This is a genomic window from Quyinboa sediminis (assembly GCF_042219855.1).
Classification (GTDB): Bacteria; Bacteroidota; Bacteroidia; order Bacteroidales; family UBA5342; genus JBHJHP01.
The window spans coordinates 1-57,671 of sequence record NZ_JBHJHP010000010.1 but is presented as its reverse complement, the minus strand read 5'-3'; the positions used below and the strand labels follow the sequence as shown (position 1 = coordinate 57,671).

51 protein-coding genes are annotated in these 57,671 nt (G+C 39.8%); 32 read left to right on the top strand and 19 right to left on the bottom strand.

All coding sequences use genetic code 11. From position 1 onward, the window contains the following. Positions 1 to 57 precede the first annotated feature (57 nt). Entirely contained in the window at positions 58 to 987 is a 930-nt protein-coding gene (locus tag ACE1EF_RS18930; RefSeq protein WP_375722273.1) for a bile acid:sodium symporter family protein, read from the bottom strand. A 193-nt stretch (positions 988 to 1,180) separates the two neighbouring features. On the opposite strand from ACE1EF_RS18930, the gene ACE1EF_RS18925 reads away from it, so the two are divergent. After that, positions 1,181 to 2,548 carry an Ig-like domain-containing protein gene (locus ACE1EF_RS18925; protein WP_375722272.1) on the top strand — a complete coding sequence of 456 codons (1,368 nt, stop codon included), beginning with the start codon at positions 1,181 to 1,183 and terminating at the stop codon, positions 2,546 to 2,548. A gap of 19 nt (positions 2,549 to 2,567) precedes the next feature. Here the strand turns inward: ACE1EF_RS18925 and ACE1EF_RS18920 are convergent, their stop codons facing one another. The 4 genes from ACE1EF_RS18920 to ACE1EF_RS18905 all read right to left on the bottom strand — a co-directional run bounded on the left by ACE1EF_RS18920 (position 2,568) and on the right by ACE1EF_RS18905 (position 5,459). Further along, positions 2,568 to 3,047: a GyrI-like domain-containing protein gene (locus ACE1EF_RS18920; protein ID WP_375722271.1), complete on the bottom strand. Its 480-nt coding sequence runs from the start codon at positions 3,045 to 3,047 to the stop codon at positions 2,568 to 2,570. 47 nt (positions 3,048 to 3,094) lie between these two features. Then, positions 3,095 to 3,889 (bottom strand): NYN domain-containing protein, encoded by a 795-nt coding sequence (locus tag ACE1EF_RS18915; RefSeq protein WP_375722270.1) that lies wholly within the window; start codon positions 3,887 to 3,889, stop codon positions 3,095 to 3,097. 110 nt (positions 3,890 to 3,999) lie between these two features. Then, positions 4,000 to 4,968 carry a tocopherol cyclase family protein gene (locus tag ACE1EF_RS18910; protein ID WP_375722269.1) on the bottom strand — a complete coding sequence of 323 codons (969 nt, stop codon included), beginning with the start codon at positions 4,966 to 4,968 and terminating at the stop codon, positions 4,000 to 4,002. Between the two features lie 59 nt (positions 4,969 to 5,027). After that, positions 5,028 to 5,459, bottom strand: a complete 432-nt coding sequence (locus ACE1EF_RS18905; protein WP_375722268.1) for a YybH family protein — start codon at positions 5,457 to 5,459, stop codon at positions 5,028 to 5,030. A 140-nt stretch (positions 5,460 to 5,599) separates the two neighbouring features. Here ACE1EF_RS18905 and ACE1EF_RS18900 point away from each other — a divergent pair, with 140 nt between their 5' ends. The 4 genes from ACE1EF_RS18900 to ACE1EF_RS18885 all read left to right on the top strand — a co-directional run bounded on the left by ACE1EF_RS18900 (position 5,600) and on the right by ACE1EF_RS18885 (position 10,347). After that, entirely contained in the window at positions 5,600 to 6,967 is a 1,368-nt protein-coding gene (locus tag ACE1EF_RS18900) for a UDP-N-acetylmuramate--L-alanine ligase (protein WP_375722267.1), read from the top strand. Next, positions 6,960 to 8,906, top strand: a complete 1,947-nt coding sequence (gene dnaG, locus ACE1EF_RS18895) for a DNA primase (protein ID WP_375722266.1) — start codon at positions 6,960 to 6,962, stop codon at positions 8,904 to 8,906. Before ACE1EF_RS18900 ends, dnaG begins: the two co-directional genes overlap by 8 nt. Positions 8,907 to 8,984: 78 nt before the next feature. Then, a complete protein-coding gene (locus ACE1EF_RS18890; RefSeq protein ID WP_375722265.1) occupies positions 8,985 to 9,938 on the top strand; it encodes an NAD(P)-dependent oxidoreductase in 954 nt (317 codons plus the stop codon). Between the two features lie 172 nt (positions 9,939 to 10,110). Then, complete coding sequence (locus ACE1EF_RS18885; protein ID WP_375722264.1) at positions 10,111 to 10,347, top strand: TM2 domain-containing protein; 237 nt, start codon at positions 10,111 to 10,113, stop codon at positions 10,345 to 10,347. A gap of 105 nt (positions 10,348 to 10,452) precedes the next feature. Here ACE1EF_RS18885 and ACE1EF_RS18880 read toward each other — a convergent pair whose 3' ends face one another. From ACE1EF_RS18880 to ACE1EF_RS18850, 7 genes are all read right to left on the bottom strand, one after another. After that, on the bottom strand, positions 10,453 to 11,049 hold the full coding sequence (locus tag ACE1EF_RS18880) for a DUF2271 domain-containing protein (RefSeq protein ID WP_375722263.1): 597 nt from the start codon (positions 11,047 to 11,049) through the stop codon (positions 10,453 to 10,455). A gap of 114 nt (positions 11,050 to 11,163) precedes the next feature. Beyond that, on the bottom strand, positions 11,164 to 12,153 hold the full coding sequence (locus tag ACE1EF_RS18875) for an FAD:protein FMN transferase (protein ID WP_375722262.1): 990 nt from the start codon (positions 12,151 to 12,153) through the stop codon (positions 11,164 to 11,166). Continuing rightward, on the bottom strand, positions 12,150 to 12,587 hold the full coding sequence (locus ACE1EF_RS18870) for a thioredoxin fold domain-containing protein (RefSeq protein WP_375722261.1): 438 nt from the start codon (positions 12,585 to 12,587) through the stop codon (positions 12,150 to 12,152). Before ACE1EF_RS18870 ends, ACE1EF_RS18875 begins: the two co-directional genes overlap by 4 nt. Next, positions 12,584 to 13,360: a DUF2271 domain-containing protein gene (locus ACE1EF_RS18865; protein ID WP_375722260.1), complete on the bottom strand. Its 777-nt coding sequence runs from the start codon at positions 13,358 to 13,360 to the stop codon at positions 12,584 to 12,586. Before ACE1EF_RS18865 ends, ACE1EF_RS18870 begins: the two co-directional genes overlap by 4 nt. After that, on the bottom strand, positions 13,357 to 14,133 hold the full coding sequence (locus ACE1EF_RS18860) for a DUF2271 domain-containing protein (protein WP_375722259.1): 777 nt from the start codon (positions 14,131 to 14,133) through the stop codon (positions 13,357 to 13,359). Before ACE1EF_RS18860 ends, ACE1EF_RS18865 begins: the two co-directional genes overlap by 4 nt. A 7-nt stretch (positions 14,134 to 14,140) precedes the next feature. Then, complete coding sequence (locus ACE1EF_RS18855; protein ID WP_375722258.1) at positions 14,141 to 15,412, bottom strand: DUF3570 domain-containing protein; 1,272 nt, start codon at positions 15,410 to 15,412, stop codon at positions 14,141 to 14,143. Continuing rightward, positions 15,397 to 15,603 (bottom strand): DUF4266 domain-containing protein, encoded by a 207-nt coding sequence (locus ACE1EF_RS18850; protein WP_375722257.1) that lies wholly within the window; start codon positions 15,601 to 15,603, stop codon positions 15,397 to 15,399. The genes ACE1EF_RS18855 and ACE1EF_RS18850 overlap by 16 nt, the downstream gene beginning before the upstream one ends. A gap of 138 nt (positions 15,604 to 15,741) precedes the next feature. Between ACE1EF_RS18850 and ACE1EF_RS18845 the strand changes: the two genes are divergently transcribed. Both ACE1EF_RS18845 and ACE1EF_RS18840 read left to right on the top strand, forming a co-directional pair. Beyond that, a complete protein-coding gene (locus ACE1EF_RS18845; protein WP_375722256.1) occupies positions 15,742 to 16,449 on the top strand; it encodes a DNA alkylation repair protein in 708 nt (235 codons plus the stop codon). 134 nt (positions 16,450 to 16,583) lie between these two features. Continuing rightward, on the top strand, positions 16,584 to 18,467 hold the full coding sequence (locus ACE1EF_RS18840; protein WP_375722255.1) for a serine hydrolase: 1,884 nt from the start codon (positions 16,584 to 16,586) through the stop codon (positions 18,465 to 18,467). Here ACE1EF_RS18840 and ACE1EF_RS18835 read toward each other — a convergent pair whose 3' ends face one another. Then, positions 18,468 to 19,190: a (Fe-S)-binding protein gene (locus tag ACE1EF_RS18835; protein WP_375722254.1), complete on the bottom strand. Its 723-nt coding sequence runs from the start codon at positions 19,188 to 19,190 to the stop codon at positions 18,468 to 18,470. A gap of 256 nt (positions 19,191 to 19,446) precedes the next feature. Between ACE1EF_RS18835 and ACE1EF_RS18830 the strand changes: the two genes are divergently transcribed. Both ACE1EF_RS18830 and ACE1EF_RS18825 read left to right on the top strand, forming a co-directional pair. After that, complete coding sequence (locus tag ACE1EF_RS18830) at positions 19,447 to 21,123, top strand: AMP-binding protein (protein ID WP_375722253.1); 1,677 nt, start codon at positions 19,447 to 19,449, stop codon at positions 21,121 to 21,123. 574 nt (positions 21,124 to 21,697) lie between these two features. Further along, a complete protein-coding gene (locus ACE1EF_RS18825) occupies positions 21,698 to 22,180 on the top strand; it encodes an arsinothricin resistance N-acetyltransferase ArsN1 family B (protein WP_375722252.1) in 483 nt (160 codons plus the stop codon). Here ACE1EF_RS18825 and ACE1EF_RS18820 read toward each other — a convergent pair. From ACE1EF_RS18820 to aroB, 3 genes are all read right to left on the bottom strand, one after another. Then, positions 22,177 to 22,365: a C1orf53 family protein gene (locus tag ACE1EF_RS18820; protein ID WP_375722251.1), complete on the bottom strand. Its 189-nt coding sequence runs from the start codon at positions 22,363 to 22,365 to the stop codon at positions 22,177 to 22,179. The genes ACE1EF_RS18825 and ACE1EF_RS18820 overlap by 4 nt on opposite strands. Positions 22,366 to 22,661: 296 nt before the next feature. Next, on the bottom strand, positions 22,662 to 23,885 hold the full coding sequence (locus ACE1EF_RS18815; protein WP_375722250.1) for a 3-phosphoshikimate 1-carboxyvinyltransferase: 1,224 nt from the start codon (positions 23,883 to 23,885) through the stop codon (positions 22,662 to 22,664). Between the two features lies 1 nt (position 23,886). After that, positions 23,887 to 24,960, bottom strand: a complete 1,074-nt coding sequence (aroB, locus tag ACE1EF_RS18810; RefSeq protein ID WP_375722249.1) for a 3-dehydroquinate synthase — start codon at positions 24,958 to 24,960, stop codon at positions 23,887 to 23,889. A 374-nt stretch (positions 24,961 to 25,334) separates the two neighbouring features. On the opposite strand from aroB, the gene ACE1EF_RS18805 reads away from it, so the two are divergent. From ACE1EF_RS18805 to ACE1EF_RS18780, 6 genes are all read left to right on the top strand, one after another. Then, entirely contained in the window at positions 25,335 to 25,811 is a 477-nt protein-coding gene (locus tag ACE1EF_RS18805; RefSeq protein ID WP_375722248.1) for a T9SS type A sorting domain-containing protein, read from the top strand. 13 nt (positions 25,812 to 25,824) lie between these two features. Then, positions 25,825 to 28,947 carry a tail fiber domain-containing protein gene (locus tag ACE1EF_RS18800; protein WP_375722247.1) on the top strand — a complete coding sequence of 1,041 codons (3,123 nt, stop codon included), beginning with the start codon at positions 25,825 to 25,827 and terminating at the stop codon, positions 28,945 to 28,947. Then, a complete protein-coding gene (locus ACE1EF_RS18795; RefSeq protein ID WP_375722246.1) occupies positions 28,944 to 30,098 on the top strand; it encodes a serine hydrolase domain-containing protein in 1,155 nt (384 codons plus the stop codon). The genes ACE1EF_RS18800 and ACE1EF_RS18795 overlap by 4 nt, the downstream gene beginning before the upstream one ends. A gap of 480 nt (positions 30,099 to 30,578) precedes the next feature. Then, positions 30,579 to 31,055, top strand: a complete 477-nt coding sequence (locus ACE1EF_RS18790; protein ID WP_375722245.1) for a T9SS type A sorting domain-containing protein — start codon at positions 30,579 to 30,581, stop codon at positions 31,053 to 31,055. A gap of 84 nt (positions 31,056 to 31,139) precedes the next feature. Then, complete coding sequence (locus ACE1EF_RS18785; RefSeq protein ID WP_375722244.1) at positions 31,140 to 33,413, top strand: tail fiber domain-containing protein; 2,274 nt, start codon at positions 31,140 to 31,142, stop codon at positions 33,411 to 33,413. Positions 33,414 to 33,597: 184 nt separating this feature from the next. Next, the gene (locus ACE1EF_RS18780) at positions 33,598 to 34,947 is read left to right on the top strand and encodes a PKD domain-containing protein (protein WP_375722243.1); all 1,350 of its coding nucleotides are present in this window, start codon (positions 33,598 to 33,600) and stop codon (positions 34,945 to 34,947) included. A 227-nt stretch (positions 34,948 to 35,174) separates the two neighbouring features. On the opposite strand, the gene ACE1EF_RS18775 is transcribed toward ACE1EF_RS18780, so the two are convergent. Further along, positions 35,175 to 35,387: a helix-turn-helix transcriptional regulator gene (locus tag ACE1EF_RS18775; protein ID WP_375722242.1), complete on the bottom strand. Its 213-nt coding sequence runs from the start codon at positions 35,385 to 35,387 to the stop codon at positions 35,175 to 35,177. Beyond that, entirely contained in the window at positions 35,388 to 35,834 is a 447-nt protein-coding gene (locus tag ACE1EF_RS18770) for a hypothetical protein (RefSeq protein ID WP_375722241.1), read from the bottom strand. Between the two features lie 307 nt (positions 35,835 to 36,141). On the opposite strand from ACE1EF_RS18770, the gene queC reads away from it, so the two are divergent. The 14 genes from queC to ACE1EF_RS18700 all read left to right on the top strand — a co-directional run bounded on the left by queC (position 36,142) and on the right by ACE1EF_RS18700 (position 51,994). Beyond that, on the top strand, positions 36,142 to 36,825 hold the full coding sequence (gene queC / locus ACE1EF_RS18765; protein WP_375722240.1) for a 7-cyano-7-deazaguanine synthase QueC: 684 nt from the start codon (positions 36,142 to 36,144) through the stop codon (positions 36,823 to 36,825). Next, positions 36,822 to 37,685 carry a 7-carboxy-7-deazaguanine synthase QueE gene (locus tag ACE1EF_RS18760; RefSeq protein WP_375722239.1) on the top strand — a complete coding sequence of 288 codons (864 nt, stop codon included), beginning with the start codon at positions 36,822 to 36,824 and terminating at the stop codon, positions 37,683 to 37,685. Before queC ends, ACE1EF_RS18760 begins: the two co-directional genes overlap by 4 nt. Further along, on the top strand, positions 37,682 to 38,551 hold the full coding sequence (locus tag ACE1EF_RS18755; protein ID WP_375722238.1) for an NADPH-dependent 7-cyano-7-deazaguanine reductase QueF: 870 nt from the start codon (positions 37,682 to 37,684) through the stop codon (positions 38,549 to 38,551). The genes ACE1EF_RS18760 and ACE1EF_RS18755 overlap by 4 nt, the downstream gene beginning before the upstream one ends. A gap of 257 nt (positions 38,552 to 38,808) precedes the next feature. Beyond that, on the top strand, positions 38,809 to 39,603 hold the full coding sequence (locus tag ACE1EF_RS18750) for a M48 family metallopeptidase (protein WP_375722237.1): 795 nt from the start codon (positions 38,809 to 38,811) through the stop codon (positions 39,601 to 39,603). Positions 39,604 to 39,859: 256 nt separating this feature from the next. Continuing rightward, the gene (locus tag ACE1EF_RS18745; RefSeq protein WP_375722236.1) at positions 39,860 to 40,537 is read left to right on the top strand and encodes a YiaD family glycine zipper/OmpA-like lipoprotein; all 678 of its coding nucleotides are present in this window, start codon (positions 39,860 to 39,862) and stop codon (positions 40,535 to 40,537) included. 76 nt (positions 40,538 to 40,613) lie between these two features. Next, the gene (locus ACE1EF_RS18740) at positions 40,614 to 41,279 is read left to right on the top strand and encodes a porin family protein (protein ID WP_375722235.1); all 666 of its coding nucleotides are present in this window, start codon (positions 40,614 to 40,616) and stop codon (positions 41,277 to 41,279) included. A 304-nt stretch (positions 41,280 to 41,583) separates the two neighbouring features. Further along, the gene (locus ACE1EF_RS18735) at positions 41,584 to 42,405 is read left to right on the top strand and encodes a helix-turn-helix transcriptional regulator (protein WP_375722234.1); all 822 of its coding nucleotides are present in this window, start codon (positions 41,584 to 41,586) and stop codon (positions 42,403 to 42,405) included. A 104-nt stretch (positions 42,406 to 42,509) separates the two neighbouring features. Next, the gene (locus ACE1EF_RS18730; RefSeq protein WP_375722233.1) at positions 42,510 to 43,046 is read left to right on the top strand and encodes a YceI family protein; all 537 of its coding nucleotides are present in this window, start codon (positions 42,510 to 42,512) and stop codon (positions 43,044 to 43,046) included. An 11-nt stretch (positions 43,047 to 43,057) separates the two neighbouring features. After that, positions 43,058 to 43,951: a 4,5-DOPA-extradiol-dioxygenase gene (ygiD, locus tag ACE1EF_RS18725; RefSeq protein ID WP_375722232.1), complete on the top strand. Its 894-nt coding sequence runs from the start codon at positions 43,058 to 43,060 to the stop codon at positions 43,949 to 43,951. A gap of 289 nt (positions 43,952 to 44,240) precedes the next feature. Then, positions 44,241 to 45,047, top strand: coding sequence for an SDR family NAD(P)-dependent oxidoreductase (locus ACE1EF_RS18720; protein ID WP_375722231.1), 807 nt, complete (start codon positions 44,241 to 44,243; stop codon positions 45,045 to 45,047). A gap of 276 nt (positions 45,048 to 45,323) precedes the next feature. Then, positions 45,324 to 45,917, top strand: a complete 594-nt coding sequence (locus tag ACE1EF_RS18715; RefSeq protein WP_375722230.1) for a magnetosome magnetite crystal formation protein family — start codon at positions 45,324 to 45,326, stop codon at positions 45,915 to 45,917. 71 nt (positions 45,918 to 45,988) lie between these two features. Beyond that, a complete protein-coding gene (locus ACE1EF_RS18710) occupies positions 45,989 to 47,236 on the top strand; it encodes a S41 family peptidase (protein ID WP_375722229.1) in 1,248 nt (415 codons plus the stop codon). An 18-nt stretch (positions 47,237 to 47,254) separates the two neighbouring features. Then, positions 47,255 to 47,770 (top strand): hypothetical protein, encoded by a 516-nt coding sequence (locus tag ACE1EF_RS18705; RefSeq protein WP_375722228.1) that lies wholly within the window; start codon positions 47,255 to 47,257, stop codon positions 47,768 to 47,770. A 180-nt stretch (positions 47,771 to 47,950) separates the two neighbouring features. Next, the gene (locus ACE1EF_RS18700; protein ID WP_375722227.1) at positions 47,951 to 51,994 is read left to right on the top strand and encodes an FG-GAP-like repeat-containing protein; all 4,044 of its coding nucleotides are present in this window, start codon (positions 47,951 to 47,953) and stop codon (positions 51,992 to 51,994) included. Positions 51,995 to 51,998: 4 nt separating this feature from the next. On the opposite strand, the gene pelA is transcribed toward ACE1EF_RS18700, so the two are convergent. Next, the gene (gene pelA / locus ACE1EF_RS18695; RefSeq protein ID WP_375722226.1) at positions 51,999 to 53,096 is read right to left on the bottom strand and encodes a pectate lyase; all 1,098 of its coding nucleotides are present in this window, start codon (positions 53,094 to 53,096) and stop codon (positions 51,999 to 52,001) included. A 254-nt stretch (positions 53,097 to 53,350) separates the two neighbouring features. On the opposite strand from pelA, the gene ACE1EF_RS18690 reads away from it, so the two are divergent. The 3 genes from ACE1EF_RS18690 to ACE1EF_RS18680 are packed head-to-tail and all read left to right on the top strand — an operon-like array spanning position 53,351 to position 57,398. After that, entirely contained in the window at positions 53,351 to 54,445 is a 1,095-nt protein-coding gene (locus tag ACE1EF_RS18690; protein ID WP_375722225.1) for a hypothetical protein, read from the top strand. A 50-nt stretch (positions 54,446 to 54,495) separates the two neighbouring features. Beyond that, entirely contained in the window at positions 54,496 to 56,274 is a 1,779-nt protein-coding gene (locus ACE1EF_RS18685; protein WP_375722224.1) for an aminopeptidase P family protein, read from the top strand. Then, on the top strand, positions 56,271 to 57,398 hold the full coding sequence (locus tag ACE1EF_RS18680; RefSeq protein ID WP_375722223.1) for a glycosyltransferase family protein: 1,128 nt from the start codon (positions 56,271 to 56,273) through the stop codon (positions 57,396 to 57,398). The genes ACE1EF_RS18685 and ACE1EF_RS18680 overlap by 4 nt, the downstream gene beginning before the upstream one ends. The last annotated feature ends 273 nt before the right edge of the window (positions 57,399 to 57,671 follow it).

Sequence of the window (57,671 nt, the reverse complement as noted above, 5' to 3'; positions counted from 1 at the left end):
GGGAACCTGTCCTAATAAATAAAATATGACCTGATGATTTTTATGCCATACTTGTTTTTAATTACTTAATTTGTTAAAGTACTGATAAACTTTTGAAAAGGTTGGTTGTGCCAGAATCCAGGGGACCTCAGACAACAAGGTTACAAACATCACCTGTTCTGAAAAATAGTTATTGGCAAACAGGATGATAAGACCGTTATTCATAACACCAAAAAGTAAGGCATTCGACCAGCGTTCTTTCTTACTGGCTGCAGGCATAACATAGCCGGTTAAATACCGGATCACAAATACAAAGGTCATCATTAAAAGCAATGGAATCGTATCCCACTGAAACAGATGCTCACTTAAAAACGCATGATTATGTGCAATTACGATGGCTATAAAAAAGGACATATTGATACTGCCAATGGTACCGGAATAACGCATAAACCGATCAGATAAACCCGAAAAATATTTACGGAAAACATAGGCCAGGAGTGCCGGAGGAAAAACTATTTTGGCCAGAAAAAGAATCATATCCAATCCTGATATCTCCATGTTTATTCCAAACATAAGCTTTACCAGAAGTGGTAAAACAAATGGGATTAATGATGAAGATATAACTACGTAAACAACAGCCCATAGCACATTCAATCCAACGAAACTGGCAATAAGTGGTGTCAGCATACCACCGCAGGCAGCCATAATCAGGAACAGACCTGTCCGGGTTTCTACATTCAGAAATGGAGTGATAAAATAAAGCAATACGGGTAATACCACCAGGTTCAGAAAGGTAAAAAGGATGAGTTTGCCCCAGTTGGATTTCAAATGAACTGCTTCTTCAAAGTCTATTCTTAAGCAACCCAAAAAGAACGAAAACATCAGCAGTTTATCCGTAATACTGTTTCCCCAGCTGAACAGGTCTGGTACTAAAAAACCAATAACCGAGAATAGCAGCATCCAGAACCCGAAATTCTGCTCTATTTTTTTAAAGATAGTTTTGCCCATACAAAAGATTCGGGTATAAAGGTACAATTATGTATGATACAAAATAAAGAATCTGAAATTTGTTGTTGCACGCCCAAACATCACTTATCAACAAAATTAATATGCCATCAGATGCAACCAAACCACAAATATTCACATCATTATCAATGATGTATTGAAATTTCTGCTATAATTCCAACTTAAAACTGATATTATGAAATACGGTGTTTTGGTACTTATGTTTCTTATCACCATGCTTTATGCATGCGAGGAAAAAGGGTTAGACAATAATGAATCGGATTCAGGCAGTGCTGTACAGGGCAATATTGTTGGAAAAGTGTTACAAACTGATAGCAAGGCAAAGGTAGTCGTCAGTCAGGTTTACGGGATTGATTCCACTGAGATTGATCCGGCAGATGGTTCATTTGAAATAAAAAATCTACCCGTTGGAAACTACGATTTGACTGTTAACGCAGATATGTTCCGTAAATATCACCTTCACAATGTAAATGTTCTGGCATCAGGAAATACGTATGTTGGCGAAATTGACCTGTCAACAGTACCGGACCTCATCTCATCTCACTATCCCGAAGACAAGTCTGAAATTATCTATAATAACCAGTATTCACGTCTGACAATTTCCATAATTTTTACGCAGCCCATGGACAGAGAAAGTGTTGAAAAGGCATTCTCTACAACACCCTCAACAGACGGAATATTTCATTGGGGACAATACTCAACAGCTCCAAACCGCATATACTACAGCAACGATGCAACGAACTGGGGCTACGATGCCGGATCAACAATTACCACCTACAGTAAAATTACAGCTTTCAGTTACCAGGTCAGTCAAAAAGACAGTTATGTAGATACAAGCTACACGGTCAGGTTATCCACTGAAGCACAGGATACATCGGGAAATCAGTTGCGCTTTCCACTTGAATTCAGTTTCAGTACCATTCAGTCCGAGAGTACACAAAACGCCATACTCAGTGTACCCAGTAACGGCGATAACGAAGTGGAACTCGTCCTGTCACAGGGAATTCAGGTTTCATTTCCACGGAATATGGATCCGGTATCAACCGAGGAGGCCCTAACTTTCACACCGGAATCAGAGGCCATTCTCATCTGGCCGGCACAAAACCATTTAACTATTTATACGGGAGGTGTATTACATGCCGAAACAACTTACGATGTTACCATAGGTGCTTCAGCAAAAGATGCTGACGGTACTGAACTCGGCAATCCGTATCACTTTACTTTTCACACTACACCTGTACGGGTAACTAATAGCTCGCCACAAAATGGTGAAGTTTTTGTCTCGGAATCCACGGCGATATATTTTTATTTCAACACCTATATGCAGAAATCAACGGTGCAAAATGCCATTAGTATTTCACCCTCTGTTTCGGGCACATTGGATTGGTATGGGAATTCAAAAACGACCATGAGATTTGATCCGAATCAGGATCTGCAGCATAATAAAAAATATACAGTTACTATCGGAACGCAGGCAAAAGACCTGTACGGAACGGCACTGAAAGAACCATATACATTTTCCTTTATTGTAAGACCCGAGTAAAAGACGGTCTAAACGTATTTTACTTTAGTTTCACAGGAATCCATACATCCTCTTCGGAGTCGGGACTATCGGTTCTGTATTTGGGACCCAAAACTTCAAAATGCGGACGATCATCCAGCATATAAGCAGAATTTGGCAACCACTCACGAAAGATATAATCGAAAAACGGCTGAGCCTTTGCCGGTAATCCCCTGTAGCTGAATACCGCATAGGTTCCTTCCTGTAGCAAAAAAGACACCATGCCTTCGGGAATGTTCTCTAAACTGCTGACTTCCCGCAGTGTCCATTTTCTGAACATCCTGTTGGGGTTAAAGGTTTCAAAAAATCCGGGCTCATAGATCTGAAGCGAAATCAGATCATTATTTATTGTGTTATTAATCTCATTTCTTCTTGGCATGAAAGATTTCCAGAGCTCATGTGTTTTATTGTCGGCATAGGACATCTCCATGGTCATGCCAATATATTTCTTTGCTTTTATGCTAACGATATCAGGGTTCATATGGATTCATTTACAACCGGATCACAATAAAATCTGTATTAACTCCCCTAACTTTTAGGGTTCGTTTTTCCTTGTGTTGTCTTTCTTCGGGTATTTCGTTTTACCGGTGCTTTCTTTTTTTCCTTATTCTTTACATAAATCAGTTTATGTTTGCTTTTGGGATTATCTCTCTGTTCCAGTTCAAATTCCCCGATTGATTTAATCAGTGGCGTCAGTTTTTGAAAGCCGTAATTTCTGGAATCAAAATTTGGCTGTTTTTTTTGCAGCAAACTTCCCACATCGCCCAGGAAAGCCCATCCATCATCATCTGAAAGATCCGATATGGTTGTGGCAATCAGTTTTATTTCTCTGGCTGTAATTTTATCCACAGAATCTTTATGGGAATCCTTATCGTTTTCTGTGCCATTTTCTTTGGACTGGTGTTTCAGAATTTCGATATAAATAAACTTGTCACATGCAACAATAAACGGATTGGGTGTTTTTTTCTCGCCAATACCAATAACCAGCAGACCTGCCTCTTTCAAACGTGTTGCCAGTCGTGTAAAATCACTGTCGCTTGAAACCAGGCAGAATCCATTGACCTTTTCTGAATAGAGAATATCCATGGCATCGATAATCATAGCCGAATCCGTGGCATTTTTGCCGGATGTATAGCCATACTGCTGGATGGGCGTTATGGCATTCTCAAGCAGAATATTTTTCCATTTTGACAGATTAGGTTTGGTCCAGTCTCCATAAATACGCTTAATGGTGGGATTGCCGTATTTGGCAATTTCTTCCATCATCTCTTTAATGTATGCTGAAGGGATATTATCCCCATCGATCAGTACTGCTAAATTCATTTTTGCTGTTTTCTTAATGATTTTATCTAAACCCCTTAAAAATCAAAGATTTATTAAATTCCTCCGGTTTTTTCACTGAAGCCCATCGTTTAAAGCCGCCTAAATTTCTGTTATGGGATCATGATCTCCGATATATTTCCGGCAACTTCAAGTCCGGCGTTCCTGCCACGATCCTCAAAGATAACATTTCCTTTCTTATCAGTAAGCCTGACATCGATCTCAGCGGTCATACTCTCCTTTATCCGGCCATCCATCAAACCGGAAACCGGTGAAGCAAGTTCTGTTTCGTTGTGACGGTGTGCTGCCACCGTAAGAATAAAACTTTTGTTCCTTAAGATAAGTTGAACACTTTTTTGATCGGCATCAGATTTTAACAGCTTTGTTCCATTGTATGTAGTAAACCGGTATAACCTTTTGTTGTACCACACACCGGCTATAAAACCTGTGAACGAGCTGCTAAGCCATGGAATTTTTGCCACGGAGGCTTTAAAGGAAATTCCGGGTTTTGAAAAATGGTTCGTCTGCATCCAGAAGTATGCGGAAGGAAATGTATGCCCCCAATCTTTTTCTGTATATCCCTTCCCACCCGTAAAATCAAATTTCTCACCTTTATATGTCAGTGTTCCTTTCAAGGTATGATCCATACTCAGGATACCGTGGTAACACTCCATAAAAGGGACAAAGGTATATGGCCCCATTATGCCGGGCGAAAGGACAGATGAAGGCCAGCTAACCGGATTGATTAATGTAACTTTTCCCTTGATATCCTGTTCATCCAGAATTAATTCTTTCCCTGAAAATCTGCTGTTACCTAAATGGATTTCAAATTTGTCGGTGGCGTAGCGGAATGTATTAAAACCAAACCGGTAGTATTCCGAAGTAAAAGCCCTGCCATCAAGTATCTGTATAAATCCGTGTTTTTCTCCGTTTTCATCCATGGCAACTCCCGGAATTACAGCCAGCGCTTTACGCTCATCAGCGGAAACCAGTTTGTAATACCAGCCTTCAAAATACCGTTTTGTTTTACCTATGCCCTGGTAACGTTCCGGATGAAATAATGCGTTGATTTTACTGAACATGAAAGACAGTTTTGTTTTACCGGTGGTGAGGTCTGTTCTCAAATTTAAGGATTATAAGTCTAATCCCAAACATATTTCCAGCTTCCATCCTTTTGCTTTTTCCAAACGGTATGAAAAACACCTGTAAATTCAAGGGTATCATTTGTCTCTGAAAGGTCTTTCCATATATATTTTCCATATGTATACGCTAATGTACCATCATCAGAGACATCCACAAATTCCGGAGTCCATGTAAGACTTAAGGGATCAATGGCTCTATCTGTATAGTAGGATTTTATATTTTCTTTGCCGGTAATCAGCGTATCGTTAACTCTTTTAATCACAGCATTTTCATCCGCAAAAGTGTAAAATGCTTCTGCCATACCTGATTCGGCAATCTTTAACTCAAACTCTTTTTCCACTTTAAGAATCTCGTCCTTTGTACTCTTTTTATCCGGACAACAGGATACCAAAATGAAAATTGCCGGTAAAATTGTCAGTAGCGTTTTCATATTTGCTTTTTTTAAACCGGCAATAAATATAAAACATATATCCGTTGAAAACTATTCATATCTAAACACTGAAAATAACGTTAAGCAGTTCATTTTTTTCTATTTTTAGCGGTACTACGGTTATACAATTGAGACCAAATATGAAGATTCATTTTATTGCTATAGGTGGAAGTGCCATGCACAATCTTGCTCTGGCGCTTCATCACAAAGGATATGAGGTTACCGGATCGGACGATGAAATTTTCGAACCTTCCAGGTCCCGGTTAAAAGCTGCAGGTTTACTTCCTGAAGCATGGGGTTGGTTTCCTGAAAAGATAACACCGGAACTGGATGCCATCATACTTGGCATGCATGCCCGTAAAGATAACCCTGAGCTGCTGGAAGCGCTGAGAAGAGGCATCAGGGTTTATTCTTACCCGGAATATCTCTATGAACAGACCCGGGATAAAAAGCGCGTGGTTATAGGAGGCAGCCATGGTAAAACCACCATTACATCTATGGTAATGCATGTACTACATTATCATAATATAAATTTTGATTATATGGTCGGTGCACTGCTGGAGGGTTTCGATACGATGGTACGTCTGAGCCACGAGGCTGAAATAGCGGTGTTCGAAGGTGACGAATACCTTTCCTCACCTATTGATATGCGTCCAAAATTTCATTTGTATAATCCGCATATCGCTCTTCTTTCAGGTGTGGCCTGGGATCATATTAATGTATTTCCCACATTCGACGAGTATGTGATGCAATTTCAGACCTTTGTTCAGTTAATCGAGATAAAAGGTGAACTGATTTACTTCCGTGGTGATGAAATTCTGGAATTTATTGCAGGAAAATCCAGAAGTGACATCCGCAAAACACCCTATGATACGCCTCCTTACAGGATAGACAACGAAGTCATGATCCTGGAGACAGAATCCGGATCTGTTCCTCTGAATGTATTTGGTGAACATAATCTGCAGAATATTGAAGGCGCACGAAAAGTATGTAATGCACTTGGAGTAACAGATGAGGATTTCTTTACCGCCATTCCATCTTTTATGGGTGCCAGCAAACGGCTCCAGAAACTGGCTGAGAATGATAAGCTGATTGTTTACCTTGACTTTGCGCATTCACCATCCAAACTGAAGGCAACTGTTGAAGCAGTTAAACTTAAACATCCCGACAAAACCGTTATAGCCTGCATGGAACTGCATACATTCAGCAGTCTGAAAAAAGATTTTTTACCACAGTATGCCGGCTCAATGGAAAAAGCGGATGAAGCAAAGGTTTATTTTAACCCGCTCGTTGTTGAACACAAAAAACTAGCGCCCATTAGCAAACAGGATGTGGCAAACGGGTTCGACGGGAAAAATGTAACGGTTTATGACGATTCGGTTCAACTTATTAACCAGCTAAAAACGAGAGATCTGAATAATTGTGTCCTGTTATTAATGAGCTCAGGCAATTTTGATGGCGTTGATTTAGCTACCTTTGCAAAGGATTTGGCAAAAAAATATGATTGATCAGTTTACCATAGAAAAAATTCATGATGCGGCCCGGATAGAAGAGGTCGTGTCAGAATATGTGACATTGAAAAAGCGCGGCGTAAACTTTATTGGCCTCTGTCCCTTTCATGATGAAAAAACTCCTTCGTTTACGGTTTCACCATCCAAGGGAATATGCAAATGTTTTGGATGCGGCAAGGGTGGAAATTCAGTAAATTTTCTGATGGAAGTTGAACAGATATCCTATGTGGAAGCCCTTCGGATCCTGGCAAAGAAATATAATATCGAGATCCAGGAAAAGGAGCTTACAACGGAGGAAAGACAACATCAGAACGATCGCGAAAGTATGATGGTAGTCAATGAATTTGCTGCCAGATATTTTTCGGATCAGCTGAAAAAAGATGAAGGAAGAGCTGTTGGCCTGAGCTATTTTCTGGAGCGTGGTTTCACAGAAACCGTTATGGAAAAGTTTCAGCTTGGCTATTCACCCGAAAAAAAGGATGCATTAACACAGGAAGCCCTATCAAATGGCTATAAACTGGACTACCTGGTTAAAACAGGATTGACGGTTAAGGGCGACAATTACCAGAGCGACCGTTTCAGAGGACGTGTAATTTTCCCCATCCATGGCCTTTCCGGTAAAGTGCTGGGGTTTGGTGGTCGTATTTTGAAGACGGATGCAAAAACAGCAAAATATCTCAATTCTCCGGAATCGGAAGTTTACCACAAAAGCCGGGTTCTCTATGGCATTTTTCATGCAAAAAAGGAGATTGTTAAACAGGATCGTTGTTACCTGGTTGAGGGTTATACCGACGTGCTGTCTTTTCACCAGTCAGGCATTGAAAATGTGGTCGCCTCCTCAGGCACTGCACTCACGCCTGATCAAATCCGGCTAATCAGCCGGTTTACCAATAATATTACTGTAATTTATGATGGCGATCAGGCCGGAATCAACGCCTCAATCCGTGGGATTGATCTCATCCTGGAACAGAACATCAATGTTAAAGTATTGCTGTTGCCCGATGGTGAAGACCCGGATTCATTTGCCAAATCACACAGCTCATCAGAATTGATCAGCTATATTAACCAGAATGAAACGGATTTTATTCATTTTAAAACCAAGCTGCTGCTTGAGAGTGCCAAGGGAGACCCGGTAAAAAAAGCGCAGTTAATTGGTGATATTGTCAGATCGATAGCCATAATTCCGGATGGCATTATCCGTTCAGTTTATATTAAGGAATGCAGCAACCTGCTGGATGTGCGAGAGGAGGTACTATACACTGAAATCAACAAGATAAACCGTCAGCGACGTGACGAGCAATACAAGAGAAATAACTTTCAGCAACAGGATGCATATATACCTCAGCCTCAGGCATCGGTCACGAATAACCAGCTCAGAGCCGAAATAAATTATGAAGAGTATGAGCTGATTAAATACCTTGTTCGCTACGGTAACCTGACTATTAACCTTGAAGTACAGGACGAAAAGGGAGCGATAGCTGAACATGTGGATATCAAGGTAAGTGATTTCATCCTGAACTCCATAATTGATGACGAACTCAGGCTCAGCGTACCGTTATACCAAAGAATTTTTGATTTATACCGGGAAAACACTGAAAATGAGTCCTTCGATGCCCAGCGTTTTTTTACCAATCACGTGGATCAGGAAATTGCACAGCTTGCGGTTGACCTCTCTACAGAAAAACACATTCTGAGCAAAATATATACTAAATCAGCAAGCATTGAAACTACAGAGGAACGCCTGTCTGAACTGGTGCCCAGGGTGGTTTATGACTTTAAGCTGAAAGTAGTGCAGACCCTGCTGAATGAAAAGCTGGAACTTCTGAAAACAGAGAAAGACAGCGAAATACTGATGCAGACCATGACAGAAATTCAAAATCTGAATGAAGTAAAAAAGCAACTTGGCAGCATATTGGGAGGAAGAATAGTTATTTAGAGATATAAGACTATTAGAGATGAGCAATTAATACCATCAATAATCCTGGTTCCTGCTTCCTGGTTCTAAAATAAAATTATGAAAATACTGGTTGTATACGATCTGCCCAGAGAGGGATTTAAAGCATTAACAGATGCCGGTCATGAATTATTTTTTCCAAAGGAGACCCTATTTTCCGGCGAGGAGTTGCTGGATCGTTTAACTGATGCTGATGTCGTCGTTTCCGTCTTTACCCAGCCCTTTACAGCTGAACATATAGATGCCGCTGCACATCTTAAGCTCATTGCCAACTATGGTGTAGGATTCAACACAATTGATGTGGAATATGCCACAAAACATGGCATTACCGTTACTAACACACCCGACCCTGTGATTGAACCAACAGCAGAACTGGCTATGACCCTGATGCTCGCACTATCGAGAAAGATTACAGAACTGGACAGGAAGATCAGAATCGAAAACGGCCTTAAATGGGGTATTATGGAGAATCTTGGCGATTCACTTCAAAACAAAACTCTGGGTATTATTGGCATGGGGAATATCGGTCAGTCTCTTGCACGCCGTGCACTTGCCAACGGGATGAACATAATTTACTATAACCGGCACAAACTGGATCCGCTCATCGAAAAACAGTACCATGCAAAATATGTGGATCAAAACACCCTGTTGACTGATGCAGATTACATTTCACTGAATGCCCCTTACACCAGGGAAACACATCATATTTTGAATAAAGCTGCTTTTGAAAAAATGAAACCAACGGTCTATATTGTAAATACTGCCAGAGGGCCTTTAATTGATGAGGTTGCTTTGGCAGAGGCCTTAAAAACGGGCAGAATTGCCGGAGCCGGACTGGATGTATTTGAAAATGAACCGGATATACATGCAGACCTGCTGAATCTGGAAAATGTTATTATGGTTCCGCATGTGGGTACCGGAACCATTGACACCCGCATTGAAATTGGGAAATGTGTTTCAAAAAACATTCTCAATTTCCTTAACGGGAAGGGTGAAATTGATAAGGTTAACTGAATCACACCCTCAACAAAGAACCTATTGCAGATATGTATGATCTGTTTTTGTATTTAATACATGTGTCATTGGATTAAAACGAACGTTAAACGCTGAAAAGTAAAAATTTACAGATAAATATTTTTGTTATCTTGCACATATTAACCTGATATTAATTTTAAACGTGGTAAAAATGGAAAATCAAACGACTTATGTTGAACAAACCAGTGACAGAAATTTTGTTGCAATGCTTTTGCTGTGCCTCTTTCTGGGAAGTTTTGGGGTGCACAGATTTTATGCCGGCAAAATAGGAACCGGCATACTAATGTTAATTACCATTGGCGGACTTGGAATCTGGACACTTGTAGACCTGATTATAATAGCTGTAGGCAGCTTTAAGGATAAAGAGGGCCGATACATTAAAAACTAACATAAGACTAAAGGGATGAATGTATTTTCATCCCTCTTTTTCTATTAACTTTTGTTTTATAAATTTTTGCTATTCAGCTATATACCAAACGAAATTATCCTGCCCTTAATTTAATATATTACTTTCTGATCCTATAGCTTGTGTCGTAACAGCGCTGGTATCGGCCACAATAAAATCTACAGATAACTGCTTAAAATGTGAACTACCCTTCGGGCTTGCACTATAACTTGTGTTGCCAACCTCCACGCTGACAGCAGTTTCCGGTCCGGCAGCATCATTACTGGTCTCCTCCATTAAAATTTTATATGTACCTTCCGGGACCCGCTTACCATTGTAATCTTTTAAATCCCATGCCAGCTTATATGTCTGACTGCCCATAACAGTGGCACCGGTTATGGCATCAGCAGTAATACCTCTGGATGCTCCATACCATTTTACCAGGTACTGTTTTCGTGCCTGTGCATAAACTGCGAGCGATGTGACAAATTCTCCGATGGAATCTTCCACCCATACAGCCATAACATAACGTGGTGCATAGCGTCCTGAAAGGTTCGATGTTGTAAATGTGAATGTCATATGATCTCCTTTGAGGTTCACATTTGAAGATTGATACGAATTGGATGTTGGCTTTTCACATGCACTGAAACCAAATAATAACAATAGCATTAGTGCACTTCCGATTAAAAAATTAATTCTGTTCATATGTACTATTTTTACCGTTAAACTGAATACGTTCTCAAACACCTGCAATTTTTGATCTGAACTTTGTATTACTTCTGAGTAAAAAATATTGACATATAACTGTATTAATTTGAATTATTCCCTGTGAATATACGCATGATCTGAAGTGAGCATTTTGTTATCACCGGTAATCAGTATACACTCCACGCCCCTGAGTTTGTTGATCAACATCAGGCCTGTTTCCGGACCAAGTACGGAAACTGAAGTAGCCAGGCCGTCTGCCAGTTCTGCATCGGGACAGATGATGGTTACACTTTTCATTTTCTCCACCGGCCATCCTGATTTAGGATCAATAATATGCGACAGGTTGGCTGTATCTGTTTTTATATGGTACACATAGTCACCTGATGTCACTACAGCCATATCATTAACCTCAAGCCATCCGAGCGCTTCTGTCCTGTTTTCCGGTGAAGCAAGACCCACTTTCCATGACTTTCCGTTATTGGAGCCCCAAAACAGGATATCACCGCTTGCGTCCACATATCCGTTATCAATTCCAAAGGATTGCATAATTTTTTTTGCACGGTTTGCCGCATATCCTTTCCCAATGGCACCAAAACCAATACGCATACCCTTTTTCTTAAGATAAATGCTTGTGTCCTGAGGATTCAGGATGATATTATGATAATCGATCAGCGCTTTAAGTGAATCTGCACGTGCACGGTCCGGAACCTTGCCATGTCCGGATTTAAAATCCCAAAGGTTATCTGTTACTGCATAGGAGATATCGAAAGCACCATCTGTAAGTCGGGATAACTTAAGGGAACGTTCTATCAGTCCATACAATTCCGGATCGACCCTGACAGGCTCAACACCCGCCATTCTGTTCACCTGCGATGTTTGAGAATTGATTCTGTAAGAAGAGATTAACTCCTCAATGCGCGAGATTTCTAGAATAGCACTTCTTATTGCTTCATCTGCAACTTCAGGGTTCTGATGTAGTGCACATACTTCAAAAGCCGTTCCCATAAGGGTAAGGTGTTGCTTGCGTTCCACCAGTTTATTCTGGCCAGCAGCTGTTGCAAGCCAACATAAACCCGTAATACAGATCAGAAAAAATCTCATTTTTGATGAATACCGTCGTCCAGCAATTTTATAAAATCATTTACAGCAACATCCTTATAACCTGTGGCATATATCTTCTCTCCCTTTCCGTTGACCACAACCAGGTACGGGAACTGACCATCTTTATCATACCTGTCGGCCAGTGATTCATTAAATTTCTTCAGGTTCTTTTCCTGTTTTGTACGGTAAGGAAAATCAGCCTGATAGAGGTTAAAATCCTTTGCATACTGTTTAAATGCATCTGTATCCAGTAGCTCGGCTTTCATTTTAATACAGGGCTTACACCAGTCGGATCCTGAAAAATAGATCAGATACAATTCTGAAGCAGGTTTATTAAATGTAACCTGTGTATAATCCTGCGACCATTTTTTCTCCTCCGCATGCAAGGTAAGTACTGCCACTAATGCCACGATGACCAACACTATCTTTTTCATTCCAATACAATTTTTTGTGTCCAGACAAATTCGTTTGTTTTAACCTGCAGAAAATATGCGCCTTTGTTTAACGCAGGATCTCTGTCAAACTTAATACTCTGCTCTCCTGAAAGAATAACACCGGAAAATAATTTTTCTGAGTTGCGACCGGTAAGATCAATTAACTGAACGGTTGCAAACATCGGTTTTGAAAAGTTCACATTCATATTTAAACTTTCCCTGACCGGGTTGGGATAGAAACTGATCTCAGGATTGCTATCCATAACAGTTACCGGTGTTGCATCATTACTGTTATATTCCAGCGTCATATTTTTATAATACGTGTCACCGGCAGGGGTTTCGGAATAGGTACTGCCGCCAACTGTAAACTGAATGCTTTTTTGTGGCCCGGCACCATTTTTACTGGTTGCTTCAATTTTTAATATATAGGTTCCATCCGGTACTGTATTGCCAGCAACATCTTTAAGATCCCAGGTGACATTATATGTTCTGAAACTGCTTACCGTAGCACCGGTTACTGCATCTCCCTTAATTCCTTTGGATGCTCCGTACCAGGTAGACAGATACCCCAGGCGTTTACTTCCGTAAACAGCCAGACTGTTAATATAATTTCCGGTTTCATCTTCAACCCAGATGGCAATTACATGTCGCGGTGCAAAGTTTCCGGGAATATTGGAAACGGCTACAGAAAAGGAAACCTGTGCGTTTTGTGCCATCAACATCAAAGGTGACACAAATAAAAACAACAATGTGAAGTAAATCATTTTTTTCATTCTAATACCAGTTTTTTTGTCCATAAAAAGTTATCTGTACGTACACTTATAAAATAGTCTCCGGCCTTTAAACGGGGATCTCTTTTAATGTTTAATGAATTCTTACCAGCAAGAATCATACCTGAATACAAATTCTCAACATTACGGCCTCCGAGATCAACGATGTTTATGTCTGTAAAAGCCGGAAGCGGCAGATTTAATTCAATTCGGAATTCATGCTGAACCGGATTTGGGAAAACGGCAATTTCGGGTTGATCCAAAATCCTGTTAACCGGAGTATTATCATTTGCAATATAGTCCAGCACCAACTGGCTGAAATACTTTGTACCATCAGGTTTTAGGGTATAATCTTCCCCTCCTACGGTAAAATCAAAGCTGTAATTCGGACCTTCCCAGTCATCACTGGTTGCTTCTACCCACATGGTGTACGTTCCATCAGGAACTGTATTTCCATTATAGTCTTTCAAATTCCAGGTCACATTATAGCTCTTAAACTCCACCTGGGTCGCAGCGGTCACCGCATCAGCTTTCAAACCTTTTGATGCCGCCCACCAGGCCCATAAATTTCCGAGCCGTTCATTTCCGTACACGGCAAGGCTGTTCACAAAATTTCCCTCGTTGTCAACAATCCATATCGCCATGACATGTTTTGGAGAATAGGGCCCCTGAATTCCGGAAACATTAACTGTAAAATCTATTCTGGCATTGTTCTGTGCTTTAGCCATAAAAGGCAGCAGAAATAACAGAGACAGTATAGTTGCTTTAAATTTCATCTTTAAATTATAATGTAATTGTAAGATCAATGCTTCCAAAGAAAGAATGTAAGCCGTCCGAGCGCCGGTATATTCCACCTCTGAAATTTATGCTTTTGAATGTTGCTCTTCGTTCAGGCATGTAGTAACCGTTTGAACGGGCTATGCCAAATGGTGGAGATAAGCGCATTCCGGCTCCAATCTTCTGACTTGAGAACTCAGACAAATCATAATCCGACGTATAATACCGCTCACCCAAAACATGTGTGTTGAACGGTGCAAAATAATCTGACGCTGTTTGCTGATAATATCTGTAAAACGGGTAAACTGAAAAAAAGCGGGTAAACTTTACCGGAAGTTCAATTTCTGCAGTGTAGGATTCTATACCGAATGAGTCAAAATAATATCTGAAGAAATTTCGCACTATTAACGAATTAAACGGATATGCCGAAGTCCGTAAACCAAAGGCATGTTTGTTTCTGAAATCCGGCAGTTTCTCAATACTTACTGTCTTGAAGAAATTATCTACACTGAGACCGTCGTTAAAAACCACCCGATGAAACGGTGTAGATAACAAACCTTTCTGAGCTGTATATTCATATATTAATGCAGCCTGAAAACGTGGTGTAAAAACGTGGGATAACACAACCGATCCGCTGAACGTATTTCGGATATGCTTATTTAAAAGTGTATCAGGCCTGCCCTGCAAATAGCGCAGCTCAACCGGATAAATGAGCTTCCAGTTGTCGTGGAGTCCTACAAGATTGAACTGTAATCCGGTATTCTTATCAGCCGTTTCAATGGAATAACCACCGTTAAGCGAGAATGAGCTGACATCAAATTCACTGCTGAATCCCAGCCCTACATTATAAGACTGATTACTCCTGAACATATTTGTAAACCCCAGGTTTCCATACGACCGCTGATCGTTATACGATGCTCCGGTAAGAGGATACGGGTCACCCCGCAACGCATTAGGAACCGGTATTCCCGGATCAATAGCAGCTGAAGAAGCAGAAGTATACGAATCAAAACTGAACTTACCGTTAAATATGTACTGTGAGTCCACCGGTACTTTGAGCTCAATGGCAAAAACAGCATCATTTAAAGCCTGACTTCCTATCCCGCCAAGCACTGCGCCATGTTCCCCATCCTGCTGATAATAGCTGGAGATAAAATCAACCTCCACATCGCCTATGTTATACTTTTTATTGCCACTTCCCGACTGAGCAAAACCTGCATTTCTCATTGAGAACAGCAGAAAAAAACCTAAAGTTAAGCGTTTTAGTTGCATCCGCATCCTCCTCCGGTTTTGCCGCCTTCGGCACCTGAACTGCCTTCGCGATACGTTTGAAAACTACTTTCATAATACTGTAATGGCCTGGCGGATAGTTCCATCTCCTCATCATTAAGATAGACTTTCTGGTAACTTTTTACCGACTGACAGGAAGCAAATAGGAGTAAACCTGTAATACACAGGAGCACGTACATTAGCACATTTCTTTTCATCACCTTAAGACTCGTTATACTATCAATTAACTAGTATAAATCAACAACGCAAAATAATTGATTTTGTTGGTAAAAATGTATATTTATATGATATTAATCAGTTTTATTAACAATTGACATATGAATTTAACGAATAATATAATTACAGAGCTAAAGCGACGGTCTCAACCGGAAAAAGCCCAACAGATGTTACGGTTTTTTAAAACCGGTAAGGGTGAATATGGTGAAAACGATAAGTTTCTGGGACTTACTTCAGCGGAGATTCGTGAGGTTGCAAAAGCAAATAAAACAGCTGATTTCACCACTTTATCCAGACTTCTGGAATCTGAATATCACGAAATAAGAATGTGTGGAGGTTTCATTCTTGTTGAGCAGTTTAAGAAGGCAAGAGATACAGCATCGCAAAAGATTATTGTTGATTTTTATCTTGATCATCTGCAAAGTTTTAACAACTGGGATCTGGTGGACAGTACCTGTTATAATATCCTGGGGAACTATCTTTTAAAACAGGATGACCGCAGTATATTATACGAGCTGGCAGATTCCGGCCATCTCTGGAGTCAGCGTGTTGCCATGGTTTCAACCATGGCGTTTTTAAGAAAAGAACAGTTTGAAGACACATTTAAACTGGCTGAACTACTTTTGCATCATCCTCATGATCTGATGCATAAAGCTGTTGGCTGGCTGTTAAAAGAAGCCGGCAAACGTAACAGAAACCGCCTGAATAGTTTTCTGGATCAATTTGCCAAAGAAATGCCCCGAACCATGCTACGGATTGCCATTGAAAAACATCCACCAGAGGTGATAGAAAAATATATGCAGCGTTAGCCGTGCTTTTTTTAACAATCAGGATTATGTTTTCTTAAACATACCTGATACGTAATTTGTTACATACAAAACCCTGCTTTAATAATCTTTATTAACTTTTATTTCTCTAACAGAAATAATCACGAATTTCAAATATGAAAAAGTTTACTGTATCACTTATTTTAGTACTTGTATCTTCCGTATTTTATGGACAAAGTGGCATTCCTGTACCGGCCATGAGCAATTGTGATAACCAGGTTAATGCATTTTTGAATAAGTACGATATTCCGGGGGCAACCCTGGCGATTACTTATCAGGGTAGGCTTATTTACATGCGTGGGTTCGGTTATCAGAATCTAGGCAGGAACATCGCCGTTGAACCCTACAATATGTTCAGAATTGCCAGTGTATCAAAAGGTATTACCAGCATTGCCATTATGAAACTGATCGAAGAGGGAAATTTTAATATCGACGATAAAGTTTTCGGCGATGCCGGAATTCTGGCCGATCATCCAGCGTTTAAAGATCTCAGCATAACAGATGCACGTATTTATGACATAACCGTTAAACAACTATTAGAGCATACCGCCGGATGGAACAGGGATAATAACTGCTTTCCTAACCCAACATCACCTTACCCTTATTATTTTTCCGGTTGTGATCCAATATCGGCACCACTGCATGTAACACAAACTCTGGGTGTGGATAATCCGGCCACCGAAGAAAATATGATTCAGTTTTTGTTATTAAAAGGGCTCGATTTTGATCCCGGAACCGAATACCATTACTCAAATATTGGTTACCTGGTACTTGGTGAAATCATTGAAACGATTACCGGTATGTCTTACGAGGATTATGTAAAAACAGAGATACTTGATCCATTGGGGATCTATGACATGCACCTTGGTAAGAACCTGCAAAAAGATAAGTTCGAACGCGAAGTGGATTATTTCGGGAATGGGTATACAAACCTTTCCATTTACGGAACCGGAGAATATCTTCCCTGGGAATACGGTGGATTTAACATTGAAGCGATGGATGCGCATGGTGGATGGATTGCTTCGGCACGTGACCTGGTAAGATTGCTCGTGAGCGTTGACAAATTTTCGACGAAACCCGATATTTTAAATTCTGAAACGCTGGATGTAATGGTTGATCCGTCAACTGTGAACAGTAATTATGCCAAAGGCTGGCAGGTGAATCAGTACAACAACTGGTGGCATACCGGCGCACTGGATGGCACAGCTTCTTTATGGGCCAGAACATCCGGGGGATTTACGTGGGCGTTTATTATGAACAAGCGCATCACCGATGCCCGCTCAAACGCTTTCTGGAGTGAGGTCGACAATATCCCCTGGAGCTGCATAACAGGAGTAAGTGATTTTCCTGAATTTGACCTGATGCTCTTTCCGAAAGTTAACACTACCGGATTATCAGCTACTGACATACAGGACGGTCAGGTTACAGCCAACTGGACCCGTGGCGATGGCGACTTTTGCATGCTGGTGTGCCGGGAAGGTTCCAAACCTGTGGATTATCCCTTTGACGGTGTCACCTACTTCAGTAATTCTGAATTTTTAGCCGGAGATGACCTCGGTAACCGGACCTATGTGCTGTATACCGGCACTGGTAATTCAGCGACTATTACCGGTTTGGATCCGGACAAATCCTATTATTTCAGAGTGTTTGAATACAATAAAAACAGCAATACCGGTGATTATCCGCTTTATCTTCTGGCTAAAAGCGATACCTATGCCACAACAGGGAATACAACCGGAATTGATCCGGTTCAACAGGATGTTCTGCTTGTCTACCATGATCAGGTCCATAAGTTGCTGCATGTTACCTTAGCAGATAATAAGGCGAACCTGAAAATAAAATCAATAAAAATATATAACCTGCAGGGGCAGGCTGAATCCGTTGAACAGCAATCGGGTGAACATGTGAGTATTGCGACAGATAAGTTAGTACAGGGCATCTATTTTATTGTCCTTAATACCGAATCCGGACAATACCGGAAAAAGTTTACAGTCTTATAGTTATAATCTGCTTGCCAGGATATCGGCAATGTGAATAGTTTGTAAGGACAGATGATGCTTTTTAATGTAACCCTGAATATTCATCATGCAGGAAGCTTCCGTGGCAATGATGTATTCTGCACCGGTCGCCAGCGCATTATTCACTTTCATTTCCGCCATCGCCGATGATACCGGTTCAAACTTTACAGAAAAGGTCCCTCCAAAGCCACAGCATACATCCGTCTCGGCCATTTCTATCAGTTCAAGTCCCTTTACCTTACTCATGAGTAAACGAGGTTCATCTTTTATGCCATAATCCCGCAAGGCATGGCACGAATCGTGAAAGGTAACCCTGTGATTAAATTCGGCATCAAAATCGGTGAATTTTAAATGATTCACCAGAAAATCGGTCAGTTCAAATACACGGGGACTCAGATTATCGCAGTTACTAAGTTGTTCCGGATCGTCCTTAAATATACGTTTGTAATGATTTTTTACGTAGCCGGTACAAGATCCGCTTGGAGAAACGATAGGATTTGTTCCGGGGAAATCCTGCATGAACTTCAGAGCCAGGTCGCGGCTTTTATCCCAGTGTCCACTGTTATAAAACGGCTGACCACAGCATGTTTGCTCCGGATTATAGTGTACGGTACACCCTGCCTTCTCCAACAGTTTTATCGTATTAAAAGCTGTATTCGGGTACAACTGATCAATAAAGCACGGCACAAATAAATCGACTTCCATAATCCTTTTGTTTCCCGGCAAATGTAATGAAAATCGTCCTATTCCGGCCATTGGCTTCTGAACTTATTCACCGGGTGATTATGTGCGATGTGTTTATATTCACCCGGTGAATCAGGGAAAGCATTTCGTATTAAGATTCTTACAATATGTTAATTCATACAATCATAAACTTGTGTTACGGACTGTTATTAAATATCAAAATAATCACATATACATATTTTTTAATCTATATTTGCTATACACTAAGGAGAACTATATGCTTGCAAATAATTATTTCACATTTGCGGAAATTATTCCGGATGTAACCTCGCGTTTTAAAAACAATAGGGCACTTGGTTTTATTGATGATGATGCTATGACCTTCGCTGAACTGGGTGGCAGGATTAACGCAGTTATGGCATTCCTTGAAGAGCTGGGCTTAAAGCCCGGTGATAAATCAATCATCCTGAGCCAGAATATGCCCAACTGGGGTATTGCCTATCTGGCTATGCTTTGTATGGGTATTGTCGCTGTTCCTGTATTGCCTGAATTTACAGAAGAAGAAGTCTTGAATGTTTTGCTACATTCAGAGGCTGAAACAGTATTTGTCTCAAAAAACCTGGAATCCAAAATAAAAAACACGGCAGCATCTAAAATCAGAACCGTTATCAGAATTGAAGATTTTTCCGTTCTCAGGCATAACGCAATGATGGAGTTCAACAAAAACGGAAACCCCGTTAAACAGTATAAAACCAATAAAGATGACCTGGCTGTCTTAATTTACACCTCTGGCACTACCGGAAATTCCAAAGGTGTCATGCTGTCCCAGAAAAATATAATTTCCAATGTGATCCAATCATCCGGTGTTCAGGACATAGAAGAAAATGACCGGTTTTTATCCGTTCTTCCTTTATCTCATACATATGAGAATACGATCGGATTCCTCCTTCCTCTTCTTTCTGGTGCCAGTGTTACCTACCTGCGTAAACCACCAACACCGGCGATCCTGGTTCCGGCCATGAAAAAAGTCAGGCCGACGCTGATGCTGACGGTTCCGTTGATTATTGAAAAGATCTTTCGAAATAAAGTGCTTCCTGAACTGGAGGGAAAAACCGTCACAAGAGTATTGTACAAATTTCCACCCACAAGAAAACTACTGCACAGGGTAGCAGGGAAAAAATTGATGCAAACCTTTGGTGGTCAGCTGAAATTCTTTGGAATAGGCGGAGCCAAACTCGATGGAACTGTTGAGCACTTTCTTAGAGAAGCCCGTTTCCCGTATGCTATTGGTTATGGACTGACGGAAACATCACCTCTCCTTGCAGGATCTAATCCGACCAATACAAAATTTCAGGCTATCGGACCAGTGGTTGAAAACTGCGAAATCAAAATTAATGAACCTGATTCCAGAACAGGTGAAGGTGAAATCTGGGCCAAAGGGCCGAATGTGATGTTGGGTTACTATAAAAACCAGGAGGAAACAGAGAAAGTACTGACTACGGATGGCTGGTTTAAAACCGGTGATTTGGGTGTATTTGACAGACAAGGCTGGCTGAGCCATAAAGGGCGTTTGAAAAATGTGCTGGTTGGAGCCAACGGCGAAAATATTTACCCGGAAGAAATTGAGTCCGTTATCAATAACTTTAAACATGTGCTGGAATCCATCGTGGTTCAGAAGAAGGGAAAACTGGTAGCCATGGTGCATTTTAATCGTGAAGAAGTGGAACTGAAGCTGCAGGAAGTAAAACACAATCTTTCGCAAAGACTTGATGACACAATCATCGGTGATTTATCAAAACATGTGGATGAAAAAATAGAAGAGCTGGCCCGTGAACTGAAGGAACATATTAACGCCAGGGTCAATAAATTCTCAAAAATCCAGAATCTTATCATTCAGTCTGATCCGTTTAAAAAGACAGCTACCAAAAAGATTAAACGGTATTTGTATACCTGACGGAGATATAATCACATTTTAAATCCTCCGTCCCGATTATTATGATATAACATCGGGACACCTCTCCCGAAGCCTCGGGACAAGCAAGGAGGACAGTTACATTTGAATTGCAGGTTTAGAAGTCCCCCTTAGAAAAAGGGGGTGCGAAGCGGGGGATTTAATACCGGTTAAGAACCGCAAAAACTGACACGAAAGTATTAATCTGAAAGTCTTCCAACGCGCTAATCCGCACTCTTTACAGCGGCCAACGCACAATTCAAATCATTTGAAACTTCCTTTACTCTAACAATGCCCCATTAAGGGTCGAATTAAAGTAGCCTTAGGTCAATGAGCAATGCGAATGCCGCCCCGGATTTAAGTAGGTTATGTAAATCAAGGCCAGAAATAATACTTTTAAATACACAAAAATCGTATCAGAACCATCTTTTCAAAAAGGTTAATGAAATATAATCTCTTTCAGTCATAAATTTGTCAACAGAACATAGTACTTCAATCATATAAATGCAGTTACGCGACTCAAAGTCTCACTCCCACTCTGCTTACAATTCCTTACCTTTGTTAAAACCAATTTGCTATGATCCGATCCGTCAGAACATCCGATGCTGAAGCTATATGTACGATCTACAACCATTTTGTGAATCACACAGTGGTGACCTTTGAGGAAGATCCTGTAACCACAGCCGAAATGGAAAACCGCATTAAAGAAATTTCCATGCGCTTTCCTTATATTGTTCTGGAACTGGATGGTACGATTAAAGGATATGCGTATGCCACTACCTGGAAAACAAGAGCATCTTATCGGTTTTCAGTGGAAACAACGGTTTATTTAGAGCCCGGAACAGAAGGAAACGGATATGGATTTGCCTTATATTCTCACCTGATTGACCTGTTGAAACAGCAGAACATCCATTCTGTTATCGGAGGCATCTCACTGCCAAATCACGCAAGCATCAGGCTTCATGAAAAATGCGGATTTAGATACCTTGGAAAATTCAGTGAAGTGGGATACAAATTTAATATCTGGGTTGATGTGGGCTACTGGGAGTTAATACTTTAGTCCCTTAGCGTCCGGTTCCCCTTAATGTGCTTTGGAAAATACGCACAGTGCCTGCATCCGTTCCCGCAACAATAGCCCCTGTCTCTGTGGTACTTCTCAGTAAATATCCTGAAACCGCGCTTATCCATGTAATAATCTTCTCCCTCTTTCAAAGGTGTTGGTGTAAATTCTATATCGTCGTACATTTTTTTCTAAATTCTCTGTTCTTAAAACATTAACTCTTATCAAAGGTTCATTCCTAACGAACCATGAATCCCGGATTAGCTGATCAATGTAAAATGTGACATTAGAAAATTTTTACTCTGCGCATATCTGCGAAATATTTCAGCGTACATCAGCGAGAACAAGTAATCCGTTATTTTTTAAAAATTATTTCTCGCAGAATACCGCAGATTAAACCGCAGATTTACGCTAAATTTCATTTAGAAACTCAATTACGGTTAAAATATAAGTTTGCCCTCTTATTTCCCATGTGATCTCACTATAGTTCTATGACATTAAATCCTGCCAATCCAAGATCTTTCCAGTATCCCGGGTATGACTTAGAAACCACGCCAGGCTCATTAATTATTATTCCCGGGAACATCACCGCTGCCGGAGCAAAAGCCATGGCCATCCGGTGATCCTCATAGGTATCAATTGCTATATTTTCCTTTTTATCACTGGTAGATCCGTCCCAGGCCATGCAGCCTTCTTCCGGCTCCGTGATCACAAATCCCATCTTACCAAGTTCCTTTATCAGCGCAGCCACACGGTTCGTTTCCTTAATTTTCAAACTGTGCAGTCCCTTAAAATAAAATGGAATACCCTTCAAAGCACAGGTCACCACAAATGTTTGAGCCAGATCCGGTTGATCCACGAAATCCACGTCCAGCTTTTCAACGGTTGAACCCGAATTTTCCAGGACTGCTCCTTCATCAGAATAAGTTGTTTTTACGCCCAGCTGTTCAAACAATTCACCACAGCGGCTGTCACCCTGGTAGCTTTCTTTTATCAGATCAGGAATTTCCACTTTGGCTCCCGGAACAAGCGAAACAATCTGGTACCAGTACGATGCGGCGCTCCAGTCCGGTTCCACAAAAAACTCCCGTGGTTGGTAGTTCTGTTGTGCAATGGTGATGGTATCTCCTTTCCATTCGGCTTTTACACCAAAATATTCCATCATACGCAAAGTCATGCGGATATAAGGTTTGGAGATAATCTTATTTTTAAGTTTCAGTATCAGTCCGCCCTGAACCGTCGGGCCAATCATCAGCAATGCCGAAATATACTGACTGCTTACATTACCTTCCAGTTCCAGTGTTTTGCTGTAAAGGGCACTGCCATAAATTTTTAGCGGTGGATAACCTTCCTTTTCCATATATTCGATGCGGGCGCCCAATTCGTTCAGCGCATCCACCAGGATTTTTATTGGCCGGTTTTTCATGCGTTCACTACCGGTAACTACCCACTCTCCCATTATTTTCGACAAAAATGCCGTTATAAAACGCATGGCTGTTCCTGCAGGCCCAACATCAAACACGTTGCTGTTTGAATTCAGTGCTTTCAACAACACCTGTGTATCGTCACTTTCACTCAGGTTTCGGACAGGAATACTGCTGTAGCTTAAAGCTGAAATTATAAGTGCCCGGTTGCTGATGCTTTTGGATGCCGGCAACACAATTCGGGCATCAATGGTCTTAGGTGCTGTTATCGAATATTGCATGCTAAACTCCTGTTACCTTGCGTAAATAATCCAGTGAATCGTCAATTTCTTCACGTGTACAGTTCATGTTGATCTGCACCTCACCGATGTTTTTCATAAAGGTAAAGTTGATCATTCCACCCTTGTTCTTTTTATCGTGAAGCATCAGTTCATATAATCGGTCATGATCTTCTGAAACAAATTGAAATGAGCCATAATTCCTGACAACCAGGTCAACCAGTTGATCCAGAGTTTTTTCCGGGAAGTTCAGTTTTTTATGCGATAAATACAGTTCACTTATCAGTCCCCAGGCAACTGCATAGCCGTGTAGTACAGGACGTCCCTGTTCCATGGCCATACTTTCCAGTGCATGCCCGATGGTATGCCCCAGGTTCAGTGCCTTACGAATACCTTTTTCATACGGATCCTCCGCTACAACACGCTCTTTAATGGCGATGGATTTCCCGACAATTGGTTTCAGAAGTTCGTAATCGGGATCTGTTGTGTCATAAGCACAAATCTCATCCCAGTCTGCCTGTGAGCTCAGCAAGGCATGCTTTATCATCTCTGCGTACCCTGAAATAAAGTTTTCCTGATCCAGTGTTTTCAGAAAGCGGGTATCTACGAGTACGGCTTCCGCATGGTTAATGACACCAATCTCATTTTTCAGGCCTTCGAAATTAATGCCTGTCTTCCCTCCCACAGCTGCATCCACAATAGCCAGAAGCGTAGTCGGCACATTAAAAAACCGAACGCCCCGTTTAAAAGTTGACGCTGCAAAACCTCCAAGGTCGGTTACCATACCGCCTCCAAGACTGATAAACAAGGAGTGACGGTCAGCGCCGTTATGGGTCATATATTTCCATACATCCACTAAAGCATCTACTTTTTTGTGGTCATCGCCCGATTTAATGGTGATAAAATGTGCACCGGCCAGTGTAATATTCTCTTTCAGAATATCAGCACACTTTTCCAGCGTATTATCGTCAGTAAGAATAAAGATTTCAGAGGATTTGTAACCTTCCAAAAACGGTTCAATATCATCCGCAACATTGTCGCAGATCCTAACCTTACTGTTTGCAGATTCTATGATCATAACTGAATTTTTTGCGGTCACAAAGATAAGGGCAAATTCGGGTTATTGCAATACTGTACTTTAGTCAGGGCTTCGTTTAAAACGAAACCCTGACTGGAAAAATGTTTCTAACTAAATCACGACCACAACATAACACTATCATCACACTGATAATGTAAAAGTTAATACTATATCTTCTTATAAATCAGCAGCCAAATATTGTGTCTAACACAAACAAGAATATCAGGGTTATAACTTCATACTTATTAGTTAATTCCGTAACTTTAATGGTCCAAAATGAACTGCCCCTCTTTCTCAGGAAAGCCTTGTAATACAAAAAGATAGTCTACTACGTGAGGATCAGCCCTCTATTTTGAATTACAACAAAATACCCCATGAAAACATTTGCACTAATCCTTATTTGGTTTGGATGGTTTGTCTTTTCACATGCCCAGGAAGTACTTACAACCACAGGAGGTTATGCAACCGGCACGAATGGAAGTGTAAGTTACTCTGTTGGACAGGTTACTTACCAAACCAGAAGCGGAAAAAATGGTTCAGTTGCAGAAGGTGTGCAACAACCCTTTGAAATTTCTGTAATTTCTACAATCAAGGAAACTGATGGAATATCACTTAATTTCATAGTTTATCCTAATCCAGCCACAACCAATCTTACTTTGGATATTGTAGATTTTGAGCTTTCAAATTTAATCTTTGAACTTTTTGACGTAAACGGAAAGATTTTAAAGATCGGGAAAATTACAACCACCCGGACAAATATAAATATTACCAGCCTTGAATCTGCAACATATCTGGTTAAAGTAATCCGGGATAATCAGGAAATAAAAACATTTAAAATCATAAAATATTAAGGAGGACTAAACAATGAGAAAGTTATATGCTTTTTTAACAGGATTGTTATTAACCTCATTACTATGGGCACAAAGCCCCGAGAAAATGAGTTACCAGGCAGTAGTCCGTAATTCTGATAGTGAACTTGTAATTAATTCATCCATTGGAATGCAAATTAGTATTATACAGGGTTCTGTATCCGGAACTTCTGTCTATGTAGAAAGACACTTCCCCACAACAAATGAGAATGGCCTTGTAAGCCTTGAAATAGGAACCGGAAATATTATCAGTGGTGTTTTCGCTGATATTGATTGGTCAGCAGGTCCGTATTTTATTAAGACAGAAACAGATTTGAACGGCGGAGCAAATTATACGATTACCGGAATAAATCAATTACTGAGCGTTCCTTATGCTTTATATGCCCAAGAAGCAGGCAATAAAGATGATGCCGATGCTGATCCGGAGAATGAAATTCAGGATATTAGTCTTATCGGGACTGAACTTACTTTAAGCAAAGGAAGTACCGTTGATCTTAGTATTCTGCAGGATGGATTTGAAAAAAACACAGATGATCAGACTCTCATCATAAATGGACACGAACTAACAGTTGAAGATGGCAACACTGTAACTCTTCCCGATAATGTGAATGATGCAGATGCTAATCCAACTAACGAATTACAGATAATTACTATTAGCAATGATACGATCTATTTAAGTAACGGAGGTTATGTTAAACTACCTGCTTATGAATTTGATAGTTTAATTAATAAACCTGACATTGTGACTAACCCTAATATTTTAATTGGCAAAGATGCAGGAAAAAATAATCCTGATGATAAGCAAATTATTGCCATTGGTGATTCTGCCTTGCTAAATAATGGAACTGGGGTAACTAATAGCATTCAAGGAACAGGCAATACAGCGATTGGGTTTAAATCCCTGTATTTTAATACATTAGGAAGTTATAATACGGCCAATGGTTATAAAGCCTTATCTTCAAACACTACAGGGTATAATAATACTGCTATTGGAAATTATGCTCTGATTAACAACATATTAGGGGATGGAAATACCGCACTTGGATCTAGTGCTTTAGAGAATAACACAATTGGCAATTATAACACAGCAAACGGATCTCAGTCTTTGTACTCTAACACCACTGGATTTTGGAACACAGCAAATGGTTATCATGCTTTATATTCTAATACAGCCGGGAGTTCTAACACGGCAAATGGTTATTTTGCTATGCAATACAATACAACTGGAAGATATAATACTGCCAGCGGTTCTAGAGCTTTGTATGGTAATAATATAGGACAGAACAACACCGCGAGTGGTTATTCAGCTTTGTATTTCAATACAGAAGGGAGTGGAAACACGGCTAATGGTTCACAAGCCTTATATTCAAACACAACAGGGTATGGTAATACAACCACTGGAAGTATAGCTATGTATTCAAATACTTCAGGATATTATAATACGGCAAATGGTTTTGAAGCTTTGTATTCCAACACCACAGGGAATTGCAACATCGCAAATGGTATTCGTGCTTTATATCATAATACGACAGGGGAAAGCAATTCGGCTAATGGATCTTATTCTTTGTGTTTAAATGTAACAGGAAATTATAACACTGCAAACGGTCGTAGTGCGTTATTTTCTAACACAACAGGGAATGAAAATACGGCTGATGGTGTTTCTGCTTTGGCGAATAACACAATTGGCTCTAATAACACAGCAAATGGTCGTAGTGCTCTGTATTCTAACACTGAAGGGCATGACAATACCGCAAATGGATATGATGCGCTCTATAATAATACAACCGGTAATTATAACGTTGCAATGGGTAACAATGCCCTTTTAAGTAATACAACAGCAAATGACAATACAGCTTTGGGACGTGCATCTCTGAAGAGTAACACATCTGGATATGAGAATACGGCTACAGGTTCATGGGCTCTTTTAAGTAATATTGAAGGTAGCTATAATTCCGCTTATGGACGAGCTGCTATGTATCATAATACAGAAGGTAATTATAATACAGCTATTGGATATGAATCACTGAATAAAAATATTTCAGGTTCTTCAAATATTGCAATTGGGACTCGGGCTCTTTACAATAACACCGAACGCTGTAATCTGGTAGCTATCGGTGATTCTGCATTATATAATAATGGCATTGGAGCAAATCAAAGCTGGGATGCAACTGAAAATACAGCAGTAGGTTCAAAATCTCTTTATTCTAACACAACAGGGTGCTATAATACTGCATTTGGATATGAAACTAATAAATTCAATACTACAGGAAGTTTGAATACGGCACACGGTTATAAAGCCCTTTATTCTAACTCCTTGGGCAGCTATAATACTGCAAACGGATCATTTGCACTAAACCTTAATACAACAGGTTATGATAATACTGCAACTGGCTATAAAGCTCTTTATTCCAATACACAAGGATCTCAAAATGTTGCATATGGAGATAATGCACTTTATTCTAACACAACGGGAAAATATAACACAAGCTCTGGAATGTGGGCGTTATCCATCAATAAAACAGGTAATTACAACACGGCTTTAGGATATACTGCAGGTCCTTCCAGTGATGGTTTAACCAATACCACAGCATTAGGGAATGACGCAAGGGTAACTGCCAGCAATACAATTCGGATTGGGAATTCATCAATTATCTCTATAGGTGGTTATGCCCCTTGGATAAATTTATCAGATGGCAGGTTTAAAACCAATGTAAAACAAAATGTACCCGGACTTGAATTTATTATGAAACTAAGACCGGTAACCTTTAAATGGGATTTACATAAATTAGATGAATTTAATGGCATAAAAGATAGTCTGTATTTTAACAGTTCTGAGATGAAGGCAGCACGTCTTAAAAAAGAGGCTAAAATAAATACTGGATTTATAGCACAAGAGGTTGAAAAGGCTGCTAATGAATGTGGATATGATTTTAGTGGGATTCATAAACCTATAAATGATAAATCCCATTACAATCTGGCTTATTCAGAATTTGTAGTTCCCCTTGTTAAAGCTATGCAAGAACAGCAAGAAATGATCAAGGTTCAAGAAAAAAAAATAACATCCCAACAAAAGCTAATAGATGAATTAATAAAACGCGTTGAACAGTTGGAAAAATGATTAAGAAAAGATCAGTAAAATTATTCAGCTATGAGGAACGGATTTTCTTTATTTTTCTATTACTACATTATTCATTCTATTCTGGTATAGCTCAAAAGACAAACAGTTGCTCATTAATTAATAAATTCGAAAATCAATTAGCGAATGATGTTAAGGATGATCAGGTAGGCAGTATATCTGCATCTATTATTCTTGATAATAAAACTGTATGGTCAAAAGCATTTGGTTATGCCGACCCAATGAAACAATTTGATGCTGACACATCCACTCTTTACCGTGTTGCTTCTGTTTCAAAAACTTTTACTGTTTTACTGATGATGAAAATGATTGAAGAAGGTTATTTCAAACTGGATGATCCTGTTGATATTTTTGTCCCTGAAATAAAAAAAATTCGGGGATATTCTGAGTCAAACAGAATAACTTTCAAACAACTTGCAAGTCATACTTCAGGACTTGACAGAGAGCCAAAACTTAGGAATGCGGACTTAGGTCAACCTGAGTTTTGGGAAAATCAAACTATTTTATCAATTCCGACCATAAAACTAATATCGGAACCCGGGTTAAAATATAATTATTCAAATATTGGAATTTCTATTATTGGTCTGGCAATATCTAGAGCAGCAAAAAAACCATTTATAGATTTAATTGTTGATAAAATTCTCATCCCATTAAATATGAAAAATACTTTTTATAGAGTTCCTGAAAAAGAAAGGAATAAAATGTCTATTGGTGTTTATGGTAGCCGCCTGACGAAAAGAAATATAAAAATAGCAAATCGTGAACTTCAGGGAAGAGGTTATAAAGTTCCAGCTGCTGGATTGATAACAACGTCTACTGACTTAACCAGATTCGTTATATCATTAATGGGCAGATCTGAGAGCAAAATATTAAGTAATGAAAGTCTTAAACTTATGCAAACTCCAGTCATTCAAATTGATTCCGGGGTTTATTATGGCCTTGGACTATTTATAACAAAAAATGAGAATCATATAATTATTGGTCATGGAGGTACTACCCGGGGATTTTGTTCATTATTTGCCTTTGATCCAACAAATAATAATGGAGTAGTTTTATTAAGGAATTATAACAAAGGAAAGATGAATTTTGACACAAGTGCAACCTTATTATTGAACGAACTTGCGTTTAAATAAATCTATCAAATTTGCGAAGAATTAAAAGTGCAGGATTTCAGTCTCCCTGTAGAGTAACTATACTTAGGCACGTTCATGTAAAAAGTATAGTCTATACATTTTAACATTGTTGTCTATATTGCATCTATGAGTTAGGTAAAAAAGGAATTTGTTAGTTACTATAAATGAAAACTCTAAAAACTATCTTGATTTTATATCATTTTGAGACGATACCGTTTGACAATAAGTAAAAAACACCATAACTTTATATTTTATTTGCTCCAACAATCTCTCATTCTGCAGAAAACAAACTGCTTGATAGCCAGATGATACATATTCATAATAATTTGAAACTTACGTTTAAAACTTTCATTTTTAAATACCTAATTTTATCTGGTATAATATGAACGGCCCCTCTTTCTCAGGAAAGCCTTGTAATACAAAAAGATATTCTACTACGTGAGGATCAGCCCTCTTTTTTGAATTACAACAAAATACCCCATGAAAACATTTGCACTAATCCTTATTTGGTTTGGATGGTTTTCCTTTGCCAGTGCACAGGAAGCAATTACTACGACCGGTGGTTCTGCATCCGACTCTAATGGAACTGTAAGCTATACTGTTGGACAGATTGCTTACCAAACTCAAACTGGAACAAACGGTTCAGTTGCAGAAGGTGTGCAACAACCCTTTGAAATCTCTGTAATTTCTTCAATTAAAGAAACTGATGGAATATCACTTAATTTCATAGTTTATCCTAATCCAGCCAAAACCAATCTTACTTTGGATATAGCTGATTTTGAGCTCTCAAATTTAATCTTTGAACTTTTTGACGTAAACGGAAAAATTTTAAAGACCGGGAAAATTACAAACACCAGGACAAATATTGATATTACCAGCCTTGAATCAGCATCATATTTGGTTAAAGTCATTCGGGATAATCAGGAAATAAAAACATTTAAAGTCATTAAATATTAGGAGGACGAATCAATGAAAAAGTTATATGCCGTTTTAGCAGGATTGTTATTAACCTCAATATTTTGGGCACAAAGCCCTGAGAAAATGAGCTATCAGGCAGTAATCAGGAATGCTGATAGTGAACTTGTAATGAATTCTTCTATTGGAATGCAAATAAGTATTATACAGGGTTCAATATCCGGAACTTCTGTCTATGTTGAAAGGCACTTCCCAACAACTAATGAAAATGGTTTGGTAAGCCTTGAAATAGGAACCGGGACTATTATCAGTGGTGTCTTCGCTGATATCGATTGGTCAACTGGTCCGTATTTTATAAAGACAGAAACAGATTTAAATGGTGGGGCAAATTATACGATTACCGGAATAAATCAGTTATTGAGTGTTCCTTATGCTTTATATGCACAAGAAGCAGGCAATAAAGATGATGCCGATGCGGATCCGGAAAATGAAATACAGGATATTAGTCTTATCGGGACTGAACTTACTTTAAGCAAAGGAAGTACTGTTGATCTTAGTATTTTGCAGGATGGATTTGAAAAAAACACAGATGATCAGACTCTCAGTATTGATGGACACAAACTATCAATTGAAGATGGAAATACTGTAACCCTTCCTGATAATGTGAATGATGCTGATGCTGATCCAGAGAATGAATTACAGGATATCTCATTGGTTGGAAATGAACTATCCATATCAGGTGGAAGCACGGTCACTCTTGCTCAGGAAGGAATTACCATCACACCAAATATATTAATTGGTGAAGCAACAGGAGAAAATTCTGATCCAACAAGAGATATTGTTGCTATAGGCGATTCAGCATTGTTTAATAATGGAATAGAAATAGTATATAGCTATAATGCAAAATACAATACTGCAGTTGGATCAAGAGCTTTGCGTTCCAATACAAAAGGGGATGGCAACACAGCAATTGGTTATATGGCCATGTATTACAACATAAGTGGATGGGAGAACACAGCAAATGGATATATGGCTTTGTATCACAACACAACAGGGGACCGCAATACGGCAAATGGTTATCGTGCGCTGTTTTCTAATACAACAGGATCCTATAACACAGCAAATGGTCATTATACAATGACCTATAACCAAACTGGATCAAATAACACAGCCAATGGTTTTTCTGCTTTGTTTAAGAATACAGATGGGTGTAACAACACAGCAACTGGATATTATGCACTATATTCTAATGAAACAGGGAGCGACAACACTGCGAATGGTTATAAGGCTTTGTGTTATAACTCAACAGGTTCCTACAACACAGCAACTGGAAATTATGCATTGTTTTCTAACACAACAGGCCATGATAATACAGCGAATGGTCAATATGCACTGAATTCTAACCAAACAGGCTGGAATAATACAGCCAATGGAATTGAATCATTATATTCAAATACAGAAGGGCATGATAATACAGCAAGTGGATATTATGCACTTAATGGAAATACAACCGGTAATTATAATGTTGCAACAGGAAATAATGCCCTTTTAAGTAACACAACCGCTAGCGATAATACAGCTTTAGGGCGTGCAGCTATGAAGAATAATACAACAGGATATGAGAATACAGCTACAGGCTCATGGGCACTTTTAAGTAATACTGAAGGCAACTTTAATTCAGCTTATGGGCGTGCTTCCATGTACCATAATTCTGTCGGTAATTATAATACAGCAATAGGATATGAGTCCCTTAATAATAATCTAAGTGGAAATAATAATGTTGCCGTAGGTTATCATGCAGGATGGGGAGTAACAAGCAGTAATTTTGATAATTGCACTTTTGTTGGTTCAAATTCATACCCATCGGTGGGTAGAAGCAATGTGACCATGTTGGGTTATGGTATAACAAATGCCCAGTGTACAGGCAGCAATCAGGTATTGCTTGGAAACACATCAGTTTCACAAATACGCGCCCAGGTTGGCAGCCTAACCACTTATTCCGATGCAAGATTTAAAACCAACATCAAAGAAAATGTTGCAGGATTGGATTTTATTATGAAACTGAAACCTGTGACATTCAATAAAAAGCCATCTGAATTATTTAAAATCTGGGGAGAAGAAGTTAATTCAAATTCAGATGAAGCAGTTGAAAACATCCGTTACATAGGCTTCCTTGCTCAGGATGTTGAAAAAGCAGCGAATGAAGCTGGTTTCGAGTTTCCCGGAATTGATATCCCACAAAATGAAAAAGAAGTGTACACTTTGCGATATAATGATTTTATTATGCCTCTGGTCAAATCCATACAGGAACAACAGGAAATGATCAAATCACAGAAAACAATAATTGATGAACTCATAAAGCGTATAGAAATTATGGAAGATCAATTGAATAAATTATAATGTGATTAATAAGATTAGCAGGTCCTTATAGAAATTAAGACGTTAATTATTGGTTGAACTCTGCTTCTATAGATTAAAATTTTCTATAGGAATATAGGCCCCTATTTCATAAGAAAGCTCTTAATATCAATGATGATATTCATCCATTAAATTCTTATTAATTAAAATTTCAACAAAATACCCCATGAAAACACTTATTACAAAAGAGAGTATTGTTTACAAGGTGCTTTGGTTAGTGGCTATTGGATCAACGTTATATTTATGGAGTTGTTGCAAAGAAAAGTTTGAAAACAGCAGTCCTGTAGCAATTATCAGTGCTGACGTAACTGAAGGTAACAGGCCATTGGAAGTAACTTTTAGTGCCAGCCAGTCATTCGACCCGGATGAAGATGAACTCACGTACTATTGGGATTTTGGAGACGGAACAAATTCCAATGAAGATTATTACCCAAAAGTATTCAATGAAACAGGTAGTTTCAATGTCAAACTCAAAGTTACAGATCCTGGTGGACTGGAAGCAACAGATAATGTTACTATTAAAGTAAACAAACCACCAGATTTATTCCCGATATCAGAGAATGCACAATGGATTTACAAGGTAACTGCCAGAGATACCGAAAATGGAAAATTAAGCGATTATGATGAAGGCACTTTGTGTCTGGTGGTTACAGAATTAAATAATGAATCACAGGATATTCAGTTTATTAAACTCAGGGTTACAGGAGAAAGATATTATAATAATAAAGGTTATGGGGAGTATATTTTAATTTCACATGTACCTGGTAAAAAAGTGGGAGTCTATCATATATTAAATAATACATTTGAGGACGGAGGTTATAAAACCATGATAAATATGGCTGAGAATACCTGGTCAGGGTTTGGAATGTTTTTTTCAAATACTTCTACGCAAAGTGTAACACAATCAACAACCAGTATCAATATGGGATTAGGCAATTATTCAGCCTATAAAATCAGGTATCATAGTGATAACATAGGAGAAAATTATGTAAGTGAACGTTATGATGTTACAGAGGAAGAATATTATAATCCACAATTCGGTTTGTTATACAGAACAACTTCAAGGTATGTTGATTTTTTAGATTGTTTTACCTGCCCGGTTTATGGTGGTGGAACTGAAATTGAATTGACGGGTTATTACATTGTTCTAAGTGATGGAACAAAATTAGAGGGCGGTACAGGCTATAATCCCGGTAATCCTTATGGTGGGAATATGGGTCTATTGACTGTATGGAATAAAATTGACCTGGGATATACAAGTATTTACCTGGATGGTGATTATGTTGGAACCATACAAAAATATTTCCCTGACGGAATAAGTTGTGATGATGGAAATGCGGTAAATGTTTTTCGTCCTGAAGGTACTTACACTCTTACTGCCGAATCACCTAAAGGATATAAATGGGAAACAGAAATAGAATTTAAACAAGGTGAATGTTTATCCCTTGAATTTATTGTCAGTAATAAAAGTATTAAAATCCACAATAATCAAATCGTTTTGGCTCCATTAAATTAAATTTTGGATATGGGATTTAACGAAGATTTATGACATTTTGAGCATACACGTCACATCTTAATTCAAATTAAGGTGAATAAAATATTACCCGATAGAAATAATTAGCAGGATTTCCATCCTACACAGGATCACATATTACTTCCATAGCTCAAAACAATTTCAACACCGAAGGTGCCATAGTATGAAAATCTTTCAATTAGTACAAAAAACCAGAACATGGCTTAAAGCTAATCTTCCTCATACATAAATACTTCGTTGATTTGTTTATGAAAGACATCCGATATTTTAAATGCCAGTTCCAGTGAAGGAGAATACTTGCCCTTTTCAATGGCAACAATGGTTTGCCTTGATGCACCAACTTTATCTGCCAGCTCCTGTTGTGTCATTTCATCGGCATCGAACCGTAAGCGTCTTATGTTACTTTTTATTATCTTTTTCATTTATAGCCCCTTTCTGTGAAAATAAATCTGTGTTCCGTTATCAACAACTTCGGAAAGCAGGCCACTGATAATAAAAACAATAAAAATACTATATACCGGCAAACCGATTGAAAGTCCAAGAATACCGAGTACAAAACCACCTGAAAACACATAATATGAATTACGCATGCCTTTTAATTTAATCAGTTTTACCCGTTCGTCTTCAACCGGTATTTTGTCTTCGCGTGTAGCAATAGCATTAATAATGTGAAATATAATGTATATGATGATTCTGGCTACTACTGAAACACCAATAAAAATCAAAAATACAACACCCCATTTTCTGTAATCCGCGGTAAGGTCAATTACTCCCGAAACATGTTTCTGGTATACAATCCAACTGTAAACCATAGTGATTAACAAACCACTAAAGATGTTTACAACGTTTTCTTTTTCCTGATAAGTCATATCCTGTAAGTTTATAATATTTAACAATAAAACTAAAATATTTGACACAAAGATATATATTTTTTACTTTATGTAAAGTATTTTTTACATATTTTTTTGTTTTATTATGTAAAGAACACTGAATATCATTTGCAAAGCCCCTGAATATTCCTTTAATTTGCGCCGTTAAACACAGACAGTTCGAAACCATCCTGTCTCTAAAAAAAACTAGGGAAATGAAAAATAAACAATTACAAAAGGCCAAAGAGCCTTCGCTTGCCGTTTCAGGCAATAGTTCAACAGAGTTTATTAAATATCCGGTACAGTCATGAAAAAGGCTGTTGTATTGCTATCGGGTGGATTAGATTCAACCATAGCGCTCTACCTTGCCAAAAGTAAGGGATACCAGGTTTATGCCCTGTCGTTCGATTACGGACAGAAACATAACCGGGAACTGGAATGTGCCAAAGCTTCATCAGAACAAGTCGGTGTGGCCGAACACAAAATTGTCAGTCTGAACCTAAACCTTGGGAGCAGCAGCTCACTCACCAATCCCGATGTACAGGTAGAAGATGGTGATGCGAACCGCACTGATATTCCACAAACCTACGTCCCCGCACGTAATATGGTGTTTCTTTCGGTTGCTGCATCTTTCGCTGAATCAGTTCAGGCCCAACATATTTTTATCGGTGTAAGCCAGGTGGATTATTCCGGCTATGTGGATTGCCGCGAGAGCTTTATCAAAGCTATGGAGAATGCCATCAATCAGGGTACAGTGATGGCGGTTGAAGAGCACAAACCTATTAGTATCCATGCACCGTTTTTATTTAAATCAAAGACAGAGGAAATAAAACTGGGTGCAGAACTCAACGTGGATTTCAGTCACACCTGGTCGTGTTATCGTGGTGGAGAAACGCCCTGCGGAACCTGCGACAGTTGTCTGTTGCGTGCCAGAGCTTTTGCTGAAGCCGGCGTTACAGACACAGCATTAAATCAGGAGGGAAAAGCATGAGCCAGTTATTTTTAGCACCGGAAGGTATTTTTCCTGCCACAAAAGATGCTGCCGGGAATCCCATAAAGAAAAAGCCGGCAACGGGTTTTACCATTCCAGGAACCATTCAGGGAGAAGGGAAAATGGCCGGCTTGCCAGCCCTGTTTTTACGACTCTCAGGTTGTAATTTAAGATGTATGTGGACATTGCCTGATGGAAACATCAGCATATGTGACACTCCTCACGCTTCCTTCAGCACAGACTTTGAAACCTTAGTCAGTACAGAAGACGCTGTCCGAAAGATTCTGCACAACCTGGGCCATATTTCCCTTTTAATTGTTTCGGGTGGTGAACCGTTAATTCAGGCTGAAGGCCTTACGGAACTCATAAAACAGCTAAGGGCAGAGAAACCGGATCTGATGGTTGCCCTGGAAACAAATGGCACTATTTATAACAGAGAACTTGCGGATCTTGTCAATTTTTTCAGTATTTCCCCAAAGCTTAAAAATGCACTTCCCTCACTTGAAAAAGTTAAAAGCGCGGGTGTTATTCTGCCAATTGAACCGGAAAACTATAAAAAGCTACAGATCAACATCAGGGTGCTTCAACAGTATATCGATCTGTGTAAAAATTCGCCGGGTAAAGATTTTCAGCTTAAATTTGTGATTAGTTCCAAAGCAGAGACCAGCGAGTTAAAACGACAGTATCTGGATCAGCTTAGCGGATGGCAGAGAGGCGATATTGTATTGATGCCGTTGGGATCAACACCTGAAGAACTGGCACAGACACGATTGATGGCGATGAAAACAGCCATAGAAAACGGGTATCGCTATTCTCCCCGCTTACAGGTGACCTATTTTGATGGAATTGCAGGCGTATGAAACCGGAAGAACAACATTTAGGAAAAAAGAGTCAGTATCCACAACATTATAATCCGGATGTATTGGTGGCCGTACCACGGTCTGAAAACCGCACGCACTATAATATAGATGATGATGCACTGCCGTTTTGCGGTGTGGATGTCTGGCATGCCTATGAATTCAGTTTTTTACTGGAGAAAGGACTTCCGGTCGCCGGCATGCTTAAAATTGTATATGCCTGCACCAGTCCGTTTATCGTTGAAAGTAAATCGCTTAAGTTATACCTCCATTCGTTCAATATGACACGGCGGGGAACGGACAGGCAACAGGCTGTTCAGAATATCTGTGTAACCGTAAAGCGTGATCTTGAAAAGCTTTTAAAGACCATGGTACATGTTACTTTTTTTGACGAATCATCCGCGATCCAACCCTTTGATTTTATGGCTTATCCACTTCTGGAAGACATTGTAGGTACCGACCTGACGATTGAAACATATACAGAAAAACCCGAAATCCTAACACCTCATGCCGGTATTACATCTTTAAGGGTAGCCACCCATTTGTTGCGCAGTAATTGTAAGGTTACACATCAGCCGGACTGGGGATCAGTATATATTATGATGGAAGGCGAACTGATTCCTGACAAAACAAGTTTATTAAAATATATCGTTTCGTTGCGAAACGAAAATCACTTTCATGAAGAGATCTGCGAGATGATCTATAAACGTCTGGATGATACATTTGCACCAAAAGACATGATGGTATGTTGCCTTTACACCCGACGTGGTGGACTTGATATTAATCCGGTGCGTGCAAGGAACAACCATTTCAGACTATTAAATCTGGTTCAACCACAAAAACTAACCCAAAGAGGCTACCGGCAGTAATTTTTTGTGATCCGCCAAACCAAAACTTTTACCATACGGCGGGAATTTATTCTACACCATTATTCTTTTATCCACACCTTTATACATCGATCAGTTCCTGAAGAATTTATTTCCTCAATGCTTAAAATGAACGCCGAATAAATATAAAACCCTTCCTTTCAGAACCTTAAGGACTGCCACCAACTGTTTATTCATTCCGGTTCTTTCAGTCTGGCATGGTTTTTTAACCTCTTACGCATATTACAAAACACACACTCATGAAATATTTAAGCTTATTTCTGATTTCAGTTATCTCTGTTGCATGCGGTACAGTGCCGTTTACCGGGAGAACCCAGTTTACTGCAGTGCCATCTTCACAAATGCTGACGTTAAGCGAAAGCAGTTATCAGAAAGTTCTTAAGGAAAATAAACTCACTGATAATGCTGAATACAGGGCACAGGTGAAAAAAGTGGGACAAAATATAGCCCATGCGGTTGAAAGCTATTTTACCAAACGCGGCATGAAAGACGAAATTTCAAATTATGACTGGGAGTACCATGTTCTCGCATCTGATGAAGTTAATGCCTGGTGTATGCCCGGTGGTAAAATTGCATTTTATGAAGGCATAATGCCCGTTTGCCAGGATGAAACCGGTGTTGCTGTGGTAATGGCCCATGAAGTTGCTCATGCCATAGCCGGACACGGGAATGAGCGAATGTCTCAGCAACTTGCCGTTCAGCTTGGAGGGATGGCTCTTTCCGAGGCGCTTCAAAAGGAAAAAGAGACGACACAAAATCTGGCGATGGTGGCTTTTGGTGTTGGTTCCCAACTTGGTGTAATGTTACCTTACAGCAGACTGCATGAAAAAGAAGCAGACGAAATGGGCTTATACCTTATGGCCATGGCAGGATATGATCCACGGGAATCCATAAGCTTCTGGCAACGCATGATGCGGGAAGGTCAAACGCCCGTTCCTGAATTTTTATCGACTCACCCAAATCCGGAAAACAGGATAAATAATCTTGAAAAACACATGGAAAAAGCCATGGCGTATTATAATGCAAAAGAATGATCGCTCCGGATCACAGTAATCCGGTTTAAGAACGAAAAAACAACCTGGCTTAACCGGGATCTGCTTGTGGCATTCAACAGACCGTTGTGGAAATTAACCACTATCTGTAAAACCTACACATATTCGTAATAGATCTTAAACTCGCTCTGTCTGTGGAAATACCATAGCAAGCAGACACACCCGCAGACTGTGGCATGATATTGTGGGGAATTAGATGTTCTCCTGAAAATTAAATAAAAAACTAAATACAAACATTATGAAAACAAAATTTAAAACAAAGCTATTAAGCTTAACAAGCTTCATTCTCATAATAACTTTAATTTCTTCCTGTTCAGCATCCAGAACAATGAAAGGCGGTGCTATTGGTTCCGGTGTTGGAGGAACCATAGGTGGTGTAATCGGAAGTCAATCGGATAATACGGCTACCGGGGCAATTCTTGGTGCCATGATTGGTGGAACTGCAGGTGCCTTAATTGGAAAATACATGGACAAGCAGGCAGAGGAACTAAAGAAGGACCTTGAAGGTGCGGATGTTGAACGTGTGGGAGAAGGTATTAAAATCACTTTTGATTCAGGAATTTTGTTCGATTTTGACTCATATAAGCTGCGTGATGCATCCATACAAAACCTTAACGAACTGGCAGAAACTTTAAAGAAGTACGATGATACAGAAGTTTTAATAGAGGGTCATACCGATAATGTTGGCGATGATGCATACAATATGGAATTATCACAGGAACGGGCCAACGCTGTATCTGATTATCTGAATAACCTCAGTATTCCGAACAACAGGCTTGTAACGGAAGGATACGGTGAGGAACAACCTGTTGCATCCAATGACACAAAACAGGGCCGCCAACAAAACCGAAGGGTTGAAGTTGCTATTTACGCCAATAACAAACTTAAACGAGCCGCAAAACGCGGAGATATTTAAACCATAAAAGAATAATCTTATAAACCGGTATATGCTTACCGGACAACACATTTTACAAACAATTAAACACACAGATATGTATAGAATTAATAAAAAAAATGCGTTCAAAACTTTAGTATTCATAGCGGCCCTGTTGTTTCTCACAGGATCAGCATCCGCTCAGGATTCCAGATTCGGTATAAAAGGGGGATTAAACCTCTCATCATTAACCATAGACAATGCAGATGAAAACAATGTCCTGCCCGGTTTTAACGCCGGTGTCTGGAGTAGATTCATGTTATCAGACGCCTTTGCTTTTCAGCCTGAATTACTGTATTCTGCCAAGGGTGTTAAGACCGTTTATAACCAGGATTTCCTTGGTGTTGACCTGGCAGACGGAGAGACAAAACTTAACTTAAATTATCTTGAAATTCCACTACACTTTGCATATTACCTTGCCAATGATTTTAATTTTCATGTTGGACCCTATGTTGGTGTTTTAATGAATGCCAGCGTTGAAACTCAGGCCGAAGTTCTGGATTTTATCAATATTGACAATGCTGAAGATCTTGACCGGAGTGAATTTAATACCCTTGATTACGGTATCTCCGCAGGTCTTGGATTTAATCTTGATCCTTTGATATTTGGTTTTAATTACAGTCTTGGTCTGAACCAGGTGGCAAAAGACGGAGAATCCGTACAGGATCTTCTCGGAGACGCAAAAAACAACAACATTCAGGTATATGTCGGTATCATGTTCTAAGCAAACATATCATGTCTGCTCTGTGTAATATAACTGAGGAGATAATGATATCGTGTAATTTCCATTATAAAATACAGATGCATATCACAAATATGTGCGTCTGTATTTTTTTATCTTTAGCATACATGCTTTAGTAAGCAGCAATAGAATTACAGTAAAACCAGAAATATAATACCATTACAATATAATCTTTATCCCGTCTGTTCGGTTCCGGGAAACCAATGCATATTAAAATTGATTTCACAACTTTCCCATCTTATATTTGTTCTGTGAAATAATACCATCACATCAGCTTATGCAACACATGTTCAAAATATACCGGCTTGCCCCTGAAGACGTAGAGCGCATTCAGACCTCCGAGAACGAACCTCATACGCATGATTATGAAGAATTATTGATTGGCATAGAAGGCAGCCTGGAACATTTCATTGACTTTGAATCCACAAAAATGGACGCTCCATTTGTCAGTTTTGTTACCAAGGGGAAAGTACACCGTGTGGTACCCTATTTAAAAGATGGAAAGTGCGATATCTGGGCCATCCGGTTCAGAAGTGAATTTATACCGGAAACTACTTTCCAGTTATACACTTATTATCACAACAATGCAAACATACCACTTCCGGCAGACCGGTGCTTCCACCGGATGGAATCCATATGCCGCATGATGCTGGAAGAAACACAGGCTGAACAACCTGATTATTCCATAGTCAGGCATCTCCTGAGCGCCCTTTTTACCATGGTTGAAGCCGAACGTAAAAAACGTGTGGCCGATGATTCCGAACTGGTTAAAACGCAGAGCTCGACTTTTAAGAATTTCCTGGTCACACTTGAAGAGAACTTTCGCCGGCCCGAGGGTGTGGAGTTTTATGCTGAGAAGTTATTTATGAGCAGCAGGAACCTGAATATTATCTGTCAGAACATCATGCAGAAAAGTGTGTCTGAAATCATTGAAACACGAAAACTTATTGAAGCTAAAAACCTGCTGATGACAACAGACAAAACCATTGCCGAAATCAGTTTTGAACTGGGTTATTCAGAAAATGCCTACTTCACCAGCGTATTCAAACGCCGCTCAGGCCAGACACCCGGGGAATTCAGAAAAGAAATGCAGCAGCTTATTTCCTGATTTTATAATCCTTTTTCCGAAATGTGATACCTCCTGCTAGGGATGTTACCCGACCTTTGTATTCATAAAAGAAATCAAATTATAAACAATAAAAATAACGGAAAATGGAAACGACAAAAACAATCTGGACCCTTGATCCTTCGCACAGTGAGATTACATTTAAAGTAAAACACATGATGATCTCAAACGTACGTGGTGAGTTTAAATCTTTCAGTGCCGTCATTGACGGAGAGGATTTTGAACATGCAAAGATCACTGCCTCCATTGAGTCAGCTTCAGTTTTTACAAACAATGAAGACCGTGACAATCACCTGAAAAGCGCTGATTTTTTCGATGCAGAGAACCATGCCGCATTGACTTTTGAGGGTACTGCACTAAAAAAAGTGGATGACGACGAATACAAACTGACTGGTGTATTAACCATCAGAGGTGTTAGTAAAGAGGTAACATTTAATGTTGAATACGGTGGAATTAATAAAGATCCCTGGGGCAATTACAAAGCCGGATTTTCTCTGGAAGGAAAGATCAATCGTAAAGACTGGGGACTTAACTGGAATGCAGCCCTTGAAACCGGAGGGGTTCTGGTCAGCGATGAAGTAAAAATATCGGCTGAAGTACAATTTGTAAAGCAGTCAGCATAAACAACGGAAGTATGGAACGGAAACAGTTTCTCAAAATTCTGTCTTTACTTCCATTAACAGGAGCAGCAATGAAACTGAACGCACTAAACAAACTGACATCGACCTTTGACAGCACGGAGCCTATGCCCCTGCTGTTTCTGGGTCATGGAAGTCCGATGAATGCCATTGAAGATAATGAGTTCACCCGCAATTTCAGGGATATCGGTACCCGATTTGAAAAGCCCAAAGCAATATTATGTGTTTCGGCGCACTGGGAAACACGTGGGACCTTTCTCACGGCAATGGATCAGCCACCAACAATTCATGATTTTGGCGGATTTCCGAAAGCCCTGTATGATGTACAATATCCGGCTCCCGGAAGTCCGGAGCTGGCTAAAGAAACGATGCAGCTGATCGGTTCAACCGAAGCCGCACTTACGCACAAATGGGGTTTGGATCATGGTGCATGGAGTGTAATAAAACACCTGTACCCTGATGCCGATGTACCGGTGATAGAGATGAGCATTGATTATACCAGGGAACCGGAGTTTCATTACAATCTGGGCAAAGAACTGGCGGCCTTACGCAATAAGGGAGTGCTGATAATCGGCAGCGGCAACCTGGTGCACAACCTTCGTCTTGTAGACTGGGAAAACATGAACACTGTTGGTTATGGGTTTGACTGGGCTGTTGAAGCCAGGACAAAAATGAATGACTGGATTCTATCGGGTGACCACAAAGCACTGATACAGTACAAACAACAAGGGAAAGCACTGGAACTTGCGGTGCCGACTCCGGATCACTTTTTACCTTTGCTCTATGTTCTGGGATTAAAAAATGAAAACGACGGCATCTCCCTGTTCAACGATAAAACCATGGCAGGCTCCCTGAGTATGACTTCGGTATTTATACAACCCGGACAATAGCAAAGCAAAGAATAAAAGCATTTCAGTGCCCGCTAGTATATAATATATGCGTGCGGATAAATGAAGAAAATGCATTTAAAGGATCAGGCTGCCAAATAAAACAGGTCTGATCCTTTTATTTTTATTCTTGATAAAACCGCCTTACTACAGAACATTGCAGCAAACCAGGAAAAAATTAATATATTGTGAACCTGTGCCTGACGTCGAAAATTGTCGTATAAGTTGATCAGTCACGCCGTTTGAATGTCACAATGAATGTTACTGAGGTTTAATCCATCACTCTTCACAAATGAAAGTAAATAATAAGGTAATTGTTGTTACGGGTGCCGGAAGCGGCATGGGCAGAGAAATCACCTTGCAACTGCTGGCGAAAGGTGCAAAAGTTGCCATGGTTGATATCAACGTAAAAGGCATGCAGGAAACCGCTTCAATGGCCGGGAATTCAAATCTGTCGGTTCATGAAATAAATATTGCAGATCGCACCGAAGTTGAAAAATTGCCTGAAGCAGTAATTAATGCGCACGGCGTTGTGGACGGATTAATCAATAATGCCGGTATTATTCAGCCGTTTATTGATGTGAACGAACTGGATTATGACAGAATTGAACGCATTATAAATATAAATTTTTATGGTGCATTATATATGACCAAATCATTTTTACCTTATCTGCTAAAACGTCCTGAAGCACACATTGCCAACATCTCCAGCATGGGAGGTTTTATTCCTTTCCCCGGACAAACATTTTACGGTGCTTCCAAAGCTGCAGTGAAACTTTTAACGGAAGGCTTATATGCCGAACTTCGGCATACAAACGTTGGCGTGACCGTTATTCATCCCGGAGCCGTGAATACAAATATTATGTCCAACTCCGGCATTAAGTCCGAAGCCGAAGAAAAGGCTTCGAAGGATACACAAAGCAACATGGCGATGCCTGCAAATAAAGCTGCAGAAAAAATCATACGCGCCGTAGAAAAAAATAAATTCCGGGCAATGGTTGGAAAAGATGCCAAAGGTTTAGATATATTATACCGACTGGCTCCTAAATTTGCTGTAAAAATGATTGTAAAACAGATGCGTAAACTGGACCTGAAGTAAAATTTTTGCATTTACTGCAGAACAAATCAGTCTTACATTCTGTCAATATACCCTGAATCAAACCCAACAGATTTTATTATTTTTACTGAATACATATAAGTCTAACAGCTTGTAAATTTGGCCTTTGATCATTATTTTTGATAGTACACAAAATACTAAAACCATAATTATGAACCTGTTAGTCTTTATTACGAATATGAATTTCAGAATACAGGCACAAATGCCATAAAAATGTCATGCTTAAACCGTAACAGTTTAAACATTACCGTTGTAATTTTGAAACCATATTTAAAAAGAAATTCGGTGGAAACAATTGGCTCAAAAATTTCAGAAATAAGAAAACAAAAAGGATTATCCCAGGAAGAACTATCTGACGATGCAAATATTAACCTGAGAACACTTCAGCGTATAGAAAAAGGCATAAATCAACCACGGGGAAATACATTAAAAAACATATGTACGGTTTTGGAAATTAATATTGAGAACCTTCTTGATTACAATAAAAAAAAGGACTTAAAATTTTTACAGTATTTTCATTTATCTGTTTTAGCGTGCATCTTCTTGCCTCTTGGCAGTATCATACTGCCTATGGTGTTATGGCTCACCAAACGTGATAAAATAATTGATTTGAATGAACAAGGTGTTAATCTTTTAAATTTTCAAATTTTATGGAACCTGATATTCTATTCCTCTTTCATATTATGGTTCTTTCTAAAAATAAACCATTGGAGCAACAGTAATCTCTTATTCTATGTAATGGGGGTACTGTATATCATAAATATAGTCTATGCAATTACAGCAAGCATATTAATTGGAAAAGGGAAGTTAAAAATGTACTATTTTAATATCTTTCAGTTTATAAAAATGTGAACCAATGGAAGAAAACATCTATCGCTTGTATGCATTATTCAGATTAAAACTCTAATTTAAATGCCACTATTATGAAAAATACAATCCTTATCCTGTACATTTTTATTTCAGTTGCCGCTTGTGCTCAAAACAGAACCATCGACTGGCAGGCTGATATCGACTATATGAAAACAGAACTGCCCAAAAACCACTACAATTTATTTATGGTAAAAAGCCAGGAGGACTTTAACAATGGCCTGGACCGGATTGCTGCACAAAAAAATGAGCTGTCGGATTTTGAAATGGGTGTAAAATTAAAACAACTGGTTGCGTCAATGGGTGACTTACATACACACGTTAGCCTTAAACAATTTTGGGACTCAAATCGTTTTTTGCCACTTAATTTAATGTGGTTCAGTGATGGCATAATTGTTCAGGGCACCACAAAGAAGAATGAAGCTATACTGGGTGGAAAACTTTTGGCAATAAATGGAATTCCCATAAATATAGTTATTGACTCACTTTCCACGTTAGCAACCATAGATAATATGGCAACAATAAAAAAAACTATGCCCAAAATGCTCCCTCTGATTCAGGCACTGGAGTATTTTGGAATTGCAGATTCTGACACTGTTAACTTACAATTGAAAAATGAAAATGGTCAGACACTAAATTACAGGATTAGTTCTGAGAGCACTAACCGCTCTAACGCTGTAGGAGTAATCCCTGATCCAATCCCCCTGTGCTATCAAAATGGAAGAGCCTTGTTTTGGGATCATGAAGATAGCAAAAATAATGTCTATTATATTCAGTATAACCAATGCTGGAGCCGGGAACATGTACCTCCCGGATTCAGGGGGAATGTTCAGGATTTGCCTTCTTTTACAGAATTTCAGAACCGGATTATTGATACCATCACAGCAAATACCTTTGATAAGATTATTTTCGACATCCGTTTTAACGGTGGCGGAAACTCGGAACAGGGAACCCAACTGATAAAGGAATTATCAACGCTTAAAAAAGCCAATAAAAAAGGTAAACTATATGTCATAATCGGTCGCAATACATTTTCCTCCGCTATTATTAATGCCATGGATTTCCGAAATATGACCAACGCTATTCTGGTAGGTGAAGAAACCTCGGGAAAACCAAACCATCTGGGCGAAGTAAAGCGAATGCAATTGCCATCTTCAGGTCTGTCAGTTCAGTATTCTACCAAGTACTTTAAACGAACAGACAAGGATCTGAAAACCATCACTCCTGATCATATTATCGAAGCCAGCTTTAAGGATTTTAAAGAGGGACGTGATCCGGTTTATGAGTGGATCGTGGCACAGTAATATGTTAATTGAAACATCATGAAATTTCTCAAACAAATTACCTCTTTCGTTCTGTTTACATTATTATCCATGACAAATACAATGGCACAGGGAACAGGACTATATACTGAAGACGGAGCACTAAGATTTAATAACGCCTATAAGGTTGATACCAGCTTATTAAAAAGAATCCGTTATTGGGAATGTATATTTCTTGAGGAAATTTTTAACTCCATTGAATATCCGAAATTATTACTGGATAATAACGTCCAGGGGTTTGTTGTTGCTCAGGTTGATATCTTCAAATTAAACGACTCTGTTTCCTGTAAAATCGTTAGTAAATCGTTTGATGTCAACTTTGATACAACTGTTGTAAATAGCTTGTTAAGAAACAAGAGTAAACTGCTTTGGCTCGGCACCACCGAAAGGCCGGTTTCGATATATATACCATTTCAATTTGTTATTAAGGTTGAAAAATTATCTGAAAGTCTTCGTTCTGGAAAGGCTATACAGATATACAGAAAAAAATATACCAAATGTTCTATTCTTCACTAAAAAAATTCATAAAATAATGCGACAATTAAGTCTGCTTACACAAATTAATTATGAATTTCCTTGACAATAATCCGTAATTAATCCTGGGGATTTAACACTTTTTTTGATTTTCAATAAATTGCTTATTTTTAAATCCGAATGTAACATGATGAAAACAGTCATTAACACTGTTTAAAATACATGAAAAGAACCGGATTGATACAATTGACAAATTCTCTTACTGCATTTAAAATAATTGCAGTTTATCTTTTTTTATCCATAGTATCAATAAATATACTGCATTCCCAGCCCTTCAAAGAAATAAGTTTACAAAGCCATCTATCATCAGCATTTAACAATAATGGCATTGCTGTGGCCGATTATGATGACGACAATGACCTGGATGTGTTTATAGTATCCCGCTGGAATAATGTCACTAATATTCCGGTCGCCAGTCAGTTGTTCCGCAATAATAATGATGGCAGTTTTACGGATGTCACCGCAGAATCCGGCATAGTAAGCAAGCACAATTATTTTGAAGAAACGGTTCCCGGTCCTTTTGGTTTCGGAGAACAGATGAGTGCCTCGTGGGGGGACTATGACAACGATGGTTTTCCTGATCTTTTTCTTGGCAGTGCACTGTTTTACGAGCTTTATCATAACAATCAGGATGGTACATTTACCAATGTCACCGTCAGTGCCGGGTTTTCTGAAAAAAACAATTGCTATACCACGGGTGCCCTTTGGTTCGACTTCAACAACGACAGTTACCTGGATCTGTACATCACCAGCGTATTCGCCTGTAATGGATCCATATATAAAAACAACGGAGACGGCACCTTCACAAATTATACAGAAAGTTCTGGACTGAATCCATCGGGACTGGCATCGTGGATGGCTATTCCATGGGATAAAAACGGTGACAGCTTCCAGGACTTATACATATCAAAAGATTTTGATCTGCCCAATGAGTTTTTTATAAACGACAACGGCACATTTTTCCGCGACAGTGCGGAACATTACGGCATTACAGATGAGTTTAAAGATGGGATGGGACTTGCCATGGCGGATTATAACAACGATGGTTTTTTCGATCTCTTCATTACCAACATAAACGAAAGTGCACTATACAAAAACTCCGGCAATACATCGTTTACAGATGTAGCACCCGCCCTGTACCTTGAAAAAACGGAATGGGCCTGGGGATGTCAGTTTGCAGATTTTGATAACGATCTGGATATGGATCTTGTCGTGCTGAACGGATATTACCTTGAATTTCCCAATAAATACTATGAAAACCTCCTGGAAACAGGTGAGGAAAAATTCATGGAGAAAGCTGCGGAATACGGACTGGATGCTCCAACCTATTCCAGTTCTGTTGCCGTATTCGATTATGACAACGATGGAGATCTTGACATGCTTGTAGGCAGTACCAATAAGCAGATTCAGTTTTTTGAAAACGAAAGAGTGCAATCGGCAAAAGCCAATACAGCCAACTGGGTCAGTATTGACCTCCAGGGAACAAGCTCAAACCTTAATGCCATCGGCGCCCTGGTACAGATTAAGATTGGTGAACTGGTTCTTTCAGGATACAAACATGGATCTGCACTGATGGCTCAAAGCCTTATCCCGCTCCATTTTGGTCTGGCCAAATTCAATACCATTGAAGAATTGACTATTACCTGGCCATCGGGACTTAAAGAAACATACACGAATATTCCTGCTAACCGGTTTTATCGTTTTACTGAAAATGGCGGGTATTACGACCGGTATCTGAGTACTGACAAAATATCCGGTTGCACAGATCCTGCCTCCTGCAGTTATGATCCGGATGCAACAGAGGACGATGGTTCCTGCACCTATCTTGAGAGTCATACAATCAACGGCAGTGCAACAGCAGGCATTCTTACGGAACAGTCCTATTCCTACCCGGCTAAAGCAGGAAGCACCTGTTACTGGGAAGTGAAAAACGGTAAAATACTTGAGGGTCAGGGTGACACACTGATCAGAGTCAAATGGGGAATTGCAGAAAAGGGTGAACTCATGGTTCGGGAGATTAACGCCTGTTCCAGCCTGCCGGTGACGAAGGAGATCAGCATGAATGTGCATGATGTTACCGACCGCGTTTCAGTGGCCAGAATGTGGAATGAAGCACTGCTTCAGGCCATACGTGAAGATTATGCCAGACCGACGGTTCACGCCAGAAACCTTTTTCATACCAGCATAGCCCTCTATGACGCATGGGCTTTATTCGATGAAAAAGCCGAAACCTATCTGATTGGTAAGGAAATACATGATTATATTAATAACTTTGACGGTTTCAGAACAGATGTCAGCAAGGAAACTGCCGTAAATACGGCTATGAGCTATGCTGCATACAGATTGCTGACATACAGGTTTAAAAATTCACCACACCAGGAAGAAACGCAGCAAAGGTTTGATGCCTTAATGAAACTCTTAAATTTTGATCCTTCATTTACATCGTCCGATTACAGTGGTGGCAATCCCAAAGCCCTGGGAAATTTTATCGGCCAATCCGTTATTGTTTACGGATTAAGTGACGGATCAAATGAAATCAACAAATATGAAAATCAGTTTTACACACCTGTAAATGAACCACTGATCCCCAATCTGCCGGGGAATCCTTCCCTTACCGATCCTAACCGCTGGCAACCGCTTCAGCTTGAAATATTTATAGACCAGGCAGGGAATATCACCTCTGAAAACACACCCGCTTTTCTTGGCCCTGAATGGGGTAATGTGAAAGCGTTTGCCCTCAAGGATGATGCTGCAGCGCATTATTCCAGGGATGGTAATCAGTATTTGGTTTATCACGATCCGGGATCACCACCCATGATAAACAGCATGACATTAAAGGATTCAGACATGGATCTTTATAAATGGAATTTTTCCCTGGTTTCTGTCTGGAGCTCACATCTTAATCCGTTCGATGGAGTCATGTGGGATATCTCACCAGCATCAATCGGAAACATTGATTTTTTTGGTTTACCCGGGAATATCACAGAGCATGATCAGTTTTACAATTATGAAGATGGTGGCGATACCGGTAAAGGCAGAGACGAAAACCCTGTAACGGGTAAACCATATGAAAGCCAGGTTGTACCACGGGGTGATTACACCCGTGTGCTTGCTGAATTCTGGGCTGACGGTCCCGATTCAGAAACACCTCCGGGACACTGGTTTGTATTGCTGAACTACATTAACGACCACCCGGAATTTAAGCGGATATTCAAAGGTGAGGAATTATTTGGTGATCAGCTTGAGTGGGATGTAAAAGCCTACTTTACGCTCGGCGGTGCGATGCATGATGCGGCTGTTACGGCATGGGGCATAAAAGGCTGGTACGATTTTATCAGGCCGGTTTCTGCCATACGTTACATGGCCGACATGGGTCAGTCGTCTGACCCCGACCTTGAAAACTACAACGAAAACGGGATTCCGCTGATTGAGGGTTTAATAGAAGTAGTAAAAGCAGGTGACCCACTGGCAGGATCAGAGAATGAAAATGCAGGGAAGATTAAATTATATGCATGGAAAGGTCACCATTACATCAATGATCCGAAAGTGGATCAGGCGGGCGTAGGATGGATTCTGGCTGAAAACTGGTGGCCATACCAGCGTCCTTCATTTGTCACACCTCCGTTTGCTGGATATGTATCCGGGCATTCCACCTATTCCCGGGCAGCTGCAGAGGTACTAACTGCACTCACCGGAAGTCCTTATTTTCCGGGTGGTATGGGTGAATTTCTGGCTGCTAAAAACGAATTCCTTGTATTTGAAGAAGGTCCCAGTCAGGATGTGGTTCTGCAGTGGGCTACCTATCGTGATGCTTCGGATCAATGCAGCCTCTCCAGAATATGGGGTGGTATACATCCTCCCTGTGATGATATTACCGGCAGACTAATCGGCGAAACAATCGGAAAAGAAGCCTTCACCCTTGCCGAACATTACTTTAATGGCGATGCCACAGATGTCAGCATCATTAAGCCACAGGACATCTCTGAGGTCTATCCCAACCCTGCAGGTCAGGGGCTGATACACATCAGCCACACCAGACCGGATCAGGTTTTCATATTATTTAATGCCGAAGGAAAACAGATTGAACTGAAACAGACCTCATACCAGACGGAAACTCAAACCACAATTCTTTCTTTTGATGAACTGGCTGGTGGATTTTACATACTGAGATCTGCTGAAAAGTTCTGGAAAATAGTCATTGAATAAGACCTTAATGTACCCTCTGCTTCCATGCAGGATACTCTTCATTCAGCATTTTTGCAGGCCATCTGCCGTAATAGGCATATCCTCCTCTCCGCTCCTGTTCTATTTCGTTCAGCTTGTAGTGGATCACTTTATCACGTCCAATAAAAATCGGTTTGTTGGTATCCAGTTCGTAAAACCGGGCCCATAGTGGCGCTGCATCAGGATCAGGTTCTACAAAGGCATCGGGCTTGCCGTTTTCACCCCATTTATGATGATATTCCAAACCATGGATCTCAACATCTTTAAACCATGCCACAGCACCCTCGATGGCTGCTATTACCTGAGGTGAGGGATTTTCTATTTCCATCAGAAAACGAACAATATCCACACTCTCATCTCCCGAAAGTGAAGGCGGTTCAAAGTTACGGGCCCAGGCCGGTTGCAGGGTATTCTGATCATACTGAGCACACCATGCCGTTAATTTCCCGTTCTGCTTCACCTGCGTTCTGAGAATACAGTCTATTCCCTTTTCAACAGCTGACTCGCAACGATCGCGGTATGATTCATCTACAAAGCTGAATGGTGATTGTTTCTGAGCGATGTCACGGAGTAAAAACATCACGTTCATCATGGCATTATCATTATAGGTTATTTCTGAATAATACCCGTGATTCCTCAGTGGATAAAACTGCGGCCAGCCTCCGTTATCATATTGTGCTTTCAGAAGGTAAGTGAGACCTTTTAAAAAGGCCTTTTTATATTTTTTTGAACCGGTGGCATCGTAAACCAGTGCCAGAAAACGCATCGGGCGGGTGGTTGCATTATTGTCAATGGTATTGCCTGCACCCTCTTCCTCTATTTTTTTGAAGGTATCCTTATCGGGAACCCTGGACAGATCGGTATTTTTAGGCCAGGCTCCTACGCTGGACTGATACAACAATACATGATCCGCTATCTCTGTTGCCGCTTCAGATTTATACCATTCCGGTGGCCGGTGCAGGACAGATTCGCCCCAATTAAAATTCACACCCCTGAAGCCTCCCTGAGCAGATATCAAATCCGGAAGAATAAGAATAACACTGATAAAGACAACTTTAATTACTTTGTTAAAATAATATTTCATTTGTGTTTTAGGATTAAATAGTTACCTGATTTTAGTTTGCGACCTGTAAAATTAGATTTATAATTTCAGAAATTCGCGTTGTTTAAGTTGCTAAATCATTAAAAAACCTTAACATCTCCATTTCTGTATATCTGATGAGTGTGTTTAAACGTATTATTTAGTAACCAGATGATTACAAAACGGACGCTTGTATATTTTATCTTATTCTCAAAATGAACCACTTCTATGGTTAAAAACTTATTATATTTGTAACTATGATGGACAAGATGGTATTCATGAAAAATGGTAAAATATCCCGTAGCTTTTACGTTCTTTTATATTTGCTGACGGGCTTTTTCTCGCAACTTTATGCCGTAAATATATCATTTGAAAAAACATTTGAATACCGGGTAGATTCTTTGGCAAAAGTTCGCCTGAGTAACCAGCATGGCAACATAAACATTACATTCGCCGACATTGACTCTATTTATATAAATGCAGAGTTGTCGGTTGACCTCGACCTGGCATCGGATTCAGCCACTTTTTTTACACATATCAATTATGCGGTGTCCGGTTCATCAAAAAAAATTGACATAGAGCTTATTGTTGATCCGGATTACGCATCCAACTACCTGTACGACTCAGAAATAAACATTAAAGCACCGGCATATCTGTTATGGAATATCACCAACAGGTTCGGAGATGCATATTTTAACGGCCCGCTGACCATACAGAGCCTGACCATTGATTATGGAAAACTTCACGGAACAGAATTACACGCTCAGCCTCAGCGGGTTTCCAGTCTGACTTTGTTTCAGTCCGATGTTACCCTGCAACATATTGCAAATGCACTGATACATTGTGAAAACTCTGTTGTAACGGTTAACACTATTGATGAAGCTGTTATTAAAAGTGAGTTTTCCACCTGGTCTGTACAGCAGGGTAAAGACCTGAACATCACGACTGAAACGGACAATTTTAACATAAACAATGCCGGCAGCATTAAGCTGAGCGGGATGTATTCTGAATTTACCATTGGCAATGTGACTCAAAATCTTGAAACCGTTTTACATTATGGTAAATTTCAGCTTACTAACGAAAAACCAGGCTTTCAGTCCATTAACATTGACCATAACAATGTTTTTACAAACCTGGCATTTTTACAAACCACCTCCTTCAACCTTAATGCAGATATTAAATATTGCGAATTAGTGGTAGACCAGGGACTTTCTTCCTCTTTCAGAACCATTGAAGACGGTGCATCACGGATTATAAACGGTGTGGTGGGGAGCAATGCCGATACCGAATCAGCGGTTACGGTTATCGGGCGTTTTGAAAATATCAACCTCAGTCTTGCAGACAAAAAGTAGAAGTTAACCCAAATACAGACACAAGTTTTAATTGCTTTAAACTAATTATCATGAGTGACATAAAAATACGTATTGAAAACCTGAGAAACCGGATGCAGGAAAACAACATTCAGGCCTGGCTTGTTCCCGGCACTGATCCGCATATGAGTGAATATCTTCCTGATGAATGGGCTGAACGCGCTTATATATCAGGGTTCACCGGATCGATGGGATTTATTGTGATAACCCTTAACGATGCAGGGTTATGGACGGATTCCCGTTATTTTCTTCAGGCTGAAAAACAACTTGCAGGAACCGGAATACGCTTATTCAAAAAAGGGATCAAAGGAACTCCTGAACCTGTAAAATGGCTGTGTGATACGCTTGAAAGCGGCCAGGCAGCCGGACTTAACGGATTACTCTTCCCTGCCGCTGAAGTAGAACGAATACGGTCTGTTCTTGAAAAGAAAAACTTACAACTTGAAACATCGCTTGACCTGCTGTCTGAAATGCGGACGGAACGGGGTGCCGCAAAGGTTAATCCGGTCATGTTACTGAGTACGGACTACAGCGGTGAAGCTACAGCAAAAAAACTGGACCGGGTCCGTAAAGCTTATTCGGGAAAGTGGATGGCGGTCTACTCTGCCCTGGATCAGATTGCATGGCTCTTTAATATTCGTGGCAATGATGTGGTGTATAATCCGGTGGTTATATCCTATGCCATTGTATCCCCCGAGGCGGCTTATCTTTTTGTTGATCCGGAAAAAATTGAGGATAGTACCAAAGCGAAACTCAGTAAATCCGGTGTCAGCGTGTTACCGTATGAAAACATCTTCAGTTTTGTAAAGCAGCAGCCAACAGATGTCCGGTTCATTACTGAAAAAGCAGCATTGAACTATGCTGTATACAGCGCTATGGCCGATGCACATGAAATAGAAAACGAAGTATCGCTGGTCAATCATTTTAAATCTATAAAAAACAATACTGAATTGTCCGGCTTTAAAAAATCGATGGTAAACGATGGCATTGCCATGACCCGGTTTATGATATGGTTTGAAAAAGCACTGGCCAAAGGAAAAACCATCACGGAATACGATATTGGTGTACAGTTGAAATATTTCAGGTCTCAGCAGGAAGGATTTATGGATGAAAGTTTCAACACCATTGCCACCTTTAACGAAAATGGCGGTTTTGTGCATTATTCACCACCCGCTGAAGGCAGTGCCAGAATAGAAAAAGACGGCGTTTTGCTGATGGACTCCGGTGGACAGTATCTTTTTGGCACAACAGATATAACCAGAACCATAGCTACAGGAAAGGTTGACCAGCAGGCAAAAAATGATTTCACGCGGGTGTTGCAGGGACATATAAACCTGGCTAACGCGGTATTTCCGGTCGGAACAAGGGGAGTTCAACTCGATATTCTGGCCCGCGAAACCATGTGGCGCATGGGACTGGATTACGGCCATGGGACCTGCCATGGTGTAGGCCATTTCCTGAATGTACATGAAGGTCCGCAGACTATTCGCAAAGAAGGCAACGATGTAGTACTGGAACCCGGTATGGTTCTTACCATTGAACCCGGTTTATACAGGGAAGGAAAATGGGGATTACGCGTGGAAAATATGGTATACATAACAGAAAAAATGAGCACAGAGTTTGGCTCATTCCTGGAATTCACAACCTTAACCCTTTTCCCTATTGATCTCAGAATGATTAATATGAATCTGCTGGATCTGAAAGAAATTGAATGGGTGAACAACTATCATAAAACGGTTTACAATGCCTTGTCATCGCATCTTGAACCCGATGAGCTGACCTGGCTGAAAGAGAAGACAAGACAGATTTGAACGAAAAGCGCATACATATAGTCGCTTTTGATATTCCATACCCGGCTAATTACGGGGGTGTGATTGATATATTTAACCGGATCAGGGCTCTGAGCAACAGTGGTATACGGATCACACTGCATGCCTTTTATTCAAACCGGACGCCGGCAACCGAACTGGAAGAATTCTGTGATACAGTGTTTTACTATAAACGGAAACTGAGTGTACGAAATTTTTTTTCGTTTATGCCTTTTATTGTTAAAACGCGCAAAGATAAAAAGCTGCTTTATAATCTGTTGAGAGATACTGATCCGATAATTTTTGAAGGCCTTCATACCACTGCATTCCTGAATGACCCGAGACTGAAACGGAGAATCAAACTGGTGAGAATGCACAATACGGAATACGAGTATTATTATCAGTTGTCCAGATCAGAACACAATCTGTTCCGGAAATTATATGACCTGATAGAGGGGTTTAAACTGAAACGGTACGAAAAAGTCATTACGGCTGCCAATCACACCGTAACGATTTCACCCAATGATTACGATCATTATAACGCTATATATCCTAACATTGAACTCATTCCGTCATCACATACCACCCGGAAAATTGACAGTCTACCGGGATACGGCGACTACATCTTCTACCATGGAAAACTAAGTGTTCCGGAAAATGAAAATGCTGTTATTTTCCTGCTGAAAAATGTATTTACACGGATTAAAACGCCTTTTATAATAGCCGGCATGAACCCTTCAAACCGGATGAAACGGCTGGTCAGGAAGATGGATCATGTTAAACTTGTTCCCAATCCTTCAGAAGAGGAAATGCTGAAACTTATCCGTGAAGCACATATAAACCTTATCGTTACCTTTCAGGCTACAGGATTGAAACTTAAATTACTTAAATCGCTTTACAATGGCAGATTTTGTATCGTAAACTCACCTATGGTGAGCGGTACAGGACTTGAACCCCTGTGCGAAATTGCAGATTCTGTGGATGATCTGGTTAATACCATTGATGAGTTTATGCATGTCAATTTCAGTGAGGATCACATCAAAATCAGGCACCAGAATCTTATGCTTATGTTTGATCCGGTAACCAATGCAAAAAAATGGACAGCCTTGCTTTTTCCTGAATCATAACAACCCACACTTCCTTTATTTCCTTTATTCCAATCCACCATTTCGGGGCTGCAATCTTCGCATAAAACCGGAATCACTTTTAAGTGCTTAACCTATATCAGGTCCGTACAAATGTCTTGTGTCTTGTGTCTTAAGTCTTGTGTCTTAAGTCTTGTGTCTTATGTCTTGTGTCTTATGTCTTGTGTCTTGGTACAAATGTAAGCTTCCCCAAAAACTGGACAGTTTAAAAGTAGACAAAATAGTATTAATTTTAAACTGTAATTATGAAGAAGA

Bases quoted from the DNA above. Each gene is read 5' to 3' on its own strand.
- ACE1EF_RS18930 (WP_375722273.1), bottom strand. From the start codon at position 987: ATGGGCAAAACTATCTTTAAAAAAATAGAGCAGAATTTCGGGTTCTGG.
- ACE1EF_RS18925 (WP_375722272.1), top strand. From the start codon at position 1,181: ATGAAATACGGTGTTTTGGTACTTATGTTTCTTATCACCATGCTTTAT.
- ACE1EF_RS18920 (WP_375722271.1), bottom strand. From the start codon at position 3,047: ATGAACCCTGATATCGTTAGCATAAAAGCAAAGAAATATATTGGCATG.
- ACE1EF_RS18915 (WP_375722270.1), bottom strand. From the start codon at position 3,889: ATGAATTTAGCAGTACTGATCGATGGGGATAATATCCCTTCAGCATAC.
- ACE1EF_RS18910 (WP_375722269.1), bottom strand. From the start codon at position 4,968: ATGTTCAGTAAAATCAACGCATTATTTCATCCGGAACGTTACCAGGGC.
- ACE1EF_RS18905 (WP_375722268.1), bottom strand. From the start codon at position 5,459: ATGAAAACGCTACTGACAATTTTACCGGCAATTTTCATTTTGGTATCC.
- ACE1EF_RS18900 (WP_375722267.1), top strand. From the start codon at position 5,600: ATGAAGATTCATTTTATTGCTATAGGTGGAAGTGCCATGCACAATCTT.
- dnaG (WP_375722266.1), top strand. From the start codon at position 6,960: ATGATTGATCAGTTTACCATAGAAAAAATTCATGATGCGGCCCGGATA.
- ACE1EF_RS18890 (WP_375722265.1), top strand. From the start codon at position 8,985: ATGAAAATACTGGTTGTATACGATCTGCCCAGAGAGGGATTTAAAGCA.
- ACE1EF_RS18885 (WP_375722264.1), top strand. From the start codon at position 10,111: ATGGAAAATCAAACGACTTATGTTGAACAAACCAGTGACAGAAATTTT.
- ACE1EF_RS18880 (WP_375722263.1), bottom strand. From the start codon at position 11,049: ATGAACAGAATTAATTTTTTAATCGGAAGTGCACTAATGCTATTGTTA.
- ACE1EF_RS18875 (WP_375722262.1), bottom strand. From the start codon at position 12,153: ATGAGATTTTTTCTGATCTGTATTACGGGTTTATGTTGGCTTGCAACA.
- ACE1EF_RS18870 (WP_375722261.1), bottom strand. From the start codon at position 12,587: ATGAAAAAGATAGTGTTGGTCATCGTGGCATTAGTGGCAGTACTTACC.
- ACE1EF_RS18865 (WP_375722260.1), bottom strand. From the start codon at position 13,360: ATGAAAAAAATGATTTACTTCACATTGTTGTTTTTATTTGTGTCACCT.
- ACE1EF_RS18860 (WP_375722259.1), bottom strand. From the start codon at position 14,133: ATGAAATTTAAAGCAACTATACTGTCTCTGTTATTTCTGCTGCCTTTT.
- ACE1EF_RS18855 (WP_375722258.1), bottom strand. From the start codon at position 15,412: ATGCGGATGCAACTAAAACGCTTAACTTTAGGTTTTTTTCTGCTGTTC.
- ACE1EF_RS18850 (WP_375722257.1), bottom strand. From the start codon at position 15,603: ATGTACGTGCTCCTGTGTATTACAGGTTTACTCCTATTTGCTTCCTGT.
- ACE1EF_RS18845 (WP_375722256.1), top strand. From the start codon at position 15,742: ATGAATTTAACGAATAATATAATTACAGAGCTAAAGCGACGGTCTCAA.
- ACE1EF_RS18840 (WP_375722255.1), top strand. From the start codon at position 16,584: ATGAAAAAGTTTACTGTATCACTTATTTTAGTACTTGTATCTTCCGTA.
- ACE1EF_RS18835 (WP_375722254.1), bottom strand. From the start codon at position 19,190: ATGGAAGTCGATTTATTTGTGCCGTGCTTTATTGATCAGTTGTACCCG.
- ACE1EF_RS18830 (WP_375722253.1), top strand. From the start codon at position 19,447: ATGCTTGCAAATAATTATTTCACATTTGCGGAAATTATTCCGGATGTA.
- ACE1EF_RS18825 (WP_375722252.1), top strand. From the start codon at position 21,698: ATGATCCGATCCGTCAGAACATCCGATGCTGAAGCTATATGTACGATC.
- ACE1EF_RS18820 (WP_375722251.1), bottom strand. From the start codon at position 22,365: ATGTACGACGATATAGAATTTACACCAACACCTTTGAAAGAGGGAGAA.
- ACE1EF_RS18815 (WP_375722250.1), bottom strand. From the start codon at position 23,885: ATGCAATATTCGATAACAGCACCTAAGACCATTGATGCCCGAATTGTG.
- aroB (WP_375722249.1), bottom strand. From the start codon at position 24,960: ATGATCATAGAATCTGCAAACAGTAAGGTTAGGATCTGCGACAATGTT.
- ACE1EF_RS18805 (WP_375722248.1), top strand. From the start codon at position 25,335: ATGAAAACATTTGCACTAATCCTTATTTGGTTTGGATGGTTTGTCTTT.
- ACE1EF_RS18800 (WP_375722247.1), top strand. From the start codon at position 25,825: ATGAGAAAGTTATATGCTTTTTTAACAGGATTGTTATTAACCTCATTA.
- ACE1EF_RS18795 (WP_375722246.1), top strand. From the start codon at position 28,944: ATGATTAAGAAAAGATCAGTAAAATTATTCAGCTATGAGGAACGGATT.
- ACE1EF_RS18790 (WP_375722245.1), top strand. From the start codon at position 30,579: ATGAAAACATTTGCACTAATCCTTATTTGGTTTGGATGGTTTTCCTTT.
- ACE1EF_RS18785 (WP_375722244.1), top strand. From the start codon at position 31,140: ATGAGCTATCAGGCAGTAATCAGGAATGCTGATAGTGAACTTGTAATG.
- ACE1EF_RS18780 (WP_375722243.1), top strand. From the start codon at position 33,598: ATGAAAACACTTATTACAAAAGAGAGTATTGTTTACAAGGTGCTTTGG.
- ACE1EF_RS18775 (WP_375722242.1), bottom strand. From the start codon at position 35,387: ATGAAAAAGATAATAAAAAGTAACATAAGACGCTTACGGTTCGATGCC.
- ACE1EF_RS18770 (WP_375722241.1), bottom strand. From the start codon at position 35,834: ATGACTTATCAGGAAAAAGAAAACGTTGTAAACATCTTTAGTGGTTTG.
- queC (WP_375722240.1), top strand. From the start codon at position 36,142: ATGAAAAAGGCTGTTGTATTGCTATCGGGTGGATTAGATTCAACCATA.
- ACE1EF_RS18760 (WP_375722239.1), top strand. From the start codon at position 36,822: ATGAGCCAGTTATTTTTAGCACCGGAAGGTATTTTTCCTGCCACAAAA.
- ACE1EF_RS18755 (WP_375722238.1), top strand. From the start codon at position 37,682: ATGAAACCGGAAGAACAACATTTAGGAAAAAAGAGTCAGTATCCACAA.
- ACE1EF_RS18750 (WP_375722237.1), top strand. From the start codon at position 38,809: ATGAAATATTTAAGCTTATTTCTGATTTCAGTTATCTCTGTTGCATGC.
- ACE1EF_RS18745 (WP_375722236.1), top strand. From the start codon at position 39,860: ATGAAAACAAAATTTAAAACAAAGCTATTAAGCTTAACAAGCTTCATT.
- ACE1EF_RS18740 (WP_375722235.1), top strand. From the start codon at position 40,614: ATGTATAGAATTAATAAAAAAAATGCGTTCAAAACTTTAGTATTCATA.
- ACE1EF_RS18735 (WP_375722234.1), top strand. From the start codon at position 41,584: ATGTTCAAAATATACCGGCTTGCCCCTGAAGACGTAGAGCGCATTCAG.
- ACE1EF_RS18730 (WP_375722233.1), top strand. From the start codon at position 42,510: ATGGAAACGACAAAAACAATCTGGACCCTTGATCCTTCGCACAGTGAG.
- ygiD (WP_375722232.1), top strand. From the start codon at position 43,058: ATGGAACGGAAACAGTTTCTCAAAATTCTGTCTTTACTTCCATTAACA.
- ACE1EF_RS18720 (WP_375722231.1), top strand. From the start codon at position 44,241: ATGAAAGTAAATAATAAGGTAATTGTTGTTACGGGTGCCGGAAGCGGC.
- ACE1EF_RS18710 (WP_375722229.1), top strand. From the start codon at position 45,989: ATGAAAAATACAATCCTTATCCTGTACATTTTTATTTCAGTTGCCGCT.
- ACE1EF_RS18705 (WP_375722228.1), top strand. From the start codon at position 47,255: ATGAAATTTCTCAAACAAATTACCTCTTTCGTTCTGTTTACATTATTA.
- ACE1EF_RS18700 (WP_375722227.1), top strand. From the start codon at position 47,951: ATGAAAAGAACCGGATTGATACAATTGACAAATTCTCTTACTGCATTT.
- pelA (WP_375722226.1), bottom strand. From the start codon at position 53,096: ATGAAATATTATTTTAACAAAGTAATTAAAGTTGTCTTTATCAGTGTT.
- ACE1EF_RS18690 (WP_375722225.1), top strand. From the start codon at position 53,351: ATGATGGACAAGATGGTATTCATGAAAAATGGTAAAATATCCCGTAGC.
- ACE1EF_RS18685 (WP_375722224.1), top strand. From the start codon at position 54,496: ATGAGTGACATAAAAATACGTATTGAAAACCTGAGAAACCGGATGCAG.